The organism is Enterobacter sp. 725m/11, assembly GCF_011683705.1.
GTDB lineage: Bacteria > Pseudomonadota > Gammaproteobacteria > Enterobacterales > Enterobacteriaceae > Enterobacter > Enterobacter bugandensis.
Window position 1 is genome coordinate 1 of sequence record NZ_JAAQOK010000021.1, and the last position, 57,451, is coordinate 57,451.

The 57,451-nt window shown below is 56.4% G+C and carries 53 protein-coding genes and 5 tRNA genes (1 of these 58 cut by a window edge); 43 read left to right on the forward strand and 15 right to left on the reverse strand.

Features of this window, described 5'->3' with window-relative positions; genetic code table 11:
* The first annotated feature begins 129 nt into the window (after window positions 1–129).
* Window positions 130–205, forward strand: a tRNA-Trp gene (locus tag HBA26_RS10930).
* A 99-nt stretch (window positions 206–304) separates the two neighbouring features.
* Here HBA26_RS10930 and hdfR read toward each other — a convergent pair.
* Window positions 305–1,126 carry an HTH-type transcriptional regulator HdfR gene (hdfR, locus tag HBA26_RS10935; RefSeq protein WP_088204694.1) on the reverse strand — a complete coding sequence of 274 codons (822 nt, stop codon included), beginning with the start codon at window positions 1,124–1,126 and terminating at the stop codon, window positions 305–307.
* 118 nt (window positions 1,127–1,244) lie between these two features.
* Between hdfR and HBA26_RS10940 the strand changes: the two genes are divergently transcribed.
* Window positions 1,245–1,583 (forward strand): DUF413 domain-containing protein, encoded by a 339-nt coding sequence (locus HBA26_RS10940; protein ID WP_008501577.1) that lies wholly within the window; start codon window positions 1,245–1,247, stop codon window positions 1,581–1,583.
* 27 nt (window positions 1,584–1,610) lie between these two features.
* Here the strand turns inward: HBA26_RS10940 and HBA26_RS10945 are convergent, their stop codons facing one another.
* Window positions 1,611–3,131, reverse strand: a complete 1,521-nt coding sequence (locus HBA26_RS10945) for a YifB family Mg chelatase-like AAA ATPase (RefSeq protein WP_059357708.1) — start codon at window positions 3,129–3,131, stop codon at window positions 1,611–1,613.
* A 342-nt stretch (window positions 3,132–3,473) separates the two neighbouring features.
* Here HBA26_RS10945 and ilvL point away from each other — a divergent pair, with 342 nt between their 5' ends.
* From ilvL to ilvA, 7 genes are all read left to right on the forward strand, one after another.
* Entirely contained in the window at window positions 3,474–3,572 is a 99-nt protein-coding gene (gene ilvL, locus HBA26_RS10950; RefSeq protein ID WP_001311244.1) for an ilv operon leader peptide, read from the forward strand.
* A gap of 86 nt (window positions 3,573–3,658) precedes the next feature.
* Window positions 3,659–3,709 carry a peptide IlvX gene (gene ilvX / locus HBA26_RS22805; protein ID WP_166792073.1) on the forward strand — a complete coding sequence of 17 codons (51 nt, stop codon included), beginning with the start codon at window positions 3,659–3,661 and terminating at the stop codon, window positions 3,707–3,709.
* A 2-nt stretch (window positions 3,710–3,711) separates the two neighbouring features.
* Window positions 3,712–5,358, forward strand: a complete 1,647-nt coding sequence (gene ilvG, locus HBA26_RS10955; RefSeq protein ID WP_069733812.1) for an acetolactate synthase 2 catalytic subunit — start codon at window positions 3,712–3,714, stop codon at window positions 5,356–5,358.
* Window positions 5,355–5,618: an acetolactate synthase 2 small subunit gene (ilvM, locus tag HBA26_RS10960; protein ID WP_003860184.1), complete on the forward strand. Its 264-nt coding sequence runs from the start codon at window positions 5,355–5,357 to the stop codon at window positions 5,616–5,618. The genes ilvG and ilvM overlap by 4 nt, the downstream gene beginning before the upstream one ends.
* 18 nt (window positions 5,619–5,636) lie before the next feature.
* Window positions 5,637–6,566, forward strand: coding sequence for a branched-chain-amino-acid transaminase (gene ilvE / locus HBA26_RS10965; protein WP_166720904.1), 930 nt, complete (start codon window positions 5,637–5,639; stop codon window positions 6,564–6,566).
* A 60-nt stretch (window positions 6,567–6,626) separates the two neighbouring features.
* Window positions 6,627–8,477: a dihydroxy-acid dehydratase gene (gene ilvD, locus HBA26_RS10970; protein ID WP_047366694.1), complete on the forward strand. Its 1,851-nt coding sequence runs from the start codon at window positions 6,627–6,629 to the stop codon at window positions 8,475–8,477.
* Between the two features lie 2 nt (window positions 8,478–8,479).
* On the forward strand, window positions 8,480–10,024 hold the full coding sequence (gene ilvA / locus HBA26_RS10975; RefSeq protein ID WP_088204713.1) for a threonine ammonia-lyase, biosynthetic: 1,545 nt from the start codon (window positions 8,480–8,482) through the stop codon (window positions 10,022–10,024).
* Here the strand turns inward: ilvA and ilvY are convergent.
* A complete protein-coding gene (ilvY, locus tag HBA26_RS10980) occupies window positions 10,021–10,911 on the reverse strand; it encodes an HTH-type transcriptional activator IlvY (protein WP_088204696.1) in 891 nt (296 codons plus the stop codon). The two genes, ilvA and ilvY, sit on opposite strands and share 4 nt — an antisense overlap.
* 152 nt (window positions 10,912–11,063) lie before the next feature.
* Between ilvY and ilvC the strand changes: the two genes are divergently transcribed.
* Window positions 11,064–12,539 carry a ketol-acid reductoisomerase gene (gene ilvC / locus HBA26_RS10985; protein ID WP_021242831.1) on the forward strand — a complete coding sequence of 492 codons (1,476 nt, stop codon included), beginning with the start codon at window positions 11,064–11,066 and terminating at the stop codon, window positions 12,537–12,539.
* A gap of 85 nt (window positions 12,540–12,624) precedes the next feature.
* Here ilvC and ppiC read toward each other — a convergent pair whose 3' ends face one another.
* Window positions 12,625–12,906, reverse strand: coding sequence for a peptidylprolyl isomerase PpiC (gene ppiC / locus HBA26_RS10990; protein WP_004886861.1), 282 nt, complete (start codon window positions 12,904–12,906; stop codon window positions 12,625–12,627).
* A gap of 85 nt (window positions 12,907–12,991) precedes the next feature.
* On the opposite strand from ppiC, the gene rep reads away from it, so the two are divergent.
* Window positions 12,992–15,016: a DNA helicase Rep gene (gene rep, locus HBA26_RS10995; protein WP_028014817.1), complete on the forward strand. Its 2,025-nt coding sequence runs from the start codon at window positions 12,992–12,994 to the stop codon at window positions 15,014–15,016.
* 51 nt (window positions 15,017–15,067) lie between these two features.
* Here the strand turns inward: rep and gppA are convergent, their stop codons facing one another.
* Both gppA and rhlB read right to left on the reverse strand, forming a co-directional pair.
* The gene (gene gppA / locus HBA26_RS11000) at window positions 15,068–16,552 is read right to left on the reverse strand and encodes a guanosine-5'-triphosphate,3'-diphosphate diphosphatase (protein WP_047366695.1); all 1,485 of its coding nucleotides are present in this window, start codon (window positions 16,550–16,552) and stop codon (window positions 15,068–15,070) included.
* Window positions 16,553–16,558: 6 nt separating this feature from the next.
* Window positions 16,559–17,827, reverse strand: coding sequence for an ATP-dependent RNA helicase RhlB (gene rhlB / locus HBA26_RS11005; protein WP_028014815.1), 1,269 nt, complete (start codon window positions 17,825–17,827; stop codon window positions 16,559–16,561).
* Window positions 17,828–17,971: 144 nt separating this feature from the next.
* On the opposite strand from rhlB, the gene trxA reads away from it, so the two are divergent.
* The 17 genes from trxA to HBA26_RS11090 all read left to right on the forward strand — a co-directional run bounded on the left by trxA (window position 17,972) and on the right by HBA26_RS11090 (window position 33,131).
* Window positions 17,972–18,301: a thioredoxin TrxA gene (gene trxA, locus HBA26_RS11010; RefSeq protein WP_006179218.1), complete on the forward strand. Its 330-nt coding sequence runs from the start codon at window positions 17,972–17,974 to the stop codon at window positions 18,299–18,301.
* Window positions 18,302–18,645: 344 nt separating this feature from the next.
* Window positions 18,646–19,905 (forward strand): transcription termination factor Rho, encoded by a 1,260-nt coding sequence (gene rho, locus HBA26_RS11015; protein WP_008501566.1) that lies wholly within the window; start codon window positions 18,646–18,648, stop codon window positions 19,903–19,905.
* A 241-nt stretch (window positions 19,906–20,146) separates the two neighbouring features.
* A complete protein-coding gene (gene wecA, locus HBA26_RS11020) occupies window positions 20,147–21,250 on the forward strand; it encodes a UDP-N-acetylglucosamine--undecaprenyl-phosphate N-acetylglucosaminephosphotransferase (RefSeq protein WP_028014814.1) in 1,104 nt (367 codons plus the stop codon).
* 13 nt (window positions 21,251–21,263) lie between these two features.
* A complete protein-coding gene (gene wzzE / locus HBA26_RS11025) occupies window positions 21,264–22,310 on the forward strand; it encodes an ECA polysaccharide chain length modulation protein (RefSeq protein WP_028014813.1) in 1,047 nt (348 codons plus the stop codon).
* A 56-nt stretch (window positions 22,311–22,366) separates the two neighbouring features.
* Window positions 22,367–23,497, forward strand: a complete 1,131-nt coding sequence (gene wecB / locus HBA26_RS11030; RefSeq protein ID WP_126346141.1) for a UDP-N-acetylglucosamine 2-epimerase (non-hydrolyzing) — start codon at window positions 22,367–22,369, stop codon at window positions 23,495–23,497.
* Window positions 23,494–24,756 carry a UDP-N-acetyl-D-mannosamine dehydrogenase gene (wecC, locus tag HBA26_RS11035; RefSeq protein WP_047366697.1) on the forward strand — a complete coding sequence of 421 codons (1,263 nt, stop codon included), beginning with the start codon at window positions 23,494–23,496 and terminating at the stop codon, window positions 24,754–24,756. Before wecB ends, wecC begins: the two co-directional genes overlap by 4 nt.
* Window positions 24,753–25,430, forward strand: coding sequence for a dTDP-4-amino-4,6-dideoxy-D-galactose acyltransferase (rffC, locus tag HBA26_RS11040; protein WP_047366698.1), 678 nt, complete (start codon window positions 24,753–24,755; stop codon window positions 25,428–25,430). Before wecC ends, rffC begins: the two co-directional genes overlap by 4 nt.
* A 4-nt stretch (window positions 25,431–25,434) precedes the next feature.
* The gene (gene rffA, locus HBA26_RS11045) at window positions 25,435–26,565 is read left to right on the forward strand and encodes a dTDP-4-amino-4,6-dideoxygalactose transaminase (protein WP_041911819.1); all 1,131 of its coding nucleotides are present in this window, start codon (window positions 25,435–25,437) and stop codon (window positions 26,563–26,565) included.
* Between the two features lies 1 nt (window position 26,566).
* The gene (gene wzxE, locus HBA26_RS11050; RefSeq protein WP_047366699.1) at window positions 26,567–27,817 is read left to right on the forward strand and encodes a lipid III flippase WzxE; all 1,251 of its coding nucleotides are present in this window, start codon (window positions 26,567–26,569) and stop codon (window positions 27,815–27,817) included.
* The gene (locus tag HBA26_RS11055; RefSeq protein ID WP_126346140.1) at window positions 27,814–28,893 is read left to right on the forward strand and encodes a TDP-N-acetylfucosamine:lipid II N-acetylfucosaminyltransferase; all 1,080 of its coding nucleotides are present in this window, start codon (window positions 27,814–27,816) and stop codon (window positions 28,891–28,893) included. Before wzxE ends, HBA26_RS11055 begins: the two co-directional genes overlap by 4 nt.
* Window positions 28,890–30,242: an ECA oligosaccharide polymerase gene (wzyE, locus tag HBA26_RS11060; protein WP_126346139.1), complete on the forward strand. Its 1,353-nt coding sequence runs from the start codon at window positions 28,890–28,892 to the stop codon at window positions 30,240–30,242. Before HBA26_RS11055 ends, wzyE begins: the two co-directional genes overlap by 4 nt.
* A gap of 12 nt (window positions 30,243–30,254) precedes the next feature.
* Window positions 30,255–30,995, forward strand: a complete 741-nt coding sequence (wecG, locus tag HBA26_RS11065; protein ID WP_045631338.1) for a lipopolysaccharide N-acetylmannosaminouronosyltransferase — start codon at window positions 30,255–30,257, stop codon at window positions 30,993–30,995.
* Window positions 30,996–31,192: 197 nt separating this feature from the next.
* Window positions 31,193–32,578 carry an amino acid permease gene (locus tag HBA26_RS11070; RefSeq protein WP_028014804.1) on the forward strand — a complete coding sequence of 462 codons (1,386 nt, stop codon included), beginning with the start codon at window positions 31,193–31,195 and terminating at the stop codon, window positions 32,576–32,578.
* A gap of 102 nt (window positions 32,579–32,680) precedes the next feature.
* Window positions 32,681–32,757: transfer RNA gene (locus tag HBA26_RS11075), tRNA-Arg, on the forward strand.
* Window positions 32,758–32,825: 68 nt separating this feature from the next.
* A tRNA-His gene (locus HBA26_RS11080) sits at window positions 32,826–32,901 on the forward strand.
* A 21-nt stretch (window positions 32,902–32,922) separates the two neighbouring features.
* Window positions 32,923–33,008 (forward strand) — tRNA-Leu (locus HBA26_RS11085).
* A gap of 46 nt (window positions 33,009–33,054) precedes the next feature.
* A tRNA-Pro gene (locus HBA26_RS11090) sits at window positions 33,055–33,131 on the forward strand.
* A gap of 506 nt (window positions 33,132–33,637) precedes the next feature.
* Here the strand turns inward: HBA26_RS11090 and HBA26_RS11095 are convergent.
* From HBA26_RS11095 to hemC, 5 genes are all read right to left on the reverse strand, one after another.
* Window positions 33,638–34,849 (reverse strand): MFS transporter, encoded by a 1,212-nt coding sequence (locus tag HBA26_RS11095; RefSeq protein WP_126346138.1) that lies wholly within the window; start codon window positions 34,847–34,849, stop codon window positions 33,638–33,640.
* Between the two features lie 173 nt (window positions 34,850–35,022).
* Window positions 35,023–36,222 (reverse strand): protoheme IX biogenesis protein HemY, encoded by a 1,200-nt coding sequence (gene hemY, locus HBA26_RS11100; RefSeq protein WP_028014802.1) that lies wholly within the window; start codon window positions 36,220–36,222, stop codon window positions 35,023–35,025.
* Between the two features lie 2 nt (window positions 36,223–36,224).
* Window positions 36,225–37,412, reverse strand: a complete 1,188-nt coding sequence (hemX, locus tag HBA26_RS11105) for a uroporphyrinogen-III C-methyltransferase (RefSeq protein ID WP_041911826.1) — start codon at window positions 37,410–37,412, stop codon at window positions 36,225–36,227.
* 20 nt (window positions 37,413–37,432) lie between these two features.
* Window positions 37,433–38,173, reverse strand: a complete 741-nt coding sequence (gene hemD, locus HBA26_RS11110) for a uroporphyrinogen-III synthase (protein WP_045631336.1) — start codon at window positions 38,171–38,173, stop codon at window positions 37,433–37,435.
* Window positions 38,170–39,111 carry a hydroxymethylbilane synthase gene (hemC, locus tag HBA26_RS11115; protein WP_032644935.1) on the reverse strand — a complete coding sequence of 314 codons (942 nt, stop codon included), beginning with the start codon at window positions 39,109–39,111 and terminating at the stop codon, window positions 38,170–38,172. The genes hemD and hemC overlap by 4 nt, the downstream gene beginning before the upstream one ends.
* A 350-nt stretch (window positions 39,112–39,461) precedes the next feature.
* Between hemC and cyaA the strand changes: the two genes are divergently transcribed.
* Entirely contained in the window at window positions 39,462–42,005 is a 2,544-nt protein-coding gene (gene cyaA / locus HBA26_RS11120) for a class I adenylate cyclase (protein WP_028014798.1), read from the forward strand.
* A gap of 43 nt (window positions 42,006–42,048) precedes the next feature.
* Here cyaA and cyaY read toward each other — a convergent pair whose 3' ends face one another.
* Window positions 42,049–42,369: an iron donor protein CyaY gene (gene cyaY, locus HBA26_RS11125; protein WP_003860816.1), complete on the reverse strand. Its 321-nt coding sequence runs from the start codon at window positions 42,367–42,369 to the stop codon at window positions 42,049–42,051.
* A gap of 135 nt (window positions 42,370–42,504) precedes the next feature.
* Between cyaY and HBA26_RS11130 the strand changes: the two genes are divergently transcribed.
* The 8 genes from HBA26_RS11130 to corA all read left to right on the forward strand — a co-directional run bounded on the left by HBA26_RS11130 (window position 42,505) and on the right by corA (window position 49,437).
* Entirely contained in the window at window positions 42,505–42,708 is a 204-nt protein-coding gene (locus tag HBA26_RS11130; protein ID WP_041911830.1) for a lipoprotein, read from the forward strand.
* 35 nt (window positions 42,709–42,743) lie between these two features.
* A complete protein-coding gene (gene dapF / locus HBA26_RS11135) occupies window positions 42,744–43,568 on the forward strand; it encodes a diaminopimelate epimerase (RefSeq protein ID WP_041911831.1) in 825 nt (274 codons plus the stop codon).
* On the forward strand, window positions 43,565–44,272 hold the full coding sequence (locus HBA26_RS11140; protein ID WP_045260992.1) for a DUF484 domain-containing protein: 708 nt from the start codon (window positions 43,565–43,567) through the stop codon (window positions 44,270–44,272). Before dapF ends, HBA26_RS11140 begins: the two co-directional genes overlap by 4 nt.
* A complete protein-coding gene (gene xerC, locus HBA26_RS11145; RefSeq protein WP_032644794.1) occupies window positions 44,269–45,171 on the forward strand; it encodes a tyrosine recombinase XerC in 903 nt (300 codons plus the stop codon). Before HBA26_RS11140 ends, xerC begins: the two co-directional genes overlap by 4 nt.
* On the forward strand, window positions 45,171–45,887 hold the full coding sequence (gene yigB / locus HBA26_RS11150; protein WP_069733805.1) for a 5-amino-6-(5-phospho-D-ribitylamino)uracil phosphatase YigB: 717 nt from the start codon (window positions 45,171–45,173) through the stop codon (window positions 45,885–45,887). The genes xerC and yigB overlap by 1 nt, the downstream gene beginning before the upstream one ends.
* A gap of 80 nt (window positions 45,888–45,967) precedes the next feature.
* Window positions 45,968–48,130 (forward strand): DNA helicase II, encoded by a 2,163-nt coding sequence (uvrD, locus tag HBA26_RS11155; protein ID WP_041911833.1) that lies wholly within the window; start codon window positions 45,968–45,970, stop codon window positions 48,128–48,130.
* Window positions 48,131–48,279: 149 nt separating this feature from the next.
* Window positions 48,280–48,336, forward strand: coding sequence for a YsgD/CorL family protein (gene ysgD / locus HBA26_RS22910; protein WP_212743980.1), 57 nt, complete (start codon window positions 48,280–48,282; stop codon window positions 48,334–48,336).
* 150 nt (window positions 48,337–48,486) lie between these two features.
* The gene (gene corA / locus HBA26_RS11160; protein ID WP_008501540.1) at window positions 48,487–49,437 is read left to right on the forward strand and encodes a magnesium/cobalt transporter CorA; all 951 of its coding nucleotides are present in this window, start codon (window positions 48,487–48,489) and stop codon (window positions 49,435–49,437) included.
* Window positions 49,438–49,479: 42 nt separating this feature from the next.
* On the opposite strand, the gene rarD is transcribed toward corA, so the two are convergent.
* Both rarD and yigI read right to left on the reverse strand, forming a co-directional pair.
* Window positions 49,480–50,376 carry an EamA family transporter RarD gene (gene rarD / locus HBA26_RS11165; protein ID WP_048959726.1) on the reverse strand — a complete coding sequence of 299 codons (897 nt, stop codon included), beginning with the start codon at window positions 50,374–50,376 and terminating at the stop codon, window positions 49,480–49,482.
* Between the two features lie 51 nt (window positions 50,377–50,427).
* Window positions 50,428–50,895, reverse strand: coding sequence for an acyl-CoA thioesterase YigI (gene yigI / locus HBA26_RS11170; protein WP_028014789.1), 468 nt, complete (start codon window positions 50,893–50,895; stop codon window positions 50,428–50,430).
* Between the two features lie 162 nt (window positions 50,896–51,057).
* Here yigI and pldA point away from each other — a divergent pair, with 162 nt between their 5' ends.
* The 3 genes from pldA to rhtC all read left to right on the forward strand — a co-directional run bounded on the left by pldA (window position 51,058) and on the right by rhtC (window position 54,529).
* On the forward strand, window positions 51,058–51,927 hold the full coding sequence (pldA, locus tag HBA26_RS11175; protein ID WP_028014788.1) for a phospholipase A: 870 nt from the start codon (window positions 51,058–51,060) through the stop codon (window positions 51,925–51,927).
* Between the two features lie 90 nt (window positions 51,928–52,017).
* On the forward strand, window positions 52,018–53,847 hold the full coding sequence (recQ, locus tag HBA26_RS11180) for an ATP-dependent DNA helicase RecQ (RefSeq protein WP_032644788.1): 1,830 nt from the start codon (window positions 52,018–52,020) through the stop codon (window positions 53,845–53,847).
* A gap of 61 nt (window positions 53,848–53,908) precedes the next feature.
* Window positions 53,909–54,529 (forward strand): threonine export protein RhtC, encoded by a 621-nt coding sequence (gene rhtC, locus HBA26_RS11185; protein WP_010426287.1) that lies wholly within the window; start codon window positions 53,909–53,911, stop codon window positions 54,527–54,529.
* On the opposite strand, the gene rhtB is transcribed toward rhtC, so the two are convergent.
* Window positions 54,526–55,146 carry a homoserine/homoserine lactone efflux protein gene (gene rhtB / locus HBA26_RS11190; protein WP_028014786.1) on the reverse strand — a complete coding sequence of 207 codons (621 nt, stop codon included), beginning with the start codon at window positions 55,144–55,146 and terminating at the stop codon, window positions 54,526–54,528. The genes rhtC and rhtB overlap by 4 nt on opposite strands.
* A gap of 111 nt (window positions 55,147–55,257) precedes the next feature.
* Between rhtB and pldB the strand changes: the two genes are divergently transcribed.
* The 3 genes from pldB to HBA26_RS11205 form a co-directional block, all read left to right on the forward strand.
* The gene (gene pldB / locus HBA26_RS11195) at window positions 55,258–56,250 is read left to right on the forward strand and encodes a lysophospholipase L2 (protein ID WP_041911835.1); all 993 of its coding nucleotides are present in this window, start codon (window positions 55,258–55,260) and stop codon (window positions 56,248–56,250) included.
* A gap of 25 nt (window positions 56,251–56,275) precedes the next feature.
* Window positions 56,276–57,076, forward strand: a complete 801-nt coding sequence (gene yigL, locus HBA26_RS11200) for a sugar/pyridoxal phosphate phosphatase YigL (RefSeq protein ID WP_028014784.1) — start codon at window positions 56,276–56,278, stop codon at window positions 57,074–57,076.
* An 82-nt stretch (window positions 57,077–57,158) separates the two neighbouring features.
* Window positions 57,159–57,451 carry the start of a carboxylate/amino acid/amine transporter gene (locus HBA26_RS11205; protein ID WP_126346137.1) on the forward strand. The gene runs 607 nt beyond the window's last position, so the window shows 293 of its 900 coding nt (coding positions 1–293); its start codon is at window positions 57,159–57,161; the stop codon falls past the right edge of the window.

Below are 57,451 nucleotides of genomic sequence, written 5' to 3' on the forward strand. Positions count from 1 at the left end.
AGCGGTAGTTCAGTCGGTTAGAATACCTGCCTGTCACGCAGGGGGTCGCGGGTTCGAGTCCCGTCCGTTCCGCCACTTATTAAGACGTTAAGCCTGCCAGTAATGGCAGGCTTAATGGCAAAAAACTTTAGGGGCGTAGCTCAGTTGGTAGAGCACCGGTCTCCAAAACCGGGTGTCGCGAGTTCGAGTCTCTCCGCCCCTGCCATATAGAATCCTTTGCTTCGGCAAAGGATTTTTTTTTGCCTGAAACCCGGTGAAATTTCACCATTCTTAAATGCAGCCAGCGTCCCTGCTGGCCTCAGCATCAATCCATTACATTGATTTTTAATAGATCTTTTATTTGCGATTGCTTGTCGCTATTTTGCAGCCAAATCGCATACAGCGGCCGCGAAAGGGTAGTGGAATCCACCACGGTATGCAGTCCAGGCTTGGTGTCTGCCCAACGGACTGGTAACCAGGTGCAACCCTTCAGCAAGGGAAGTTGCTGACAGGCAATCTCGGCAGAACTGGTTGTTAACTGTGGAACATCATCAGGTGAGATCAATCCCATCTCATGTTGCTGAAAATCAGGTCCCCACTCCAGCCGCAAATAGGTCAGGTCTGCTTTCATCTTTGAAGGTTCAGAAGCATAAAGAGCCAGACTGAACTGTCCAACAATCTGGCTGCTAAATTCGTCCATCTTGGGGGCTTCTGTAGTGATCAGCAGATCCAACTGACGCTCATGAAGTTGCTTAACCAGCGACTGACGTTGCGCAATTCTGGCTTCAAATTGTAAATGCCCATGGGAGTGATATAGCCGGGTAAGCCACTGACTGAGCATGCATTCCCACAGAGATGCGCTGGCCCCTATCGAGAACTCGTTGTGCCTCGACGTATGCGCAACCTCTTTGCGCGCTGCCTGCCAGGTATTCATCAATGTCTCCGCATACGGAAGCAGTTTTTCACCGGCAGGCGTGAGGCGGATATTGTTGCGATGGCGGGTAAAAAGATTCACACCCAGTTGATTTTCCAGCTGTCGAATACGAAAACTGACTGCTGACTGCGTCAGGTAAAGGGCTTCAGCGGCTCGCCCGAAGTGACGCGTTCTGCTCACTTCAAGGAAAGTTTTTAGCAATTCCGTATCCACATCTTTCTCCGCAAAATAATTTGTCGTTATGATTTAAATGTTTTGTTTTACACTCTGTCAAGCGTAACTAATACTCCGCGCCATAAATAGCTCGGCCAAAGAATTAGGAGCGTGTAGGATGGCGGAAAGCTTTACGACGACTAATCGTTTTTTCGACAATAAACATTATCCGCGCGGGTTCTCTCGTCACGGCGATTTCACCATCAAAGAGGCGCAGCTGCTTGAGCGTCATGGTTATGCCTTTAACGAGCTGGATCTGGGTAAACGTGAGCCTGCAACTGAAGATGAAAAACAGTTTGTCTCAGTGTGCCGTGGTGAGCGTGAGCCGCAGTCTGAAGCAGAACGTGTATGGATCAAGTACATGGCTCGCATTAAGCGTCCAAAACGTTTCCATACGCTGTCTGGCGGTAAACCGCAGATGGAAGGTGCAGAAGACTACACCGAGTCTGACGACTAATAAAAAAAGGGGCTACGGCCCCTTTTTTTATGCCAGTAACTTTTGCAGATGCAAAAGCAAACGATCAATCGCCCGATAGCTCAGCGCTTCCTGCAAGTGTTTCCTCGCAATATCAGTACAGCCCTCCACGTCCGCAATGGTTCTGGCTACTTTTAACAAGCGCTGCCACGCACGTATGGAAAGCCCAAAGCGCGTCAACGTCTCCTCCAGCCAAGCCGCATCTTCAACGTTAAGAGAACAAAACTGTCGGATCCCTGCATTATCCAGTCGTGCATTCAGCCTGTTTTGACGGGCATACTGTCTCGCCTGTGCCGCGATAACCCGTTCGCGAACATGCGCGGAGCTTTCACCCAGTCTATCCGTCTGCCTGAGTAGGCCCGGCGGCGGAAGGGGGATTTCCAGTGATAAATCGAAACGGTCGAGAAACGGGCCAGACAGCTTTCCCAGATAGCGCAGCGTCTGCTCTGGCGTACAGCGGTTATGGTTGCCCTGATAATGCCCCGTCGGACTGGGGTTCATCGCCGCCACGAGCTGAAAACGGGCGGGATAGCTTATTTTGGCTCGCGTGCGTGAAATATGTATCTCACCGGATTCAATGGGCTCCCTCAGCGCATCCAGCACGCGGCGCTCAAACTCAGGCAACTCATCGAGAAACAGAATGCCATTGTGTGCCAGCGAGATCTCACCCGGCCCCGGAATAGACCCACCGCCGACCATTGCCGTCAGTGACGCGCTATGATGCGGGGAACGAAAGGGACGTCGACGCCACTGTTTGTGCAACGACGTCGAACCGATCAGGCTATAGATGGCGGCGCTTTCCAGCGCTTCATGGTTATTAAGCGGCGGGAGCAACCCGCTTAGCCTGCTCGCCAGCATGGTTTTGCCCGTACCCGGCGGGCCAATTAGCAGGAGATTGTGCCCACCCGCTGCCGTAATCTCCAGCGCCCGTTTCCCTTGCTCCTGTCCCATGATCTCGCTGAGGTCTTCTGGCGCATCCGCTATAGCCTCGTCGCACTCTTCCGGCTCGGACAGTTCATGGCGGCCTTCCAGCCAGGCGCACACTTCCTGAAGATGCCCGGCGATGAGACATCCCTTTTCTGCAATAAGACTCACTTCTGATGCGTTTTCATTGGCCACAACGATTTGCCGCCCTGCACGTATGGCTTCCAGCGCTCCCGATATCGCACCGGGAACGCCTCTCAGTGCGCCTGTGAGCGCGAGTTCACCCACGAACTCATACGAGCCTAGCCTGGTCGTATTAAGCTGCTCAGAAGCCGCGAGAAGCGCAATTGCGATAGGTAAATCGTATCGCCCACCCTCTTTGGGCAGGTCAGCGGGAGCAAGGTTGATGGTGATCTTCTTTGCGGGGAAGGTATAACCGCTGTTTATTATTGCGCTACGAACGCGGTCTCTGGCCTCTTTAACCGTGGTTTCAGGTAACCCGACAAGCGTGAGTCCGGGCAGCCCATTACTCAAATGAACCTCTACGGAAATAAGCGGAGCCTTTACCCCGAGAGCTGCTCGCGTATAAACAACTGACAGTGACATTTGTACTACCTCCTGGTCTGACTATGCCAGTGCCTGTTTTCTCTGTTTAGCCTCTTTTTACGTATTTACGCCGCCTGTTCAGAGATTTTCAGGGAGCATTGAAACCATTGCATAACCGTGGAAGCACACTCGCAAAATGTAAAAAGGCGCGCTTTAACGGTTAGCTCTGCAATAAAAAAAATGAAAAATATTCACTTCTAAATTTCCTCATATAAAACAATGCGTTCATAAAATTTGGTTCGCTTGCTAACCAAATCCTTCATAAATAAATCTTGTGTTTGATTTAAAAACTGTGATAACTCTTTAGGTATTCCTTCGAACAAGATGCAAAAAGAACTGAAAATGACAGCCCTTCTACGAGTGATTAGCCTGGTCGTGATTAGCGTGGTGGTGATTATTATCCCACCGTGCGGGGCTGCACTTGGACGAGGAAAGGCTTAGAAATCAAGCCTTAACGAACTAAGACCCCCGCACCGAAAGGTCCGGGGGTTTTTTTATGACTAAAAAACTTAAATGAGGAGCAGAGAATGACGACTAGCACAAAATTCTGTTTCTCCAGATTTATGACGGGGAACTAACTATGAATGGGGCACAATGGGTAGTACATGCGTTGCGCGCGCAGGGAGTCGAAACCGTATTCGGTTATCCGGGTGGCGCAATTATGCCGATTTACGATGCACTGTATGACGGCGGCGTGGAACACCTCTTGTGCCGGCACGAGCAGGGCGCAGCGATGGCAGCCATTGGTTATGCCCGCGCGACAGGTAAAACCGGTGTATGCATGGCGACCTCAGGTCCGGGCGCAACGAACCTGATCACCGGCCTGGCTGACGCGCTGCTCGATTCCGTCCCTGTCGTGGCGATTACCGGTCAGGTGGCCTCTCCGTTCATCGGCACCGATGCCTTCCAGGAAGTAGACGTCCTCGGCTTATCGCTGGCTTGCACCAAGCACAGCTTCCTCGTTCAGTCCCTCGAAGAGCTGCCGCGCGTGATGGCCGAAGCGTTCGAGGTTGCCAGTTCTGGCCGTCCTGGCCCGGTTCTGGTGGATATCCCGAAAGATATCCAGGTTGCACCTGGCGATCTGGAGCCGCATTTCTCCACCGTGAAAAGCGACGATGCGTTTCCGCATGCAGAGGTTGAAGAGGCGCGTCAGATGATGGCGCAGGCGAAGCAGCCGATGCTGTACGTCGGCGGCGGGGTGGGGATGGCGCAGGCTGTTCCGGCGCTTCGCGCGTTCCTTGCAACCACGCAAATGCCCGCCACCTGCACCCTGAAAGGTCTGGGTGCGGTAGACGCGGACTACCCGTACTACCTCGGCATGCTGGGAATGCACGGCACTAAAGCGGCAAACCTGGCGGTGCAGGAGTGCGACTTGCTTATCGTCGCAGGCGCCCGTTTCGATGACCGCGTCACCGGCAAGCTGAATACCTTCGCGCCGAATGCCAAAGTGATCCATATGGATATCGACCCGGCGGAGATGAACAAACTGCGTCAGGCGCACGTGGCGTTGCAGGGCGATCTTAACGCGCTGTTACCGGCGCTGGAGCAGCCGCTGGATATCAACGCATGGCGTCAGCACACCGCAGACATGCGCGCTGAGCATGCCTGGCGTTACGATCACCCAGGCGATGCCATCTATGCGCCGCTGCTGTTGAAGCAGTTGTCCGACCGTAAACCCGCCGACAGCGTGGTGACGACCGATGTGGGCCAGCATCAGATGTGGTCAGCCCAGCACATGACCTACACCCGCCCGGAGAACTTCATCACCTCCAGCGGCTTAGGCACGATGGGCTTTGGCCTGCCGGCAGCCGTTGGCGCACAGGTGGCCCGCCCGAACGATACCGTCATCTGTATCTCCGGTGACGGCTCCTTCATGATGAACGTTCAGGAGCTCGGCACCGTGAAGCGCAAGCAGTTACCGCTGAAGATCGTGTTGCTCGATAACCAGCGTTTAGGGATGGTTCGCCAGTGGCAGCAGCTGTTCTTCCAGGAGCGTTACAGCGAGACAACCCTGACCGATAACCCCGATTTCCTCACCCTGGCCAGCGCCTTCGGCATTCCTGGCCAGCACATCACCCGTAAAGACCAGGTTGAAGCGGCACTCGACACCATGCTGTCAAGCGAAGGGCCATACCTGCTTCATGTCTCAATCGACGAGCTTGAGAACGTCTGGCCGTTGGTACCGCCCGGTGCCAGTAACTCACAAATGCTGGAGAAATTATCATGATGCAACATCAGGTCGCCGTGCAGGCTCGCTTCAACCCGGAAACGTTAGAACGCGTATTGCGCGTGGTTCGCCACCGTGGTTTTCAGATTTGCTCTATGAATATGGAAACGGCCACCGACGCCCAGAACATCAGTATCGAATTAACCGTTGCCAGCCCGCGGCCGGTCGACTTACTGTTTAGTCAGTTATCAAAGCTGGTAGACGTTGCCCATGTTGCCATCTGCCAGAGCACAACCACATCACAACAAATCCGCGCTTGAGCGTGACAGGACGAAAAAATGACGACAAAAAAAGCTGATTACATTTGGTTCAATGGTGAGATGGTTCGCTGGGAAGACGCGAAAGTTCACGTGATGTCCCATGCGCTGCACTACGGTACCTCCGTGTTTGAAGGCATCCGTTGCTACGATTCTCACAAAGGGCCAGTGGTGTTCCGCCATCGCGAACACATGCAGCGTCTGCATGACTCAGCCAAAATTTATCGTTTCCCGGTCTCTCAAAGCGTTGATGAGCTGATGGAAGCCTGCCGCGAAGTGATTCGCCAGAACAAACTGACCAGCGCCTATATTCGTCCGCTGGTCTTCGTGGGTGACGTGGGCATGGGCGTGAACCCGCCGGCCGGTTACAACACCGATGTGATCATTGCTGCGTTCCCGTGGGGCGCCTACCTGGGCGCAGAAGCACTGGATCAGGGGATCGACGCAATGGTTTCTTCCTGGAACCGCGTGGCGCCAAACACCATCCCGACCGCCGCAAAAGCGGGCGGTAACTACCTCTCCTCACTGCTGGTCGGCAGCGAAGCGCGCCGCCACGGCTATCAGGAAGGCATCGCCCTCGACATGAACGGCTACATCTCAGAAGGCGCGGGCGAAAACCTGTTTGAAGTAAAAGACGGCATTCTGTTTACCCCGCCGTTCACCTCTTCCGCGCTGCCGGGCATCACCCGTGATGCGATCATCAAGCTGGCGAAAGACCTCGGTATCGAAGTGCGCGAGCAGGTGCTGTCCCGCGAATCCCTCTACCTGGCAGACGAAGTGTTCATGTCCGGTACCGCGGCTGAAATCACGCCGGTTCGCAGCGTAGATGGTATCCAGGTGGGCGAAGGCCGCTGTGGCCCGGTCACCAAGCGCATTCAGCAAGCGTTCTTCGGCCTCTTCACCGGCGAAACAGAAGATAAATACGGCTGGTTGGATCAGGTTAATCACTAAATATAAATGTGGGACGGCACGCACCGTCCCATTAAATAGTCAGACGGGAGTCAATAAAGCATGCCTAAGTATCGTTCAGCCACCACCACCCACGGCCGTAACATGGCGGGTGCCCGCGCACTGTGGCGCGCCACCGGAATGACCGACGCCGATTTCGGCAAGCCGATTATCGCCGTGGTGAACTCCTTCACCCAGTTTGTACCGGGCCACGTGCATCTGCGCGATCTCGGTAAGCTGGTTGCCGAGCAAATCGAAGCCTCCGGCGGCGTGGCGAAAGAGTTCAACACCATTGCGGTGGATGACGGTATCGCAATGGGCCACGGGGGAATGCTCTATTCACTGCCGTCGCGCGAGCTGATCGCCGACTCGGTGGAGTATATGGTCAACGCCCACTGCGCCGATGCGATGGTCTGTATCTCCAACTGCGACAAAATCACCCCGGGGATGCTTATGGCCTCCCTGCGTCTGAACATTCCGGTGATCTTCGTCTCCGGCGGTCCGATGGAGGCGGGTAAAACCAAGCTCTCCGACAAAATCATCAAGCTCGACCTGGTCGATGCGATGATCCAGGGTGCAGACCCGAAAGTCTCTGACGAACAGAGCGATCAGGTGGAACGCTCCGCGTGCCCGACCTGCGGCTCCTGTTCCGGCATGTTCACGGCCAACTCCATGAACTGCCTGACCGAAGCGCTGGGCCTTTCCCAGCCGGGCAACGGCTCGCTGCTGGCGACCCACGCCGACCGTAAGCAGCTGTTCCTCAACGCCGGTAAACGTATCGTTGAGCTGACCAAACGCTACTACGAGCAGGACGATGCCAGCGCGCTGCCGCGCAATATCGCCAGTAAAGCGGCGTTCGAAAACGCCATGACGCTGGATATCGCCATGGGCGGCTCCACTAACACCGTTCTGCACCTGCTGGCCGCCGCGCAGGAAGCCGAAATCGACTTCACCATGAGCGACATCGACAAGCTCTCCCGCAAAGTGCCGCAGCTGTGTAAAGTCGCGCCGAGTACTCAGAAGTACCACATGGAAGACGTGCACCGCGCGGGTGGCGTCATCGGTATCCTGGGCGAGCTGGATCGCGCCGGGCTGCTGAACCGCGACGTGAAAAACGTCCTCGGCCTGACGCTGCCGGAATCGCTGGATCAATACGACGTGATGCTGACCAAAGACGACGCGGTGAAAAAGATGTTCCGCGCCGGCCCTGCAGGTATTCGCACCACCCAGGCGTTCTCGCAGGATTGCCGCTGGGACACGCTGGATGACGACCGTGCTGAAGGCTGCATCCGCTCGCTGGAGCACGCCTACAGCAAAGACGGCGGTCTGGCGGTGCTGTACGGTAACTTTGCGGAAAACGGCTGCATCGTGAAAACCGCAGGCGTGGACGACAGTATCCTGAAATTCACCGGTCCGGCGAAAGTGTACGAAAGCCAGGATGAAGCGGTAGACGCGATTCTCGGCGGCAAAGTGGTGGAAGGCGACGTGGTTGTCATTCGCTACGAAGGGCCGAAAGGCGGCCCGGGCATGCAGGAGATGCTCTACCCAACCACCTTCCTGAAATCGATGGGCCTCGGTAAAGCCTGCGCGCTGATCACCGACGGGCGTTTCTCCGGCGGCACGTCTGGTCTCTCCATCGGCCACGTCTCCCCGGAAGCGGCAAGCGGCGGCAACATCGCGATCATCGAAGATGGCGACCTGATCGAAATCGACATTCCGAATCGCGGCATTCAGCTGAAGCTGAGCGACCAGGAGATTGCGGCCCGTCGTGAAGCGCAGGAAGCCCGCGGCGACAAAGCCTGGACGCCGAAAGATCGCCAGCGCGAAGTCTCCTTCGCCCTGCGCGCCTATGCGAGCCTTGCAACCAGTGCAGATAAAGGCGCGGTGCGCGATAAATCTAAACTTGGGGGCTAATGATGGCCGAGTCACAACCCTTATCCGCCGCCCCTGAGGGGGCGGAATACCTGAGAGCGGTGCTACGCGCGCCGGTCTATGAAGCCGTGCAGGTCACGCCCCTGCAAAAAATGGAAAAACTCTCCTCGCGCCTCGACAACGTCATTCTGGTGAAGCGTGAAGACCGCCAGCCGGTGCACAGCTTTAAGCTGCGCGGTGCCTACGCGATGATGGCCGGGCTGACGGATGAGCAGAAAGCGCGCGGCGTCATTACCGCGTCGGCGGGCAACCACGCCCAGGGCGTTGCCTTCTCCTCGGCCCGTCTGGGTCTGAAAGCGCTGATCGTGATGCCGGTTGCTACCGCGGACATCAAAGTCGACGCGGTGCGCGGTTTTGGCGGGGAAGTGCTGCTCCACGGCGCGAATTTTGACGAAGCCAAAGCCAAAGCGATTGAGCTGGCGCAGCAGCAGGGCTTTACCTGGGTGCCGCCGTTCGATCACCCGATGGTGATTGCCGGGCAGGGCACGCTGGCGCTTGAGCTGTTGCAGCAGGATGCCCATCTCGACCGCGTCTTCGTCCCGGTGGGCGGCGGCGGGCTGGCCGCAGGCGTGGCGGTGCTGATTAAACAGCTGATGCCGCAGATCAAAGTCATCGCCGTTGAGGCGGAAGACTCTGCCTGCCTGAAGGCGGCGCTGGACGCCGGTCATCCGGTAGACCTGCCGCGCGTTGGGCTGTTTGCCGAGGGCGTGGCGGTGAAGCGCATTGGCGATGAAACGTTCCGTCTGTGCCAGGAGTATCTGGACGATATCGTCACCGTCGACAGCGACGCCATTTGCGCGGCAATGAAAGATCTGTTCGAAGATGTACGTGCGGTGGCGGAGCCGTCCGGCGCGCTGGCGCTGGCGGGGATGAAAAAATACATCGCCCAGCACAACATTCGCGGCGAACGTCTGGCGCACGTGCTCTCTGGTGCGAACGTGAACTTCCACGGCCTGCGCTACGTTTCCGAGCGCTGCGAGCTGGGCGAACAGCGTGAAGCGCTGCTGGCGGTGACGATTCCGGAAGAAAAGGGCAGCTTCCTCAAGTTCTGCCAGCTTCTGGGGGGACGTTCGGTAACGGAGTTCAACTACCGCTTTGCCGATGCGAAAGATGCCTGCATTTTTGTCGGCGTGCGTCTGAGCCGTGGCGTGGAGGAACGTAAAGAGATCCTCAGCCTGCTGCATGAAGGCGGCTACAGCGTGGTCGATCTGTCCGACGATGAAATGGCGAAGCTGCACGTGCGTTATATGGTTGGCGGGCGTCCCTCAAAGCCGCTCCAGGAACGCCTGTTCAGCTTCGAGTTCCCGGAATCGCCGGGCGCGCTGCTCAAGTTCCTGCACACGCTCGGCACGCACTGGAACATCTCCCTGTTCCACTACCGCAGCCACGGCACCGACTACGGGCGCGTGCTGGCGGCGTTCGAGCTGGGCGAGCACGAGCCGGATTTCGAAACGCGGCTGAACGAGCTGGGCTATGAGTGCCACGACGAAACCCACAACCCGGCGTTCAGGTTCTTTCTGGCTGGCTAGTGGTTCGGCAATATCGTCCAGAACGCATCAATAAGCGGCTCATGCAGCCGCTTTTTTTGTGCGCACACGCCTAGCTCAAACGGCGTCTTCTCGTCGCTGCGCTCCAGAATCATCACGCGATTACGCACCGGTTCCGGGCTGTTTTCCAGCACTACTTCCGGCAGCAGCGCCACGCCGCAGCCAAGCGCCACCATCGACACCATCGCCTCATGACCGCTAACGGTGGCGTAAATCGACGGATTGCTGATTTTCTGACGGCGGAACCACAGCTCGATGCGGCGGCGCACCGGCCCCTGATCGGCCATGATAAACGGCACCGTCGACCAGTCCGGTTTTTCTACCGATACCTGATTACGCACCGGGCAGGGCAGCGCCGGGGCAATCAGCACCACCGCCAGATTCTCCAGCATCGAGAACGCCACCGCGCCCGGCAGGGTTTCGGGTTTTCCGGCGATGGCGAGATCCGCTTCGCCGGTCACCACTTTTTCCATTGCGTCGGCGGCGTCGCCGGTGGTGAGCTTAATTTCAACCGACGGATGCGCTGCGCGGAAGCGGTCGAGAATGGGGGGCAGATGGCTGTAGGCGGCGGTCACGGAGCAAAAAATATGCAGCTCACCGGAGAGTGATGGCCCCTGCTGATCAATAGAGTGCCGCAGCTGCTGGTACTGTAACAGCGTCTGCTGGGCAAAGATGCGCAGCTCGTCGCCTGCTTCCGTAAGGGTAACGGTACGGTTATCGCGCACGAAAAGCGGCTGGCCGAGGTCTTCCTCAAGGCGCTGGATCTGGCGCGAAAGCGTGGACGGGCTGACGTGCATCGCCCGGGCGCTGCGGCCAAAGTGACGGCTTTCCGCCAGGTGCAGGAACATTTTTAGATCGCGTAAATCCACCGATTCCACTCCCTCTTTTTACATTGCAAAAATTGCAATGTGATGTTGTGAATATATCAATTTCCGCAATAAATTTCCTGTTGTAATGTGGGTACATTCTCGCTGAAACGCGAACCGAACAATAAGACACACAACATCACGAGGTATCACCCATGGCTAACTACTTTAATACACTGAACTTGCGCCAGCAGCTGGCGCAGCTGGGCAAATGCCGCTTCATGGCGCGCGATGAATTTGCCGATGGCGCGAGCTACCTTCAGGGTAAAAAAGTGGTCATCGTCGGCTGTGGCGCCCAGGGCCTGAACCAGGGCCTGAACATGCGTGACTCCGGTCTGGATATCTCTTACGCCCTGCGTAAAGAAGCGATTGCCGAGAAGCGCGCTTCATGGCGTAAAGCGACTGAAAACGGCTTCAAAGTGGGTACCTATGAAGAGCTGATCCCGCAGGCGGACCTGGTCGTTAACCTGACGCCGGACAAGCAGCACTCTGACGTGGTGCGTTCCGTACAGCCGCTGATGAAAGACGGCGCCGCGCTGGGTTACTCCCACGGCTTCAACATCGTTGAAGTGGGCGAGCAGATCCGTAAAGACATCACCGTAGTGATGGTGGCGCCGAAGTGCCCGGGTACCGAAGTGCGTGAAGAGTACAAGCGTGGCTTCGGCGTGCCGACGCTTATCGCAGTTCACCCGGAAAACGATCCGAAAGGCGAAGGCATGGCGATTGCCAAAGCCTGGGCTGCGGCGACCGGCGGTCACCGCGCTGGCGTGCTGGAATCTTCCTTCGTTGCGGAAGTGAAATCTGACCTGATGGGCGAGCAGACCATTCTGTGTGGCATGCTGCAGGCGGGTTCTCTGCTTTGCTTCGACAAGCTGGTGGAAGAAGGTACCGACCCGGCATACGCAGAAAAACTGATTCAGTTCGGCTGGGAAACCATCACCGAAGCGCTGAAGCAGGGCGGTATTACGCTGATGATGGACCGTCTGTCCAACCCGGCAAAACTGCGTGCTTACGCGTTGTCTGAACAGCTGAAAACCATTATGGCGCCGCTTTTCCAGAAACATATGGACGACATCATCTCCGGCGAATTCTCTTCCGGCATGATGGCGGACTGGGCCAACGACGACAAGAAACTGCTGACCTGGCGTGAAGAGACCGGTAAAACCGCGTTCGAAACCGCGCCGCAATATGAAGGTAAAATCGGCGAGCAGGAGTACTTCGATAAAGGCGTACTGATGATTGCGATGGTGAAAGCAGGCGTTGAGCTGGCGTTCGAAACCATGGTGGATTCCGGCATCATCGAAGAGTCTGCGTACTACGAATCTCTGCACGAGCTGCCGCTGATCGCGAACACCATCGCCCGTAAGCGTCTGTACGAAATGAACGTGGTTATCTCTGATACCGCAGAATACGGTAACTATCTGTTCTCTTACGCCTGCGTACCGCTGCTGAAAGAGTTCATGACCACACTGCAGACGGGCGATCTGGGTAAAGCGATTGCGGAAGGTGCGGTAGACAACGCGCAGCTGCGCGACGTAAACGAAGCGATTCGCAGCCACCAGATCGAGAAAGTGGGCCACAAACTGCGCGGCTACATGACTGATATGAAACGTATTGCTGTAGCAGGTTAACAACCTTGTCGGGTGGCGCTTCGCTTACCCGACCTACAAAACGTAAGATGTAGGCCGGGTAAGGCGCAGCCGCCACCCGGCTTTTTTATTTGCGATACAGCACTTTAATAATGTGATAACCGAACTGAGTATGCAGCGGACCGGTTGGCTCCAGCACCGGGCAGGAGAAGACCACTTTATCGAACGCCGGAACCATTTGACCCTGACGGAATTCGCCTAAATCGCCGCCACGCTTGCCTGACGGGCAAATAGAGTGCTTCTTCGCCAGCTTGCCGAAGTCGGCGCCGTTTTTGATCTGCTCCAGAAGATCCAGAGCCAGTTTCTCTTCTTTAACAAGAATATGCAGTGCTGCTGCTGTTTTTGCCATGATCGTGCCTTGAGTGGTATGGATTAGGCTCGCTATACTACCACGCTGTTATTCTCCCCTCCTGACTTTCATTGAGCGATCATTTATGCGTTTAAATCCCGGACAACAACAAGCCGTCGAATTTGTAACCGGACCGTGTCTGGTACTGGCGGGCGCAGGATCCGGTAAAACGCGCGTCATCACCAATAAGATTGCGCACCTGATCCGCGGCTGCGGCTATCAGGCCCGCCACATTGCGGCGGTTACCTTTACCAACAAAGCGGCGCGCGAGATGAAAGAGCGTGTCGGCCAGACGCTGGGGCGCAAAGAGGCGCGCGGGCTGATGATCTCTACCTTCCACACGCTGGGGCTGGATATCATTAAACGTGAATACGCCGCGTTGGGGATGAAATCCAACTTTTCGCTGTTCGATGACACCGACCAGGTGGCGTTACTCAAAGAGCTCACCGAGGGGCTGATCGAGGATGATAAGGTGCTGTTGCAGCAGCTGATCTCAACGATCTCGAACTGGAAAAACGATCTGATGACCCCGGCCCAGGCTGCGGCGATCGCCAAAGGCGAACGGGATCGGATCTTTGCCCACTGCTATGGTCTGTACGACGCGCACATGAAAGCGTGCAACGTGCTGGACTTCGACGATCTGATCCTCTTGCCGACGCTGCTTTTACAGCGAAATGAAGAGGTGCGCGAGCGCTGGCAGAATAAAATCCGCTACCTGCTGGTGGATGAATATCAGGACACCAACACCAGCCAGTACGAGCTGGTGAAGCTGCTGGTGGGGCAGCGCGCGCGCTTCACCGTGGTTGGCGATGATGACCAGTCAATTTACTCCTGGCGCGGCGCACGCCCGCAAAACCTGGTGCTTCTGAGCAAAGATTTCCCCGCGCTGCAGGTGATTAAGCTGGAGCAGAACTACCGTTCCTCCGGGCGCATCCTGAAGGCGGCAAACATCCTGATTGCCAATAACCCGCACGTTTTTGAAAAGCGTCTCTTCTCCGAACTTGGCTACGGTACGGAGCTGAAGGTGCTCAGCGCCAATAATGAAGAGCATGAGGCGGAGCGCGTGACGGGCGAACTGATCGCCCACCACTTCGTCAATAAAACCGAATACAAGGATTACGCGATCCTCTATCGCGGCAATCACCAGTCGCGCGTCTTTGAAAAGATGCTGATGCAGAACCGCATTCCGTACAAAATTTCCGGCGGCACTTCGTTCTTCTCGCGGCCAGAAATTAAAGATCTGCTGGCCTATCTGCGCGTGCTCACGAACCCGGATGACGACAGCGCGTTTCTGCGCATCGTGAATACACCAAAGCGCGAGATTGGTCCGGCGACGCTGCAAAAGCTGGGCGAATGGGCGATGACCCGCAATAAGAGCCTGTTTACCGCCAGCTTTGATATGGGGCTGAGCCAGACGCTGACGGGGCGCGGGTATGATAATTTAACCCGCTTCACCCACTGGCTGGGTGAAGTGCAGCGCCTGGCTGAGCGCGAGCCCGTGGCGGCGGTACGCGATCTGATCCACGGCATTGACTACGAATCCTGGCTGTACGAAACCTCTGCCAGCCCGAAAGCGGCAGAAATGCGTATGAAAAACGTTAACCAGCTTTTTAGCTGGATGACCGAAATGCTGGAAGGCTCTGAGATAGATGAGCCGATGACGTTAACGCAGGTGGTCACCCGCTTTACCCTGCGCGACATGATGGAGCGCGGCGAGAGCGAAGAAGAGGCCGACCAGGTTCAGCTGATGACGCTGCATGCGTCAAAAGGGCTGGAGTTCCCGTATGTGTATCTGGTCGGTATGGAAGAAGGTTTATTGCCGCACCAGAGCAGCATTGATGAAGATAATGTCGACGAGGAGCGCCGTCTGGCCTACGTGGGGATCACCCGCGCGCAAAAGGAGCTGACGTTTACGCTCTGTAAAGAGCGCCGTCAGTACGGTGAACTCGTGCGTCCGGAACCCAGCCGTTTCCTGCTGGAACTGCCGCAGGACGATCTGATCTGGGAACAGGAGCGCAAAGTGATTACCGCGGAAGAGCGGATGCACAAAGGACAGGCTAACGTGGCGAACATTCGCGCCATGCTGGCAAAAGCCAAAGAGAAGGGATAATGATGAGTAGGCCGGGTAAGGCTAAGCCGCCACCCGGCAGTGTTCAGCGTATTACTTCACCTCAAGCACCCAGTGCACATAGCTCTGCCACTGGCACTCCTGCTCGATCATCTCTGCCCCAAGCGGGTGATTCTCAATCCAGTTTTCCGGCAGCGTCAGCGTCAGCTTCTCATCATCGGCTAGCAGATTAATGGCGGGTAACAAATCATCGCGGCGGCGGCTGGCAAACAGAATTGCCAGACGCAGCAGGCGACACAGATGCTCGGCCACGCGCGGCGGTACGGCATTTTGCTGATGCAAAGAGGAGAGATCGACGGCGTTGGTCTGGTTCAGCAGTAGCGTTGCCAGCAGCTTTTTCTGTGCGGGCGTGTAGCCCGGCAAATCCAGGTTGCGCACCAGATACGCTGCGTGAGCAGGTGCCTGCTTAAAATCTATGCTGAGCCCCACCTCGTGCAGCGCACAGGCGCTCAGCAATAAATCGCGGCTCAGATGATCAAGATCCCAGGCGTTAGCGACCTGGTCGGCAAAGCGTGATGCCAGCTGTGATACGCGGCCAGCCTGATCGATATCAACCAGAAATCGACGCTGGACGTTGCGCAGCGTACGGTTGCGGATGTCCTGATCCACCGACAGATGCAGCATCCCGTAGACCAGACCTTCGCGCAGCGCGCCGCCGGCCAGGGTCATACACTGGATATTTAATTCGGTGAATATGGCGATCAGAATGGCCAGCCCGCTTGGGAAAACCAGGGCACGTTCCAGCGTCAGGCCTTCAATTTCCAGCTCTTCCAGACGTCCGCATTGAATGGCACGCTGTTTAAGCTGCTGAAGTTTGGCAAGCGTGATCCGCTCGTCCATGCCCTGCGCCATCATGATTTCCTGCAGGGCCTGCACGGTACCCGAAGCCCCGACGCAGACTTTCCAGCCGTGATAGCGCAGTTCGTCCATTACCGGGCGTAGCACTGCGCGCGCGGCGTTTTCCGCCTCGTCGAAGTTCTCTTTACCCAGATTCCGGTCAGTAAAGTAACGTTCAAGCCAGGTTACGCAGCCCATCGACAGGCTGAACAGCGACGTCGCCTGCGCGCCGGTGCCGGTTACCAGTTCGGTACTGGCACCGCCGATATCCACCACCAGACGGCGATCGTCACCCCCGGTGGTGTGGGCAACGCCCTGGTAGATCAGGCGTGCTTCTTCTTCACCGCTGATAACCTGAACCGGACATCCCAGAATTTCCTGCGCTTTGGCAATAAAATCTACGGCGTTAACCGCCAGTCTGAGCGTCGCTGTGGCGACGACGGTGATTTGAGCATGCGGGATATCCTGCAGACGCTCAGCAAAGAGCCGCAGGCACTGCCAGCCACGTTCCATGGCTTCAGGCGAGAGGTAATTATCACTGCTCAGGCCCGCCGCGAGGCGGACCTTGCGCTTAATGCGCGTCAGCGTTTGTATGCTTCCCGCCACCTCACGCACAACCAGCATATGAAAACTATTCGAACCGAGATCAATTGCCGCATAGAGCGAGGTGGAGCTGAGCATAATGTATTAACCTGAACGACGACGATTACGCGGTGCGCCGCCTGAACGACGCGGACCATTGCCGGAGCGCGGGCGGGATAGACGCTTAGGCGGCGGCAGTTCGCTTAACAGCGCTTCCGGATTGTATTTACTCTGCGGAATAGAGTGACCGATGTAGGTCTCAATGGCTGGAAGATTCAGCGCATACTCTTCACACGCAAGGCTAATCGAGTGACCGCTTGCGCCCGCACGACCGGTACGACCGATACGGTGTACGTAGTCTTCGCAGTCGTCTGGCAGATCGTAGTTAAAGACGTGCGTCACGGCCGGAATGTGTAAACCACGTGCCGCCACATCGGTTGCGACCAGAATATCAAGATCGCCACGGGTGAACTCGTCGAGGATACGAAGGCGTTTTTTCTGCGCCACGTCGCCGGTCAACAGGCCAACACGGTGACCGTCGGCAGCCAGATGGCCCCAGATGTCTTCACAGCGGTGTTTAGTGTTCGCGAAGATAATGGCGCGATCGGGCCACTCTTCTTCGATCAACGTTTGCAGCAGACGCATTTTCTCTTCATTGGAAGGATAGAAGAGCTCTTCTTTAATCCGGTGGCCCGTTTTCTGCTCCGGCTCCACTTCCACATACTCGGCGTTGTTCATCTGCTCGAACGCCAGCTCGCGTACGCGATAAGAAAGGGTGGCAGAGAACAGCATGTTCAGGCGCTGATTTGCCGGCGGCATGCGGCGGAAAAGCCAGCGGATATCTTTAATGAAGCCCAGATCGTACATGCGGTCAGCTTCATCAAGCACCACAACCTGGATGGCGCCGAGGTTGATATGGTTCTGTTTGGCGTAGTCGATAAGACGGCCGGTGGTCCCAATCAGGATATCCACGCCGCTTTCCAGCACTTTCAGCTGCTTATCGTAGCCGTCGCCGCCATAGGCCAGGCCAAGCTTCAGACCAGTAGCCTGTGCCAGGGGTTCAGCGTCTGCATGGATCTGTACCGCCAGTTCTCGCGTCGGGGCCATAATTAGCGCGCGCGGCTGGTTAACTTTGCGGTCTGCAATCGCTGGGTGAGAAAGTAAATAATGGAACGTTGACGTTAAAAACGCCATCGTTTTGCCGGTACCGGTTTGCGCCTGCCCTGCAACATCGCGACCGGCCAGCGTCAGCGGCAGGGCGAGAGCCTGAATGGGCGTGCAGTTATGAAACCCTTTTGTTTCAAGGGCTTCGATCACTTTTGGGTGCAGGGCGAAGTCGGAAAACTTCTGTTCTGTTAAATGTGTTTTGCTCATAGTGTGGTAGAATATCAGCTTACTATTGCTTTACGAAAGCGTATCCGGTGAAATAAAGTCAACCTTTAGTTGGTTAATGCGACATCAACACGTCGTTGGTGGAGACAAAACCAACGTACCAGGCTTATTCCTGTGGAGTTATATATGAGCGATAAAATTATTCACCTGACTGACGACAGTTTTGACACGGACGTACTTAAGGCTGACGGGCTGATCCTCGTCGATTTCTGGGCTGAATGGTGTGGTCCTTGCAAAATGATCGCCCCGATTCTGGATGAGATCGCTGACGAATATCAGGGCAAACTGACGGTTGCCAAGCTGAACATCGACCAGAACCCGGGCACCGCACCGAAATACGGTATCCGTGGCATCCCGACCCTTCTGCTGTTCAAAAACGGCGAAGTGGCGGCGACCAAAGTGGGCGCGCTGTCCAAAGGTCAGCTGAAAGAGTTCCTGGACGCTAACCTGGCGTAAGGTTTCTCCGCTGTGCGTCCAGAGCCCCCGGCTAAATGATGTGGAACTCTGGACGCCCGGCTGAAGTCGTGCTAAGTTAGCTATGACTTCGTTTTAAACATATCTATTGTTTGAATCTTGTTTTACCCGATACTTCCCTTTGTTGACATGAACAATGCGTGAAGTGGCTAAATTCCGGGCTTGTCACTCAATCCGTCTTGTCGTTTCAGTTCTGCGTTCTTTCCCTGTGACCAGACAGCGAACAGACATGAGGTGATGGCCGCTAAACAGGCATGGATGACCCTGCCATACCATTCACAACATTAAGTTCGAGAATCACTCCGAGTTTAAGAACCCACACCATTATGAATCTTACCGAATTAAAGAATACGCCGGTTTCTGAGCTGATCACTCTCGGCGAAAATATGGGACTGGAAAACCAGGCTCGTATGCGCAAGCAGGACATCATTTTCGCCATCCTGAAGCAGCACGCTAAGAGTGGCGAAGATATCTTTGGCGACGGTGTGCTGGAGATATTGCAAGACGGATTTGGTTTCCTCCGCTCTGCAGACAGCTCCTACCTCGCCGGCCCTGACGACATCTACGTATCCCCCAGCCAAATCCGCCGTTTCAACCTCCGCACTGGTGACACCATTTCAGGTAAGATTCGTCCTCCTAAAGAGGGTGAACGCTACTTTGCGCTGTTGAAAGTCAATGAAGTTAACTTCGATAAACCAGAAAACTCGCGTAACAAGATCCTCTTTGAGAACTTAACGCCTCTGCACGCGAACTCTCGCCTGCGCATGGAGCGTGGTAACGGTTCTACCGAAGACTTAACCGCGCGCGTCCTGGATCTGGCATCGCCAATCGGTCGCGGCCAGCGTGGTCTGATTGTGGCCCCGCCAAAAGCGGGTAAAACCATGCTGCTGCAGAACATCGCGCAGAGCATTGCCTACAACCACCCAGACTGCGTGCTGATGGTGCTGCTGATTGACGAACGTCCGGAAGAAGTGACCGAGATGCAGCGTCTGGTTAAAGGTGAAGTGGTTGCTTCTACCTTCGACGAGCCAGCATCTCGCCACGTTCAGGTTGCGGAAATGGTTATCGAGAAGGCGAAACGCCTGGTTGAGCACAAGAAAGACGTGATCATCCTGCTGGACTCCATCACCCGTCTGGCACGTGCCTACAACACCGTGGTGCCAGCTTCCGGTAAAGTGTTGACCGGTGGTGTGGACGCTAACGCCCTGCACCGTCCAAAACGCTTCTTCGGTGCGGCACGTAACGTGGAAGAGGGCGGCAGCCTGACCATCATCGCAACGGCGCTGATCGATACCGGCTCCAAAATGGACGAGGTTATCTACGAAGAGTTTAAAGGTACAGGTAACATGGAACTGCACCTCTCTCGTAAAATCGCAGAAAAACGCGTCTTCCCGGCTATCGATTACAACCGTTCCGGTACCCGTAAGGAAGAACTGCTCACCACCCAGGAAGAGCTGCAGAAAATGTGGATCCTGCGCAAAATCATCCATCCAATGGGTGAAATTGACGCGATGGAATTCCTCATTAACAAACTGGCGATGACCAAAACCAACGACGATTTCTTCGACATGATGAAGCGCTCGTAACGCAAATAAAGCCAGCGAACGCCACGTTATTACGTGGCGTTTTTCTTTTATGGACTATACGCTAGTATCGCCTACTCCCAATTTTGACCGGTCAGTGCGACAATAAGATAATTCGCACAGTAAAAACATTAATAGCTTGAATAATAAACAAATGGAATTGTAAGAGGTTTGCTTTATAACTTCAGGCGCGGCCCCTTGATGGTTATACTTCCTTGACTAACATTTGTTGAGAACATCCATTGTGAACCTACTTGATACGTTTACTGAACTAACCAGTATTTTCTTGTTTACCACCTGCTTTTTGTTTCTGGCACGTAAGGTTGCAAAATATCTGGGCTTAGTGGATAAACCCAACTTCCGTAAACGTCATCAAGGCATGATCCCTCTGGTCGGTGGCATCTCTGTTTTTGCGGGGATCTGCTTCACTTTTGCTATTGCAGATTACTATATTCCGCATGCCAGGCTTTATCTCATATGCTCAACAGTTCTTGTTGTGATTGGTGCGCTGGACGATAGATACGACATCAGCGTCAAAATCCGCGCTTTCGTTCAGGCAGCTGTCGCTATTGCAATGATGGTGTTTGCTAAGTTGCACCTGAGTAGCCTGGGCTATATTTTCGGGGCCTGGGAGATGGAACTCGGCCCATTCGGCTATTTCCTGACACTTTTTGCCGTGTGGGTGGCGATTAACGCGTTCAACATGGTTGACGGTATTGATGGTTTGCTTGGTGGCCTGTCCTGCGTCTCATTTGCCGCCATTGGTTTCATTTTATGGTTCGATGGGCAATACAGCCTTGCTATGTGGTGTTTCGCCATGATTGCTGCCATCCTGCCTTATATCCTGTTAAATCTCGGCGCATTGGGCCGACGCTATAAAGTCTTCATGGGCGATGCGGGTAGCACGCTTATCGGCTTTACTGTCATTTGGATCTTGCTGGAAACCACTCAGGGCGATGTGCATCCCATCAGCCCGGTAACGGCGCTATGGATTATTGCCATCCCCTTAATGGATATGGTTGCGATTATGTATCGCCGCCTGCGTAAAGGAATGAGTCCATTCTCTGCTGACCGTCAGCACATTCATCATTTGATCATGCGAGCCGGATTCACTTCCCGGCAGGCATTTGTGCTTATTACGCTGGCGGCTGCTATTCTAGCGGGGATTGGCGTGACGGCGGAATATACGCACTTTGTGCCTGAGTGGGCCATGTTGGTATTGTTCTTGCTAGCATTTTCTCTCTACGGCTACTGCATTAAGCGCGCATGGAAGGTGGCGCGATTCATTAAACGTATTAAGCGCAGGATGCGACGTAACAGTAGCAAAAACACAACATTAACTAAGTAAAACCGGGACTATGATGACTCAACCGTTGGCGGGAGCGAAATCAGTGGTAACAGAGAATGAACTGGACATTCGGGGTTTGTTTCGCGTGTTATGGGCAGGCAAACTTTGGATTGTGGGGATCGCGCTGGGGTTTGCACTGTTAGCGCTAGCCTACACGTTCTTTGCAAAACAGGAGTGGAGCGCCACGGCAATCACGGACAGACCCACGGTTAACATGCTCGGAGGATACTACTCCCAGCAGCAGTTCCTGCGAAACCTGGATATTAAAGCCAGCCTTGCCACCCCGGACCAGGCTTCCGTTATGGATGAGGCCTACAAAGAGTTTGTGATGCAGCTGGCCTCGTGGGATACGCGCCGCGATTTCTGGTCCCAGACAGATTACTTTAAGCAGCGTCGGGTTGATAACACCAAAGCCGATGCCGCGCTGCTGGACGATCTGATTAACAATATTCAGTTCATGCCAGGCGACGTGCTGCGTAACGTCAACGACAGCGTCAAGCTGATTGCCGAAACCGCCCCGGATGCAAACAACCTGTTGCGCCAGTACGTCGCGTTTGCCAGCCAGCGTGCCGCCAGCCATCTGAATGAAGAGCTTAAAGGCGCCTGGGCAGCGCGCACTATCCAGATGAAGGCGCAGGTCAAACGTCAGGAAGAGGTGGCAAACGCCATTTTTGCGCGCCGCGTGCATAACATTCAGCAGGCGCTGAAAATTGCGGAGCAGCACAACATTTCCCGCACTGAGACGGATGTTCCGGCTGATGAATTGCCTGATTCTGAAATGTTCCTTCTTGGTCGCCCAATGCTGCAGGCGCGTCTGGAAAACCTGCAGGCCGTTGGGCCTGATTTTGATCTCGACTACGATCAAAACCGCGCGATGCTTAACACGCTTAATGTCGGTCCCTCCCTGGACCCGCGTTTTCAGACCTATCGTTATTTGAGAACGCCTGAAGAACCTGTAAAACGCGACAGTCCGCGCCGCGCATTCCTAATGATCATGTGGGGTATTGTGGGTGCACTCGTTGGTGCTGGCGTGGCGTTAACGCGTCGTCGTACAAACTAAGAACGCCGTTTACGATGAAGGCTGCGGCCTTCATCGCCTAATCGAAGAGAATCGATGTGAAAGTACTTACCGTATTTGGCACCAGGCCGGAGGCCATTAAGATGGCGCCTCTGGTTCATGCGCTGGCCAGCGATCCTGATATTGAAGCGAAGGTCTGCGTCACGGCCCAGCACCGTGAGATGCTCGATCAGGTCCTAACCCTCTTTTCCATCGTCCCGGATTACGACCTTAATATTATGAAGCCGGGACAGGGATTGACGGAAATAACCTGCCGCATTCTGCAGGATCTCAAGCCGATCCTGGAGTCATTCAAGCCCGACGTCGTGCTGGTGCACGGGGATACCACGACGACGATGGCAACAAGCCTGGCCGCGTTTTACCAGCGTATTCCCGTCGGCCATGTTGAAGCGGGTCTGCGCACCGGCAATCTTTATTCTCCGTGGCCGGAAGAGGCCAACCGTACGCTTACCGGGCATCTGGCGATGTACCATTTTGCGCCAACCGAGAACTCTCGCCAGAACCTGCTGCGTGAAAATGTCGCCGATAACAACATCTTTGTTACCGGCAATACGGTCATTGACGCGTTGATTTGGGTACGCGATCGCGTGCTGGCAAACAGCGATCTGCAGAAAGAACTCGCTGCCCGCTATCCTTTCCTGAATAACGGCAAAAAAACCATTCTGGTCACTGGCCACCGTCGCGAAAGCTTTGGTCGGGGCTTTGAGCAAATCTGTCACGCGCTGGCTGAAATCGCCGCGCAGAACGACGATGTGCAAATTGTCTATCCGGTACACCTTAACCCTAACGTCAGCGAGCCGGTCAACCGCATCCTGGGCCACGTCGAAAACGTCCTGCTGATTGAACCGCAGGACTACATGCCGTTTGTCTGGCTGATGAACCACGCCTGGCTGATCCTCACCGATTCCGGTGGGATTCAGGAAGAAGCACCCTCTCTTGGCAAGCCGGTGCTGGTGATGCGTGAAACCACTGAACGTCCGGAAGCGGTTAAAGCCGGGACAGTGCGTCTTGTCGGCACCAACGCACAGTTCATCGTCGAAGAGGTCACGCGGCTGCTACACGACGATGAAGCGTATCAGGCGATGAGCCGGGCCCACAATCCCTACGGAGATGGGCAGGCTTGTGGCCGTATTTTGCAAGCACTTAAACACAATCGGGTATCGCTATGAGTTTTACTACCATCTCTGTTATTGGTCTTGGCTACATTGGCCTGCCTACTGCGGCGGCATTCGCCTCCCGTCAAAAGCAGGTTGTTGGTGTGGATATCAACGCACGTGCGGTAGAAACCATTAATCGTGGCGAAATTCATATTGTGGAGCCCGATCTTGACCGCGTGGTGAAAGAGGCGGTTGATGGCGGCTTCCTGCGCGCCAGCACGACGCCAGTGGAAGCGGATGCCTACCTGATTGCCGTTCCAACGCCCTTTAAAGGCGACCACGAGCCCGATATGGTCTACGTCGAGGCGGCGGCAAAATCTATTGCCCCCGTGCTGAAGAAAGGGGCGCTGGTAATTCTGGAGTCGACTTCTCCCGTCGGCGCTACCGAGCAGATGGCGCAGTGGCTGGCCGATGCGCGTCCTGATTTACGCTTCCCGCAGCAGGCCGGTGAGCAGGCGGATATCAACATCGCCTACTGCCCGGAGCGCGTGCTGCCGGGGCAGGTGATGGTCGAACTGATTAAAAACGACCGGGTGATAGGCGGCATGACGCCGGTCTGTTCTGAACGCGCCAGCGCGCTGTACAAGATTTTCCTGGAAGGCGAATGCGTGGTAACCAACTCCCGCACCGCCGAGATGTGCAAGCTGACGGAAAACAGCTTCCGTGACGTTAACATCGCCTTCGCAAACGAACTGTCGCTGATCTGTGCCGATCAGGGGATTAACGTCTGGGAGTTAATCCGCCTGGCGAATCGCCATCCGCGCGTCAACATTCTCCAGCCTGGCCCAGGGGTGGGCGGTCACTGTATCGCCGTCGATCCGTGGTTTATCGTGGCGCAGAACCCGGCGCAGGCGCGCCTGATTCGCACCGCGCGTGAAGTGAACGATAGCAAACCTCACTGGGTGCTCAACCAGGTTAAAGCGACGGTAGCGGATTGTCTGGCAGAGAGCGGCAAGCGCGCCAGCGAGCTGAAAATTGCCTGCTTTGGTCTGGCATTTAAACCCAATATTGACGATCTGCGCGAAAGCCCGGCGATGGAAATTGCTGAGATGATTGCCGAATGGCATAAGGGCGAAACGCTGGTGGTCGAGCCAAATATTCATGAACTGCCGGCAAAACTGGCGGGGCACTGCACGCTGACGGCGCTGGATGACGCGCTGGCGACAGCGGATGTGCTGGTGCTGCTGGTGGACCATAAAGAATTTAAAGCGACGTCCGGTGACGCGGTGCGTCAGCAGTATGTGGTTGATACCAAAGGCGTCTGGCGTTGAGTAAACTTCACGGCGTGCTGGAATCCCTTGAGTGGGAAAGCGCTTTTTTTGCTCGCCCCTCGGCGATCGTCCGCTGGCGCGAGAATGCGCCAGCTTTGCAGGACGCTGACTTCAGCGCCTGGCAGCGCGTACAGGCTAAGATCCCGGCGGACCGTGCCGACCTGCTTGACGCGCTCCAGCAACATGGTTTTCAACTGGTTGAAGGCGAGGTAGACCTTTCCATCACCCTTACCCGGCACGATGCGTCCGGCGCGGAAATTGCAACGGAACAGGACATTCCTGTGCTGCGCCAGATGGCGGCCCGAGCGTTTGCGCAGAGCCGCTTTCGCACGCCCTGGTATGCGCCTGACGATAGCGGACGTTTCTATGCCCAGTGGGTAGAGAATGCGGTCAAAGGTACCTTTGACCACGTCTGCCTGATTTTCCGTGCAGCGAACGGCCAGATCCAAGGATTTGTCTCGCTGCGCAAGCTTAACGAGCGCGAGGCGCGTATTGGCTTATTAGCCGGGCGCGGCATGGGGGAGAAACTCATGCAGGCGGCGCTGCACTGGGCGCAGCTGCAGCAGGTTGAGACGCTGCGGGTGGCGACCCAGGTGGGCAACACCGCCGCGCTTAAACGTTATATTGCGAGTGGTGCCAACATCGACGCCACCGCCTACTGGTTATACAGGTGACAAGATGATTCCATTTAACGCACCACCCGTCGTGGGAACCGAGCTCGACTATATGCAGTCTGCCATGGGCAGCGGCAAACTCTGCGGTGACGGCGGTTTTACCCGTCGCTGTCAGCAGTGGATGGAGCAGCGTTTTCGCAGTGCTAAAGTGCTGCTGACCCCGTCCTGCACGGCATCGCTGGAAATGGCGGCCCTGCTGCTGGATATCCAGCCCGGTGATGAAGTGATCATGCCGAGCTATACCTTCGTCTCTACCGCGAATGCATTTGTCCTGCGCGGAGCGAAAATCGTCTTTGTGGATATCCGCCCGGACACCATGAACATTGATGAGACGCTGATTGAAGCGGCGATCACCGACAAAACGCGTGCGATTGTGCCGGTTCACTACGCGGGCGTGGCCTGTGAAATGGACACCATCATGGCAATCGCCAAAAAGCACAACCTGTTTGTGGTAGAAGATGCCGCGCAGGGCGTGATGTCCACCTACAAGGGGCGCGCGCTGGGCACTATCGGCCACATCGGCTGCTTCAGCTTCCACGAAACGAAAAACTATACGGCGGGTGGCGAAGGCGGTGCGACGTTGATTAACGATCGTGCCCTGGTTGAGCGTGCGGAAGTGATCCGTGAAAAAGGCACCAACCGCAGCCAATTCTTCCGCGGTCAGGTTGATAAGTACACCTGGCGCGATATCGGCTCAAGCTATCTGATGGCCGACCTGCAGGCAGCGTACCTGTGGGCACAGCTGGAAGCGGCAGAGCGAATTAATCTCCAGCGCCTGTCCCTGTGGCAAACCTATTACGATGCGCTTGAGCCGCTGGCAAAAGCCGGACGTATTGAGCTGCCAACCATTCCGGCCGATTGCGTTCACAACGCCCACATGTTTTACATCAAGCTGCGCGATAACGACGATCGCAGCCAGCTCATCGCCTGGCTTAAAGAAGCCGAAATTATGGCGGTCTTTCACTATATTCCGCTGCACTCCAGCCCGGCGGGCGAAGCGTTTGGGATGTTCGCAGGTGAAGACCGTTACACCACGAAAGAAAGTGAGCGTTTGCTTCGCCTGCCACTGTTCTTCAACCTCGCGCCAGTTAACCAGCGTACGGTGATCAATACCCTTCTGAGCTATTTCGGCTGATATGTCTCTGGCAAAAGCATCGGTGTGGACCGCCGCGTCCACGCTTGTAAAAATTGGTGCCGGACTGCTGGTCGTCAAGCTGCTGGCCGTCTCATTCGGCCCCTCAGGCGTCGGGCTGGCGGGCAACTTCCGCCAGCTTGTTACCGTCCTTGGGGTGCTGGCCGGTGCCGGAATCTTCAACGGCGTGACCAAATACGTTGCCCAGTATCATGATGATGCGGCTCAGCTTCGCAGGGTAGTGGGCACCGCGTCGGCAATGGTCACGGGCTTTTCGACCCTGCTGGCGATTGTGTTTCTGCTGGCCGCGGCGTCCATTAGCCAGGGATTGTTCGGGCACACCCATTATCAGGGGCTCGTGCGTCTGGTCGCGCTGGTCCAGATGGGCATTGCCTGGGCCAACCTGCTGCTGGCGCTGATGAAAGGTTTTCGCGATGCTGCCGGAAACGCGCTTGCGCTCATCCTGGGTAGCGTCATCGGCGTGATTGCCTATTATTTCTGCTACCGCCTGGGTGGCTATGAAGGCGCACTGCTTGGGCTGGCGCTGGTTCCCGCACTGGTTGTTGTGCCTGCGGCGTTCATGCTGATGCGCCAGGGCGTTATCCCTCTGAGCTACCTGAAACCGCAATGGGATAAGGTGCTTGCCAGCCAGCTGGGTAAGTTTACCCTGATGGCGCTCATTACTTCCGTCACGCTGCCGGTGGCCTACGTGATGATGCGAAACCTGCTGGCGGCGCATTACAGCTGGGATGAGGTAGGGATCTGGCAGGGCGTAAGCAGTATTTCCGATGCTTACCTCCAGTTTATAACGGCTTCCTTTAGCGTTTATTTGCTGCCAACCTTATCGCGTCTGACGTCCAGGCAGGATATTACCCGCGAAATTTTCCGCTCCCTGCGTTTTGTATTACCCGCAGTGGCGGCGGCCAGTTTGACCGTCTGGTTATTGCGTGATGTCGCCATCTGGCTGCTGTTCTCGGCGAAGTTTACCGCCATGCGCGATCTTTTTGCCTGGCAACTGGTGGGTGATGTGCTGAAAGTGGGTGCTTACGTTTTCGGCTATCTGGTGATTGCGAAAGCCTCGCTGCGGCTGTATATCCTCGCGGAGGTTAGCCAGTTTGCATTGCTGACAGCATTTTCGCACTGGCTGATACCCGCGCACGGTGCGCTGGGGGCGGCTCAGGCCTACATGGCAACCTATATCGTTTATTTCGCTGCCTGCTGCGGCGTATTTTTATTGTGGCGTAAACGCGCATGACTGCACTGATTCACATCCTGGGATCGGATATCCCACACCATAACCAGACCGTTTTGCGGTTCTTCAACGACGAGCTGGCATCGGGCAATCCTGATGCGCGCGAGTTTATGGTTGCAGGTCAGGATAATGGCCTGAGCGCGGCGTTTCCGGCGCTGACAATCACCTTCTGGCCGGATAAAGCTACCCTGGCGAAGGCGGTTATTGCCAAAGCCAAAGCGGATCGTGAGCAACGTTTCTTTTTCCACGGGCAGTTCAATACCGGCCTGTGGCTGGCTCTGCTCAGCGGGGGAATTAAACCCTCCCAGTGCAACTGGCATATCTGGGGAGCCGATCTCTACGAAGTCTCGCGCGGCTGGAAATTCCGTCTTTTCTATCCGCTGCGTCGCATGGCGCAGGGAAGGGTGGGCCGCGTTTTTGCCACCCGTGGCGATCTGAATTATTTTGCGAAGCAGCACCCTAACGTGCGCGGTGAGCTACTCTATTTCCCAACCCGTATGGATCCGGCGCTGAACACCATGGCGAATGACGCGGTTCGCGAAGGCAAGCTGACGGTGCTGGTGGGGAATTCCGGCGACCGCAGTAACGAACATGTCGCCGCGCTCCGGGCGGTACACCAGCAGTTTGGCGACACGGTGAACGTGGTGGTGCCGATGGGTTATCCGGCCAATAACGACGCCTACATTGATGAGGTTCGCCAGCAGGGGCTTGCGTTATTCAGCGAAGAAAATCTGCACATTCTCAGCGAAAAGCTGGAGTTTGATGACTATCTTGCGCTGCTGCGAAAATGCGATCTGGGCTATTTCATCTTTGCTCGCCAGCAGGGGATTGGTACGCTGTGCCTGCTGATTCAGGCGGGTGTACCGTGCGTGCTTAATCGTGAAAACCCGTTCTGGCAGGACATGGCCGAGCAGCATATTCCGGTGTTGTTCACCTCAGACGCGCTGAATGTCGAAGTGGTACGTGAAGCACAACGCCAGCTCACGCTGGTGGATAAAAATAGCATCGACTTTTTCAGCCCGAATTACCTCACGCCGTGGCACCGCGCGCTGCGTATCGCTTCAGGAGACAACGCATGAGTCAGTTGCAGTTTAGCGGCTTACTGGTTGTCTGGCTTCTGAGCACGCTATTTATCGCCACGCTCACCTGGTTTGAGTTCCGCCGGGTGCGCTTCAACTTTAACGTGTTCTTCTCGTTGCTGTTTCTGCTGACCTTCTTTTTCGGCTTCCCGCTGACCAGCGTTCTGGTCTTCCGTTTTGACGTGAGCGTCGCGCCGCCGGAAATTCTTCTCCAGGCCCTGCTGGCGGCGACCTGCTTCTATGGTGTTTACTACGTCACCTATAAAACGCGTCTGCGACCAGCGCAGGCCGCTGCCCCGCGTCGGGCGCTCTTTACCATGAACCGGGTGGAGACCCATCTGACGTGGGTGATGCTCATGACCATCGCCCTGGTCAGCGTCGGCATCTTCTTCATGCATAACGGCTTCCTGCTGTTTAAGCTTCACTCCTACAGCCAGATTTTTTCGGCTGAAGTCTCAGGCGTGGCGCTTAAGCGATTCTTCTATTTCTTCATCCCGGCGATGCTGGTGATCTTCTTCCTTCGCCAGGACAGCAAGGCATGGCTGTTCTTCCTGGTCAGTACGGTTGCGTTCGGTATCCTGACCTACATGATCGTGGGCGGTACGCGTGCCAACATTATCATCGCTTTCGCTATCTTCCTGTTCATCGGCATCATCCGCGGCTGGATCTCGCTGTGGATGCTGGTTGCGGCAGGGGTATTTGGCATTGTGGGGATGTTCTGGCTGGCGCTGAAGCGCTACGGGATGAACGTGGCGGGCGACGAGGCGTTTTACACATTCCTCTACCTGACGCGCGACACCTTCTCGCCGTGGGAAAACCTGGCATTGTTGCTGCAAAACTACGACAAGATTGATTTCCAGGGGCTGGCGCCGATTGTGCGCGATTTCTACGTCTTTATCCCGAGCTGGCTCTGGCCGGACCGCCCTGGCGTAGTACTCAATACCGCGAACTATTTTACCTGGGAAGTGCTGAACAACCATTCGGGCCTGGCGATCTCGCCAACCTTGATTGGTTCCCTGGTGGTGATGGGGGGAGGCTGGTTTATCCTGCCGGGCGCGTTTGTCGTAGGGTTGATTATTAAGTGGTTTGACTGGCTTTACGTGCGCGGTAACGAAGAGACCAACCGCTATAAAGCGGCCATTTTGCACAGTTTCTGCTTTGGTGCCATTTTCAATATGATCGTTCTGGCGCGCGAGGGGCTGGACTCGTTCGTTTCGCGCGTGGTGTTCTTCATGGTCGTTTTTGGCATCTGCCTGTTACTGGCCAAACTGTTGTACTGGCTGTTCGACAGCGCTGGGCTTGTGCACAAGCGCGAGCCACAGGGCAGCACAACGCTGTCGCAAGTCTGAGTAGGGAAAGTAATGACTGATAAAACTTCTGCACCGCGCTATGCGCTTCGTGGTTTGCAGCTGATTGGCTGGCGCGACATGCAGCACGCGCTGGATTTTCTGTTCGCCGACGGGCAGATGAAATCCGGTACGCTGGTCGCTATCAATGCGGAAAAGATGCTGGCGGTGGAAGATAACGCCGAAGTCAAAAGCCTGATAGAAGCGGCTGAATTTAAATACGCGGACGGTATCAGCGTGGTCCGCTCTATCCGTAAAAAGTATCCTGACGCTAATGTATCTCGCGTGGCGGGTGCCGATCTCTGGGAGCAGCTTATGGCCCGCGCTGGTGCGGAGGGCACGCCGGTGTTCCTGATAGGCGGTAAGCCTGAGGTGCTGGCCGAGACCGAAGAGAAACTGCGTCGTCAATGGAATGTTAATATCGTTGGCAGCCAGAATGGTTACTTCAAGCCTGAAGACCAGCAGGCTTTGTTTGCCCGCGTGCGCGACAGCGGGGCAAAAATCGTCACCGTGGCGATGGGGTCCCCGCGCCAGGAGATCCTGATGCGCGACTGCCGTCTGGTCTGCCCGGATGCGCTTTATATGGGCGTCGGCGGCACCTACGATGTCTTTACCGGCCACGTGAAGCGCGCGCCGAAGATTTGGCAAAATATGGGGCTGGAGTGGCTCTACCGCCTGCTCTCCCAACCCACCCGCATTAAACGACAGATTCGACTGCTTCGCTACCTCACCTGGCACTATACCGGTAAAATGTAATCAAAATGTAGCGCGATATGCTGTTCGCGCTGCAACTCACCTGCAAAACTGCTGATAATTTGTGCAATGCATTCATTTTTTTAATGCATCGTTTGCCATTTGGCCTATTTTAAGAAACCATTCGCACCGTATTTAAGTACCCCTAAAAAACAATAACCGGTGTTAAGCCGGGAAACAGCAAACACAATCGAGGATCTATGGCAGAGAAACAACCGGAGCTACAGCGTGGGCTGGAAGCTCGTCATATCGAACTGATAGCGCTGGGCGGCACTATCGGCGTTGGCCTGTTTATGGGCTCCGCAAGCACCCTCAAATGGGCAGGCCCTTCCGTATTACTGGCGTATATTATCGCCGGGCTGTTTGTTTTCTTCATCATGCGCTCAATGGGCGAAATGCTCTTTCTGGAGCCGGTGACCGGTTCCTTCGCCGTTTACGCACACCGCTATATGAGCCCGTTCTTCGGCTACCTGACGGCCTGGTCATACTGGTTTATGTGGATGGCGGTGGGCATCTCTGAAATCACCGCCATAGGGGTTTATGTCCAGTTCTGGTTCCCGGACATGGTCCAGTGGATACCGGCACTCATTGCCGTGGGGCTGGTGGCGCTGGCAAACCTGGCCGCCGTGCGCCTTTACGGTGAAATCGAGTTCTGGTTTGCGATGATCAAGGTGACCACTATCATCGTGATGATTGTTATTGGCCTGGGCGTGATTTTCTATGGCTTTGGCAACGGCGGACACGCCATCGGCTTTGGCAACCTGACTGAACACGGCGGCTTCTTCGCCGGCGGCTGGAAGGGCTTCCTGACGGCGCTGTGTATTGTTGTGGCCTCGTATCAGGGCGTGGAGCTGATCGGGATTACCGCCGGGGAAGCGAAAAACCCGCAGGTTACGCTGCGTAGCGCGGTGGGCAAAGTGCTGTGGCGCATCCTGATTTTCTACGTGGGCGCAATCTTCGTTATTGTGACCATCTTCCCGTGGAACGAAATCGGCACGACGGGGAGTCCGTTCGTATTAACCTTTGCGAAGATTGGGATTACAGCAGCAGCGGGTATCATCAACTTTGTGGTCCTGACGGCAGCGCTTTCAGGCTGTAACAGCGGGATGTACAGCTGTGGCCGTATGCTCTACGCGCTCTCGAAAAACAACCAGCTGCCTGCGGCAATGAGTAAAGTATCACGTGCTGGCGTGCCGGTAGCGGGCGTCGCGGTCTCCATTGTCATCCTGCTGATTGGCTCCTGCCTGAATTACATCATCCCTAATCCGCAGCGCGTGTTTGTTTACGTCTACAGCGCCAGCGTGCTGCCGGGCATGGTGCCGTGGTTTGTTATCCTCATCAGCCAGCTGCGTTTTCGCCATGCGCATAAAAAAGCGATCGCCAGCCATCCGTTCCGCTCGATCCTTTTCCCGTATGCGAACTATTTGACGATGGCATTCCTGATTTGCGTATTAATTGGAATGTACTTTAATGAAGATACCCGCATGTCGCTGTTTGTCGGACTGATCTTCCTGGCGGCAGTGACGGTCGCGTATAAGCTTTTTGGCCTGGGTCGCCGTGCCACCACGCAGAAAGTGGAGGAATAAGCGGCAAAATGTGCAAACCATAACCAAACGCGCATTTTTTTCAAAAAAGCACTAGACAGCGGGGACGGAGGTACGTAATATCCAGCCCCGCAACGGCGCTAAGCGCCCGTAGCTCAGCTGGATAGAGCGCTGCCCTCCGGAGGCAGAGGTCTCAGGTTCGAATCCTGTCGGGCGCGCCATTTTAGTTCCCGGCGCTAGAGCTGCGGTGGTCTGAGAAGTAGTCAGTACCGCGTGAAAGAATACAGTGGTGGCTATAGCTCAGTTGGTAGAGCCCTGGATTGTGATTCCAGTTGTCGTGGGTTCGAATCCCATTAGCCACCCCATTATTGAAAGAGTTGTGAATTGCGAAGGTGGCGGAATTGGTAGACGCGCTAGCTTCAGGTGTTAGTGTCCTTAGGATGTGGGGGTTCGAGTCCCCCCCCTCGCACCACGACTTTTTAAATGAATTGAACTAAAAATTCAAAAAAGCAGTACATCGGCGAGTAGCGCAGCTTGGTAGCGCAACTGGTTTGGGACCAGTGGGTCGGAGGTTCGAATCCTCTCTCGCCGACCAATTTTGAACCCCGCTTCGGCGGGGTTTTTTGTTTTCTGTAAGTTTTCTCCCCTGTCGTTATCTCCAGAAAGTACCCTTTATCATTGTCGCGATTCAGTGACATGCAAATCATTGAAAATAAGATAAATAATTATTTATGGGATTTACTGTCTCTTCCTGGCGACATATTTCTGCTTTTGCCGATACGCTATGAAGCTTCAGAGGCTACTTAACAGCATAATTTCCTTTTATCTTAAAATGTTGCGCCATGTAAAAGTTCTGCGTGTAAATCTGGCACGTTACGTGCAATAATATACGCGTAGATGCTCATTCCATCTCTTATGTTCGCCTTAGTGCCTCATAAACTCAGGAATGACGCAGAGCCATTTACGGTGCTTATCGTCCACTGACAGATGTCGCTTCGGCCTCATCAGACACCATGGACATAACGTTGAGTGAAGCACCAAATATGTTGTCTTACAGACCTGTTTTAACGCCTGCTTTTATAGCAGGCGTTTTTTTATGTCTTATTCCCGATACCCACGCATGATCAGGGCGACCAACAGCAGGGCGGCTGACGAGACCGTATAGAGCGCCAGCACTGAGCCAAGACCAACAGCCACTATCGCTGTAATGCCGGTGAAAAGCGAGGCGCTGAGCGTTTGCCAGCGCCAGGCTTTACCGCTGGCTGACGCGGTTTGCGTGATATGAAAACTGCTGAGTACGCCAAACGTGCCGGCTGCGAAGAGAACGTTTGAGGCCAGATGCGCGATAAAGATCATCCCCAGCGCACATGCCATCCACCCGGAAAACAACGGCAGCATTCCATAAGCGGCAAGAAAAATACCGAGACAAACGATGATTCGCGGCGTGTGGACGGCAAAGCGCGTCAGGCTCTCTTTTTTTAGCAGCATGGGGCCGCAAAGTTGCCCCATGCTCCTTGCGAAAAGCAGAGGCAGAGCAAGGCCCGCCGCATCCTGAGGATGGAGCTGCTGCGCCAGGGCCGGAAGTAGCGCCATAGCCGGTGAGCCGACGGCCGCCAGCGCCGGCAAAATGAGCAGGCTGCGCTTTTGCCGAACGGTCAACGTCCGCCAGCGCAGTGGCGCGTGGGCTGCCTCTTCACCGGGGAGAGGTAGCAATGGCGCAGAAAACCGCCGCCCAGCCAGCCACAGCAGCAGCAGCGACCCGAGAAAACTGGCGGCATCAATAGCCAGCAAGGTAAACACGGAGGTCTGCTTGAATAGCACCACGCCGAGTCCAGTACCTAATAACACCTGAGAAGCAAAAATCACATTTTCCAGACAGGTCGCAGCAGGCAGCTCTGTTTCGCTAAGTCCGCGTTTAAAGAGCAATGTCAGCGCGGGCCAGCTCATCCCGCTGAGCAGCGCTTCGGTGGATTGCACGGCGAGTAGCGAGGCAATGCTGTGATAACCCGCACCGAGCAGGGGGAAGAGCAGGGCGAGCAATCCCAGCCCCTCGGTCACTATCAGCAGGAATACTGGAGAATAGCGCGAGCACAGCTTTTCGCCGATCGCGCTGCCGATGAATCCCGGAACCGTTGCGAAAAGAAAAGCGAGGGTGAGCAGGGCGGGCGGGGCCGACCACGCTAACAGTAAACCAAAGACCACGACCTGGGTTAAACCATTTCCCAGCGAAGAAAAGATAAAAGCACAGGCAAGCAGGCGCAGCCAGCGGTGGCAGCGCAGCGCTTCAATAAGCGCATACAAAAGCGAGTTCATGAAGATTTCCTTTCAAAAACGATTTAATCCACGCTGCAGAAAGTGCGCGTGTGTGAAAAAAGGTTAATGAAAAGACATCGTTACATTGGCGGGTTCGTTTGCAGATGTGGGTGTAAAGAATGTAGCAGGAGAAAGGCGATAAAAAAAGGAGGCCGTCTGGCCTCCTTTTTTATTTATTGCGGGTTACCGTTATTTTGCAGCGTCAGCAACAGCCCATCGCGCCGCATGGCGGCCGCCTCTTCTGGCTTATGCTGTTTGTCCAGCGTATCGGCAAGCCACGCGTAGTCAAACGCGTCCGGACGCTGTTTCAGTGCCGCACGGAAGGCCAGGCTCGCCTCTTGCCATTCGCCGTGCTTCATCAGCGACTGGCCCAGGGTACTCCACAGTAGCGGACGGTCACCGACGGTTTTGATCTGCTGGCGCAGCACTTTTTCGACCTGCTCAGGGTTATTGGTTTTCAGGCGCGGGATCACCATGACCAGGCGATCGTCGTACTGGCGCTTCAGGCCGTCGAGAAGGATCTCCTGGGCAGTGTCATGATCGTCACATTCAATAAGATGTTCCGCCATGGCCACCTGCAGGGGGACCTGCTGGCGCGTTTTCCGGCTCTGATTCTTCCACCAGGTTTTCAGGCCTTCGCTGCCCAGGTCGGCGCGCGCCTGATCCATCAGGCCAATCCATGCCAGACGCTGAAGTTCATCACGATGTTCATCATCACCCACCTCGGCCTTCGCCATCGACGGAATGATGTCCAGCAACGAGCCCCACGCTCCGGTACGAATATAGGCCTGCTCCGCAAGGCGCAGGACTTCCGGATGACGCGGTGCGATTTCCAGCAGACGGTCAATGCCGTGGCGCGCCGCGTGGTTCTCATTGCGCGCGAGCTGCAGGCGGACGCGGGTAATTTCCACTGGGATCGGGTCGCCAGACGCCAGTTCTGACGCGCGTTCCAGATGCTGGTTAGCGCGGGCTTCATCACCGCGCTGCTGCGCCGCTTCGGCGGCCAGAAGATAGTTCACCACCGGCTGTTCCGCGTGATCGGCGTTTTTCGACATCAGCTTTTCAACCTGCTGGTAATCGCCTTCGGCCAGCTTTAGCAGTGCCTGTTCCGTTTGCTTACGGGCGCGGCGGCGCTTACGGCCAACGAACCAGCCGCGGGTATGGGCACCGGTGCGGAAAATACGGCGCAGGATCCATTCAACGGCAAGCAGGACTACGACGCCGAGGATCAGAACGATCGCCAGACCCGTTACGCTGGTTTCAATGTTGTAGTTATCGGTCTGGATCAGGACGTATCCCTGATGACCCGCAAGCATCGGGCCCAGGACGATCCCGGCGATCAGTAGGATGAAGAGTAAAAGGACTTTTAGCATCATTACTCTCCCTGTGGCGCGCTTTCAGGCGCTGGTGCCGCCGCTGTGCCGGTCTGCCCGGCCGGAACGCCCGGCTGCGCCAGCAGGTTACGCACGCGCGTCTGCATCAGCTTCTCCAGAATCGGCTGGCTGGCCAGTTTATCCGGCACGTTCATGGTGATGTTCTGCTGGCTCAGCTTGTCGATATCTTCGAGGAAGGCGGTGGTCGTTGCATCATCGGTGTTGTAGTAGGCGCGTACCCACGTCGAGACGTTATCCAGCGCCTGTTTGTACGTTTCTTCCTGATGGCGCGGCACGGCCTGCGCCGCGACCAGCAGGCGGGAACGGATGTTTTCGCGCAGATAGATATCCTGATTCGGCGCTAACAGCGGTACGGCGGTTTCATCGCGACGGCGGATGGTGATGAAGCTGTCCATAAAGTTCTGCCAGCTTTTCTGCAGGTTTATGCGCCATTCGCTCAGGGAGCTGGACAGCTCGGTACCGTCAGAGTCCATCGGGGAGTCGTCGTCATTGTTATCCGCCAGCTGCAGGTTATCTATTTGATTCGAAAGCTGGTTCACCTTGAGGATAATGCCGTCGTAATCCACCTGTGAAACGGCGGAGAGGCTGGCGATATCTTCGGTAATCGCACGGCGCGCAGTAATGAGGCTCGGGTCGTTCATGTCGGCCAGGCTCGCATCGGCGCTTTTCAGCAGCGCGGCGGCGGTGGTCACGTCCTGATCGCTCCACAGCTTACGCCCGGCGAGTTTGACGAGGAAATCGGCCTGCGAGAGCAGCCAGGTTTTGGCATCGGTGCCGGAAATCGTGGCGACTTTCTGCTGTACTTCGCCCAGCTGTTTGGTCAGCTCTTCCTGTTTGCTGTTCGCCTCGGCAAGCGCGGCGGCCTGCTGCTTAATCACCGCTTCCAGCTCGGTTTTCTGCGTTTCCTGCGCTTTTTGCAGGGAGGTAAGCTGATTGACCAGCGTATCGCTGGTGGCCGTCTGGTTAGCACTCTGTTGCTTTACCAGACCATACAGGCCGACGCCTGCTGCCAGCGCAATGGCGATGGCAATCGCGCTCAGCGCGAGGCTGGTTTTATTGCTGCCGTTTTTCTTCTCAGCGGTTTTCTCAGTCGTCTCTGGCTGTGGCGTTGTCTCCACAGTCTCCCTGGTCTCTTCAACCACGGCGGAGGATTTTTCGTGTTCCGTCATTATGGCTTCCCATTTGAGAGTTATTGTAATGCGCGCAGCAGCGCATCGTTGTCGGCGTTATCAGCGATCCGAATATCCTGCCAGCCCAGTTCCCGGGCGAGGTTCGCCAGACGCTCACTGACGACCAGAAGCCGACAGCGGAGTAACCAGTTTTCGCGATACCAACGCGGTATCAGCGACCAAAGCTGTTGTAACATTTCACCGCTGGTGACCACCAGCGTATTAATACCGCGCGCGTGCCAGCGCATCGCCTCTTCTGCACCGTCGTAGTGTTTCGCACAGCGCTGGTAGCACTCAACAAACGTGACGTCAGCCCCGCGTTCCCGCAGCGTTTCACCCAGCAGTTCGCGGCCACCGTTGCCGCGCAAAATGAGCGCGCGCTTTCCGGCAATAGTTTGTAATTCAGGTAATTGTAGCAAGACTTCGCTGATTTCCCGATCCAACGGGTAGCGAACGTCTGTTCCACTCACGGTATGTAAGGCCAGCGCGGTGGTTCTGCCGATAGCGAAATAGCGCGGAGCGGTCGGCCAGCGTGTCCCCGCCTGTTGCAGCTGCGCATGGGCAAATTCCACGGCATGCTGCGATAGCGCAAACAGCAGGTCGCCTTCCTGCAGGGTATTCATCTGGTCGGCGAGCGCAGAGAGCTCCCGACCGGGGGAGAATTCAATTAGCGGAAAACTCCAGGCCACCTGCCCCAGTGCGCGCAGACGGCTCACTAACTGCTCTCCTGCGGGAGAAGGGCGGGTGACAAGAATACTCATGCAGGGGGTTCTCCGTTATAGACCTCGGCCAGAATTTCACGCGCGCCGTTATTCAGCAGCTCTTCCGCCAGTGACACGCCAAGCGCTTCGGCATCCTGCGGCTTGCCGCGACGTTCGCCGCGCACCATCTGTGAACCGTCCGGCGCGCCCACCAGCGCACGCAGCCACAGTTCACCGTCTGTTAATTCAGCATAGCTGCCAATCGGCACCTGACACCCACCTTCGAGGCGAGTATTCATCGCCCGCTCGGCTTTTACGCGGGTTGCGGTCTCGTCATGGTTCAGCGGAGCGAGCAGCTCGCGGGTACGCGCATCGTCCAGACGGCACTCAATACCGACGGCGCCCTGTCCGACGGCCGGCAGCGACAGCTCTGGCGGCAACGCCACGCGAATACGTTCCTCCAGCCCCAGGCGCTTCAGGCCTGCAACCGCAAGAATAATGGCATCGTAATCGCCGTTATCCAGCTTGCCCAGACGCGTGCCAACGTTACCGCGCAGCGAGCGGATGATAAGGTCAGGACGACGCTCCGCCAGCTGACACTGACGGCGTAAACTGGACGTGCCAACCACGCTACCCGCCGGCAGCGCGTCGAGCGAGTCATAGTGGTTCGAGACAAACGCGTCACGCGGATCTTCGCGCTCGCAGATGGTCACCAGCCCCAGCCCTTCCGGGAACTCGACGGGCACGTCTTTCATCGAATGTACGGCGATATCGGCGCGGTTCTCAAGCAATGCCAGTTCCAGCTCTTTGACAAACAGGCCCTTGCCGCCCACTTTCGCCAGCGGCGTATCCAGAATCACGTCACCGCGCGTGACCATCGGCACCAGCTCGACGCGCAATCCACTGTGGCAGGCTTCAAGGCGCTGCTTAACATAATGTGCCTGCCAGAGCGCGAGAGGGCTTTGGCGTGTGGCAATTCTCAAAACATTGTCTAACATGCTTGTTACCGTCATTATCAATCGCTAACCATCCTAACATTGTTGACTCTGGGATGGCAGTTTTACGGTTGATGAAGCGTGAGAGGGACAAGGCGGCGTATTCGTCAGCCATAGCCGTATTCAGGAATTTACACGTACAGAACGGTGCTACACTTGTATGTAGCGCATCTTTCTTTACGGTCAACCGGCAAGGTGTTAAATTGATCACGTTTTAGACCATTTTTTCGTCGGTACCACCATAATGACAAGGGCGAAAAAAGGGTAACGGTTATCTTTTTGAAATACTGCGGGCTCGCTGTTATTCGTGTTTTGAATAGCTTACGACACCCGGAAACATCAGGCGATACGTCTTGTACCTCTATATTGAGACTCTGAAACAGAGACTGGATGCCATAAATCAACTGCGTGTGGATCGCGCGCTTGCTGCCATGGGCCCTGCTTTCCAGCAGGTATACAGTCTGCTGCCGACATTATTGCACTATCACCACCCGCTAATGCCTGGCTACCTTGATGGTAACGTTCCCCAGGGCATTTGCCTCTTCACGCCTGATGAAACCCAACAGCATTATTTGAACGAGCTGGAACTCTACCGCGGCATGCCGCCTCAGGTTTCTCCGAAAGGTGAACTGCCGATTACCGGCGTTTACTCGATGGGGAGCACCTCATCGGTAGGGCAGAGCTGTTCTTCGGATCTGGATATCTGGGTCTGCCATCAATCCTGGCTCGATAACGAAGAGCGCCAGCTGCTGCAGCGTAAATGCAGCCTGCTGGAAAGCTGGGCGGCCTCGCTTGGCGTGGAAGTGAGCTTCTTCCTGATTGATGAAAACCGTTTCCGCCATAATGAAAGCGGCAGTCTGGGTGGTGAGGACTGCGGCTCGACTCAGCACATCCTGTTGCTGGATGAATTTTACCGTACTGCCGTTCGTCTGGCCGGGAAGCGTATTCTGTGGAATATGGTCCCGTGCGAAGAAGAAGAGCATTACGACGACTACGTTATGTCGCTTTACGCGCAGGGCGTACTGACGCCAAACGAATGGCTGGACCTGGGCGGCCTCAGCTCCCTGTCCGCCGAAGAGTACTTTGGTGCAAGCCTCTGGCAGCTCTACAAGAGCATTGATTCACCGTACAAAGCGGTGCTGAAAACCCTGCTGCTTGAAGCCTACTCGTGGGAATACCCTACGCCGCGCCTGCTGGCGAAAGATATCAAGCAGCGCCTGCACGATGGCGAAATTGTCTCCTACGGGCTCGACGCCTACTGCATGATGCTGGAGCGCGTTACCGAATACCTGAAAGCCATTGATGACACCACGCGTCTTGACCTGGTGCGTCGATGTTTCTATCTCAAGGTCTGTGAAAAGCTGAGCCGTGAGCGCGCCTGCGTGGGCTGGCGTCGTGAAGTGGTCAGTCAGCTAGTGAAAGAGTGGGGATGGGACGAAGCGCGTCTGTCCATGCTCGACAACCGCGCCAACTGGAAGATCGATCAGGTGCGTGAAGCGCACAACGAACTGCTCGACGCGATGATGCAAAGCTACCGTAACCTGATCCGCTTTGCGCGCCGCAATAACCTTAGCGTCTCCGCCAGCCCGCAGGATATCGGGGTGTTGACCCGCAAGCTGTACGCCGCGTTTGAAGCGCTGCCGGGTAAAGTGACGCTGGTTAACCCGCAGATTTCGCCTGACCTGTCAGAACCGAACCTGACCTTTATCTATGTGCCGCCGGGCCGCGCGAACCGCACCGGGTGGTATCTGTACAACCGTGCGCCAAGCATGGATTCCATCATCAGCCATCAGCCGCTGGAATATAACCGCTATCTGAACAAGCTGGTGGCGTGGGCCTGGTTTAACGGCCTGCTGACCTCGCGCACGCGCCTGTTTATCAAAGGCAACGAGGTGGTCGATCTCGCCAAGCTGCAGGAGATGGTGGCGGATGTCTCGCACCACTTCCCGCTGCGTCTGCCTGCCCCAACACCAAAAGCGCTCTACAGCCCGTGCGAGATCCGTCACCTGGCGATCATCGTCAACCTGGAGTACGACCCGACGGCGGCCTTCCGCAATCAGGTGGTCCATTTTGACTTCCGCAAGCTGGACGTCTTCAGCTTTGGCGAGCAGCAAAACTGCCTGGTGGGCAGCGTAGACCTGCTGTACCGCAACTCGTGGAACGAAGTGCGTACCCTGCACTTCAACGGCGAGCAGGCGATGATTGAAGCGCTGAAAACCATTCTCGGCAAGATGCACCAGGACGCCGCGCCGCCGGACAGCGTCGAAGTGTTCTGCTACAGCCAGCATCTGCGTGGGTTGATTCGTACCCGCGTGCAGCAGCTGGTCTCTGAATGCATCGAACTGCGCCTCTCCAGCACCCGTCAGGAAACCGGGCGCTTTAAAGCGCTGCGCGTTTCAGGGCAGACGTGGGGCCTGTTCTTCGAGCGTCTGAACGTGTCGGTGCAGAAGCTGGAAAACGCTATCGAGTTCTACGGCGCGATTTCACACAACAAGCTGCACGGCCTGTCGGTTCAGGTGGAAACCAACCACGTCAAGCTGCCGCAGGTGGTGGATGGCTTTGCCAGTGAAGGGATTATTCAGTTCTTCTTTGAAGAGTCGGGCGACGATGCCGGGTTCAACATCTACATTCTGGATGAGACCAACCGCGCCGAGGTGTATCACCACTGTGAAGGCAGCAAAGAGGAGCTGGTGCGCGACGTCAGCCGCTTCTACTCTTCCTCGCATGACCGTTTCACCTACGGTTCCAGCTTTATCAACTTCAACCTGCCGCAGTTCTACCAGATTGTGAACGTGGATGGGCGAGCGCAGGTGATCCCGTTCCGTACGCAGGCGATTACCCCTGCGGCGCCTGCGAATCAGGATACCGCACCGCTGTTGCAGCAGTATTTCTCCTGAGGCTTTTCGCCCGGTAAGGCGCAGCCGCCACCGGGCAACAAAACTACCTGAAACTCACGTCCTCGCCCGCCTGCGCGGTCGCCGCCTGTTCCAGCAGATCCCAGAACGTTTCGCCGCTGCGATCGCAAACCCACTCGTCACCCTTCAAATCAAAGTGATAGCCGCCCTGTTTGGCCGCCAGCCACACCTGGTGAAGCGGCTCCTGACGGTTAATAATAATTTTGCTGCCGTTTTCGAAGCTCAGGGTCAGAATGCCGCCGTTGATTTCACAATCGATATCGCTGTCGCCGTCCCAGTCGTCGATACGTTCTTCGATGGTCATCCACAGGGTGTCGGCAAGGCGATGGAATTCACTGTCGTTCATGGTTTTGTTCCTGTTTTTCGTGATGGCGGCAGTATAACGCTAAATAATTCCCGTTGCAGGAAAGCGGCAAACTCTTGCTTTTGTGTCTTCTCCTGCGATGATAGAAACAGATTTGAACTTACGGGCAACTTTATAATGAAAAACGCTTTCCGAACGCTTGCCGTTCTCATCACGCTGTTTAGCCTGACCGGCTGCGGACTGAAGGGACCACTCTACTTCCCGCCTGCGGATAAAACCGCGCCGCCGCCGACAAAACCGGTTAACAGCGGCATCGAGTCTTCCACGCCAAAGACTAACGATCGTGGCGATAACGGCGGTCCGACTCAGGTTAACCTCTGACGACAACGTTCTGTACCCGCGCAATGGAGCAAATGATGCAGTTCTCTAAAATGCATGGCCTTGGCAACGATTTTATGGTCGTCGACGCGGTAACGCAGAATGTGTTTTTCTCCCCGGAACTGATCCGCCGCCTGGCGGATCGGCACGTGGGCGTGGGGTTCGATCAGCTGCTGGTGGTTGAGCCGCCCTACGATCCTGACCTCGATTTCCACTACCGTATTTTCAACGCTGACGGCAGTGAGGTTAACCAGTGCGGCAATGGCGCGCGCTGTTTCGCCCGCTTTGTCCGCCTGAAAGGGCTCACCAATAAGCGCGATATCCGCGTCAGTACCGCCAACGGTCGTATGGTGCTCAGCGTTACCGACGATGAGCTGGTGCGCGTCAATATGGGTGAGCCTAACTTCGAGCCTTCCGCCGTGCCGTTTCGCGCAAACAAAGCGGAAAAGACCTATATTATGCGGGCGGCCGAGCAGACAGTATTGTGCGGCGTTGTCTCGATGGGTAACCCGCACTGCGTGATTCAGGTGGATGACGTGGAAACCGCGGCGGTCGAAACGCTCGGTCCGGTGCTGGAGAGCCACGAGCGGTTCCCGGAGCGGGCGAACATCGGCTTTATGCAGGTGGTGAAGCGTGAACACATCCGTCTGCGGGTTTACGAGCGCGGCGCGGGCGAAACCCAGGCCTGCGGAAGCGGCGCCTGTGCGGCGGTGGCCGTCGGTATCTCCCAGGGGTTACTGGCAGAAGAGGTTCGCGTGGAATTACCGGGCGGGCGTCTTGATATCGCCTGGAAAGGAGCGGGTCATCCACTGTACATGACTGGCCCGGCGACACATGTTTATGACGGGTTTATCCATCTATGAAACAACCAGGGGAAGAACTGCAGGAAACAGTGACGGAACTGGACGATAGCGCTGTTGTTGATTATCTGCTGAACAATCCTGAGTTTTTTATTCGCAATGCACGCGTCGTCGAACGAATGCGCGTGCCGCATCCGGTTCGCGGGACCGTGTCGCTGGTCGAATGGCACATGGCGCGCGCGCGTAACCACATCAACCAGCTTGAAGAGAACATGACGCTGCTGATGGAGCAGGCCAGCACCAACGAAAGCCTGTTCTATCGCCTTCTGCACCTGCAGGCGCGTCTGGCCTCGGCGCACAGCCTTGAAGAGTTTCTCAGCCGCTTCCACCGCTGGGCGCGCGAACTGGGGCTGGCGGGCGCAACGATTCGTCTGTTCCCTGATCGCTGGCGCATTGGCGCACCGTCGGGGTTCACCCATCTGGCGCTCAGCCGTCAGGCGTTTGAGCCGCTGCGCATTCAGCGCCTGGGCCATGAGCATCACTATCTGGGGCCGCTGAACGGACCTGAGCTGCTGGTAGTGCTGCCGGAAGCCAAAGCGATTGGCTCGGTAGCGATGTCGCTGATGGGGCGCGATGGCGACCTGGGGGTAATATTATTTACCAGCCGCGACGCGCACCACTATGAGCAGGGGCAAGCCACGCACCTGCTGCAGGAGATCGCCCTGATGCTGCCCGAGCTGCTGGAGCGCTGGATTGAACGCGTATGACGGACGGACTGCTCGCCACTGACGTCTCGCGGTTTCTGCGCTATCTGGGCGTTGAGCGTCAGCTCAGCCCCATTACGCTGCTTAACTATCAGCGTCAGCTTGATGCCATCATGCAGATTGCCGAAGAAATCGGCCTGAAAAGCTGGCAACAATGTGACGCCGCCACGGTACGCGGGTTCGTCGTGCGTAGCCGTAAAAAAAATCTTAGCCCGGCGAGCCTTGCGCTCCGGCTCTCTGCCCTGCGCAGCTTTTTCGACTGGCTGGTCAGCCAGGGCGGCCTGAAAGCCAACCCGGCAAAAGGGATCGCCACGCCGAAAGCCCCGCGCCATCTGCCGAAAAATATTGACGTCGACGACGTAAACCGCCTGCTGGATATCGATCTGAACGATCCGCTGGCCGTGCGCGACCGCGCGATGCTGGAGGTGATGTACGGCGCGGGCCTGCGTCTCTCCGAACTGGTGAACCTCGACTTAAAGCATCTCGATCTGGAATCCGGCGAAGTGTGGGTGATGGGCAAGGGCAGCAAAGAGCGCCGCCTGCCGATTGGCCGCAACGCCGTCTCCTGGATTGAGCACTGGCTGGATCTGCGCGGCCTGTTTGGCGCGGAAGAGGATGCGCTGTTTTTATCAAAGCTCGGCAAGCGGATCTCCGCGCGTAACGTGCAGAAGCGCTTTGCGGAGTGGGGCATCAAGCAGGGGCTGAACAGCCACGTGCATCCCCACAAGCTGCGCCACTCCTTTGCGACACACATGCTGGAATCGAGCGGCGATCTGCGCGGCGTACAGGAACTGCTTGGCCACGCGAATCTGTCGACCACTCAAATCTATACCCACTTAGACTTCCAACACCTTGCCTCGGTGTATGACGCGGCGCATCCACGCGCCAAACGGGGGAAATAATGCGTTTTTACCGCCCACTCGGTCAGATCTCAGCCCTGACGTTCGACCTTGATGACACCCTTTATGACAACCGCGAGGTGATCCTGCGTACCGAGCAGGAGTCGCTGGCGTTTGTGCAGAACTACCATCCCGCGCTGAAGGCGATGCAGAACAAGGACTTCCAGAAGCTGCGTCAGTCCCTGCGGGAGACCGAGCCGGACATTTACCACGACGTGACCGAATGGCGTCGTCGCGCGGTTGAGCAGGCGATGCTGAACGCGGGTCTGAGCGCACAGGATGCCGCCGTCGGTGCCGAAGCGGCAATGGAAAACTTCGCCAAATGGCGCAGCCGTATCGACGTGCCGCAGGAAACCCACGACACGCTGGCGAAGCTTGCCGAAAAGTGGCCGCTGGTGGCCATCACCAACGGCAATGCCCAGCCGGAGCTGTTTGGCCTCAGCGGTTATTTTGAATTCGTGCTGCGCGCGGGTCCGCACGGGCGCGCGAAGCCGTTCAGCGACATGTATCACCTGGCAGCGGAAAAACTGAATTTGCCGCTCGGTAACATTCTTCACGTGGGCGACGATCTGACCACCGACGTGGCGGGTGCCATCCGCTGCGGCATGCAGGCCTGCTGGATCAAGCCAGAAAATGCGGAGCTGATGACCGCAACAGACAGCCGTCTTCTGCCGCACGTGGAAATTTCGCGGTTGGCATCCCTCACGACGCTGATATAATCATCAATTGTTCTGTATAAATTAACAGGGTTTTGGCGAGTGGAAACATTTGCCTGCCCCGACATGACGTGACGGTGCCAATGGACGTTTCTTACCTGCTCGACAGCCTTAATGACAAACAGCGTGACGCGGTTGCCGCCTCGCGCACCAACCTGCTGGTTCTGGCTGGGGCGGGGAGTGGTAAGACACGCGTGCTGGTTCACCGTATCGCCTGGCTGCAGAGCGTGGAAAACTGCTCACCGTACTCGATTATGGCCGTGACGTTTACCAACAAGGCGGCGGCGGAGATGCGTCACCGTATCGCCCAGCTGATGGGCACCAGCCAGGGCGGCATGTGGGTTGGCACCTTCCACGGCCTGGCGCACCGTCTGCTGCGCGCGCACCATATGGACGCTAACCTGCCGCAGGATTTCCAGATCCTCGACAGCGAAGATCAGCTCCGTCTGCTGAAGCGCCTGATCAAGGCGATGAACCTCGACGAGAAGCAGTGGCCGCCGCGTCAGGCGATGTGGTACATCAACGGACAGAAAGACGAAGGTCTGCGCCCGCACCACATTCAGAGCTTCGGTAACCCGGTCGAGCAGACCTGGCAGAACGTCTATAAGGCCTATCAGGAAGCGTGCGACCGCGCCGGCCTGGTGGATTTCGCCGAGCTGCTGCTGCGCGCCCACGAGTTGTGGCTGAACAAACCGCATATCCTGCAACACTACCGCGAACGCTTTACCAACATCCTGGTGGACGAATTCCAGGATACCAACAACATCCAGTACGCGTGGATCCGCCTGCTGGCCGGAGATACCGGCAAGGTGATGATCGTGGGCGATGACGACCAGTCGATCTACGGCTGGCGCGGCGCGCAGGTGGAGAACATCCAGCGCTTCCTCAACGATTTTCCCGGCGCGCAAACCATCCGTCTGGAGCAGAACTATCGCTCAACCAGCAACATCCTGAGCGCGGCCAACGCCCTGATTGAGAACAACAACGGGCGTCTGGGCAAAAAGCTGTGGACCGACGGCGTCGACGGCGAACCGATCTCGATTTACTGCGCCTTCAACGAGCTCGACGAAGCGCGCTTCGTGGTGAACCGCATCAAAACCTGGCAGGACAACGGCGGCGCGCTGGAGCAGTGCGCCATTCTCTACCGCAGCAACGCCCAGTCGCGCGTGCTGGAAGAGGCGCTGCTGCAGGTGAGCATGCCGTACCGCATTTACGGCGGCATGCGATTCTTCGAACGTCAGGAGATCAAAGATGCGCTTTCGTATCTGCGCCTGATCGCCAACCGCAACGACGACGCGGCGTTTGAGCGCGTGGTGAACACGCCGACCCGCGGGATTGGCGACCGTACGCTGGACGTGGTGCGCCAGGCCTCGCGCGATCGCCAGCTGACGCTGTGGCAGGCGTGCCGCGAGCTGCTGCAGGAAAAAGCCCTCGCCGGACGTGCGGCCAGCGCGCTCCAGCGCTTCCTGGAATTAATTGATGCCCTGGCGCAGGAAACCGCCGACATGCCGCTGCACGTGCAGACCGACCGGGTGATTAAAGACTCCGGGCTGCGTACCATGTACGAGCAGGAAAAAGGCGAAAAGGGGCAGACCCGTATAGAGAACTTAGAGGAACTGGTCACGGCAACGCGCCAGTTCAGCTACAACGAAGAAGACGAAGACCTGATGCCGCTGCAGGCGTTCCTCTCTCACGCCGCGCTGGAAGCGGGTGAAGGGCAGGCGGACACCTGGCAGGACGCGGTTCAACTGATGACCCTGCACTCCGCCAAAGGTCTGGAGTTCCCGCAGGTGTTTATCGTCGGCATGGAAGAGGGCATGTTCCCAAGCCAGATGTCGCTCGATGAAGGCGGGCGTCTGGAAGAAGAACGTCGTCTGGCTTACGTGGGCGTGACGCGAGCGATGCAGAAGCTGACGCTAACCTACGCTGAAACCCGCCGCCTGTACGGTAAAGAGGTCTATCACCGTCCGTCGCGCTTCATCGGCGAACTGCCGGAAGAGTGCGTGGAAGAGGTGCGTCTGCGGGCGAGCATCAGCCGTCCGGTTAGCCATCCGCGCATGGGCTCGCCGATCTCTGAAACCGACACCGGCTACAAGCTGGGCCAGCGCGTGCGCCATTCGAAGTTTGGCGAAGGTACCATTGTGAATCTGGAAGGCAGCGGCGAGCACAGCCGCCTGCAGGTGGCGTTCCAGGGGCAGGGGATCAAATGGCTGGTGGCGGCCTACGCGAAGCTGGAAACAGTCTAACATTCAGAAAAATATCATTATTTTGCAATAATCTGCTAGCCTTATACAGTGAAGGTCAATTAATGCCCTTCAGCGTTCCGTTGCGTGTTGACGCCACAGTTACTGCTGGCGTAACATGCGCGCACGATTACGCTAAGAGGACATTCGCCTTGGACACACCCAGTAGATACTGGCTCAATTCCCTGTCATCCAGGAACAACTCCTAAGGCTATCTCCTCATGCTGATGGCCTTAGTGGTTGTCAGCGACTGCATTATTCCCGTCGCGCTGAGTCAGGCTGTTTAATGGTCTGAAACCCAATTTGTTTCTGTGTGCCCACCGAACTGTCCGATATTTTTTGCATTGGGAGTCCCGGTCATGTTGAGTGCATTTCAACTCGAAAATAACCGACTGACTCGGCTTGAAGCCGAAGAGTCACAGCCCCTCATTGATGCCGTATGGGTGGATCTGGTCGAGCCGGACGACGATGAACGCCTTCGCGTACAATCTGAGCTGGGGCAAAGCCTGGCAACCCGCCCGGAACTGGAAGACATCGAAGCCTCCGCGCGTTTCTTTGAAGATGAAGACGGCCTGCACATTCACTCCTTCTTCTTCTTTGAAGATGCGGAAGATCACGCGGGCAACTCCACCGTGGCGTTTACCATTCGCGACGGTCGTCTGTTTACTCTGCGTGAACGCGAACTGCCGGCATTCCGTCTCTACCGCATGCGCGCCCGCAGCCAGGCGATGGTGGACGGCAACGCTTACGAGCTGCTGCTCGATCTGTTCGAAACTAAAATTGAACAGCTGGCGGACGAAATTGAAAACATCTACAGCGATCTGGAAAAGCTGAGCCGCGTGATCATGGAAGGCCATCAGGGGGATGAGTACGACGAAGCGCTTTCGACGCTGGCAGAGCTGGAAGATATCGGCTGGAAGGTGCGTTTGTGTCTGATGGATACCCAGCGCGCGCTGAACTTCCTGGTGCGCAAGGCGCGTCTGCCGGGCGGTCAGCTGGAGCAGGCGCGTGAGATCTTACGCGATATCGAATCCCTGCTGCCGCACAACGAATCTCTGTTCCAGAAGGTGAACTTCCTGATGCAGGCGGCGATGGGCTTTATCAACATCGAGCAGAACCGCATCATCAAGATCTTCTCGGTAGTGTCCGTGGTGTTCCTGCCGCCGACGCTGGTGGCGTCCAGCTACGGGATGAACTTCGAGTTTATGCCGGAGCTGAAGTGGAGCTTTGGCTACCCGGGGGCGATTATCTTTATGATCCTCGCTGGGCTGGCACCGTATCTGTACTTTAAGCGTCGGAACTGGCTGTAAAATCTGGCGGGTGGCGCTGCGCTTACCCGCCCTACAAAACACCTACATTCCTCTGCGGGTTCTGCGCTGGGTATAAATCGCATCGGCGACGAAAATCGCCAGCGCCACCCAGATAAAGGCAAAGGTCACCATCTTATCCGCACCCGGCACTTCGCCGTAAAACACCACCGCCAGCAGGAACATCAGCGTCGGGCCAATGTACTGGAAGAAGCCCAGCGTGGAGAGGCGCAGGCGCGTTGCCGCACCGGTGAAGCACAGCAGCGGAATGGTGGTCACTACGCCCGCCGCCATCAGCATCAGGTTCAGCGACCACGGGTTGCTGCCCATATGGCTGGTGGCGCTGTCGGCGATACCGAACAGATAGATCGCCGCCACCGGCAGCAGCCACAGGGTTTCAAACAGCATCCCGGTTTGCGCTTCCACCGCGATTTTCTTACGTACCAGGCCGTAAAAAGCAAAGCTGAACGCCAGACCGAGGGCGATAACCGGCAGCGAGCCAAACGTCCACAGCTGCACCAGCACGCCGCAGAAGGCGAGAATCACCGCCACCCACTGCATCCGGCGGAAGCGTTCGCCGAGGAAAATCATCCCCAGCACGATATTCACCAGCGGGTTAATGAAGTACCCCAGGCTCGCTTCGAGCATGTGGTGGTTATTCACCGCCCAGATAAACAGCAGCCAGTTGCCGCCAATCAGCACCGCAGAAAGCGCCAGCAGGAAGACCTTTTTAGGGGTTTGTAGCAGCGTTTTAACGCCGGACCACTGACGGCTGATGCTCATCAGCGCGATCATGAAGAAGAACGACCAGATGACGCGGTGAGTGAGGATCTCGTCGGCCGGAACATAAGCGATAAATTTGAAATACGCCGGGGCGATACCCCAAATAAAATAAGCGGCAAGGGCGAGTAAAACGCCCTGCCGCGTCTGTTTAGCATCCATCGGGAAAATCCGTTACAAAAAAGTGAATCAATTTTACCCGAATTTGCCGCCTCAACCCACCATATAAGTGGCGGTTGCGCTGGCGATATAAACCTGCTCCTCGTTATGCAGCTCAACGCGGGCAACGGCAACTTTGTTCCCGGCACGCAGCAGGCTGCTGGTGCAGGTAAAGCGGTTTCCGCGCCCCGGGCGAAGATAGTCGACGCGTAAATCAATGGTGCCCATGCGCGCCAGACGCTGGCGGAGTTCATCTTCGTTGATGGTGTCATGGCGCGTCAGCGTACTGCCCACGCAGACCAGGCCTGCCGCCACGTCCAGCGCGGAGGCAATCACCCCGCCGTGCAGAATACTTTGCGCCCAGTTACCCACCATCATCGGCTGGTTGTTGAAACTCAGCTGGGCAAACTCTTTCTCATAACGCTCCAGCTCAAGACCCAGCGCACGGTTAAACGGCATATGGTAAACAAAAATCTCGCCCACGAGTTTTAACACTTCTTCGGCGGTAAGCATGGCTGACATGAGGCATTACATCCTTATTGTTAATGAAATGTTGATTTTATGCTTCAGCAATAAGGAATTCCACTTTCAGAAACGAGGATGCAGCAGTTATCGCAGAAGTCTGTAGAATGTTCGCCTCATAACTATTCAGGTAATTTTACTCTTTGCAGGAGAACACCACCGATGCGGACGTATCTGGCCTGGTTACTGGCGGCGGTTGCGCTGCCCCTCACAGCATATGCGCAGGAAGCGACGATTAAAGAAGTCCATGATAAACCTGCCGTTAAGGGCAGCATTATCGCCAATATGCTGCAGGAGCATGACAATCCGTTCACGCTCTACCCGTATGACACGAACTACGTGATTTATACCCAAACCAGCGATCTCAACAAAGAAGCGATAAGCTCCTATAACTGGTCTGATAATGCGCGTAAGGATGAGGTGAAGTTCCAGCTTAGCCTCGCGTTCCCGTTCTGGCGCGGTATTCTGGGGCCAAACTCGGTGCTCGGCGCGTCTTATACGCAGAAATCCTGGTGGCAGCTCTCCAACAGCGGCGAATCTTCACCGTTCCGTGAAACCAACTATGAGCCGCAGCTTTTCCTCGGCTTCGCAACGGACTATGAATTTGCTGGCTGGACGCTGCGCGACGTCGAAGTGGGCTTTAACCATGATTCTAACGGACGTTCCGATCCAACCTCCCGTAGCTGGAACCGCGCCTATACGCGCCTGATGGCGCAAAACGGTAACTGGATGGTGGAAGTGAAGCCGTGGTATGTGCTCGGCAGCACCGATGACAACCCGGATATCACCAAATATATGGGCTACTACCAGCTCAAGGTCGGCTACCAGCTTGGTGATGCCGTGCTGAGCGCGAAAGGCCAGTACAACTGGAACACCGGCTACGGCGGTGCGGAGCTCGGTCTGAGCTACCCGGTGACGAAGCACGTGCGTCTCTATACCCAGGTGTATAGCGGCTACGGCGAGTCGCTGATCGATTACAACTTCAATCAGACTCGCGTTGGCGTGGGCGTAATGCTGAACGATATTCTCTAAGCTGCTCGAATGTTTTTGCGTTAAACGTTGAAGTTTCTCTCTCAGGCGCTGAAAATAGCGCCTGTTTTATTTTTCGCAAATGGGGTTAACGTGGCGCAGGCGGAAGTATTGAATCAGGAGTCGCTGGCTAAACAGGTTTTGCATGAAACCTTTGGCTACCAGCAGTTCCGCCCGGGCCAGGAAACCATCATTGAAACGGTGCTGGAAGGCCGAGACTGCCTGGTGGTGATGCCGACCGGCGGCGGTAAATCCCTCTGTTATCAGGTGCCCGCGCTGGTGCTTAACGGCCTGACGGTCGTGGTATCGCCTCTCATTTCCCTGATGAAAGACCAGGTTGACCAGCTGCTCGCCAACGGCGTGGCGGCGGCCTGTCTTAACTCGACCCAAACCCGGGAGCAGCAGCAAGAGGTGATGGCCGGGTGCCGCACCGGGCAGATCCGCCTGCTGTATATCGCGCCGGAACGCCTGATGCTGGATAACTTCCTCGACCATCTCGCGCACTGGAACCCGGTCCTGCTGGCGGTGGATGAAGCGCACTGTATCTCCCAGTGGGGACACGATTTCCGCCCGGAATATGCCGCCCTCGGCCAGCTGCGTCAGCGCTTCCCTGAACTGCCGTTTATGGCGCTTACCGCCACGGCGGACGACACCACGCGTCTGGATATCGTTCGCCTGCTGGGGCTGAACGACCCGTATATTCAGGTCAGCAGCTTCGACCGCCCGAACATCCGCTACATGCTGATGGAAAAATTCAAGCCGCTGGACCAGCTCCTGCGCTACGTTCAGGAGCAGCGCGGCAAGTCCGGTATCATCTACTGCAACAGCCGTGCGAAGGTGGAAGACACCGCCGCGCGTCTGCAAAATCGCGGCTTTAGCGCCGCCGCCTATCACGCCGGGCTGGAGAACCACATCCGCGCCGACGTGCAGGAGAAATTCCAGCGCGACGACCTGCAAATCGTCGTCGCAACGGTGGCGTTCGGGATGGGCATCAACAAGCCGAACGTGCGCTTTGTAGTGCACTTCGACATTCCACGCAATATCGAATCCTACTATCAGGAGACCGGCCGCGCCGGCCGTGACGGCCTGCCTGCGGAAGCGATGCTGTTTTACGATCCGGCCGATATGGCGTGGCTGCGCCGCTGTCTGGAAGAGAAGCCGCAGGGACAACTCCAGGACATTGAGCGCCACAAGCTCAACGCGATGGGTGCCTTCGCTGAAGCGCAAACCTGCCGCCGTCTGGTGCTGCTCAACTACTTTGGTGAAGGGCGACAGGAGCCGTGCGGCAACTGCGATATCTGCCTCGATCCGCCAAAGCAGTACGATGGCCTGATGGACGCGCGCAAAGCGCTCTCGACCATTTACCGCGTGAATCAACGCTTCGGGATGGGCTACGTGGTGGAAGTACTGCGCGGTGCCAATAACCAGCGTATCCGCGACATGGGCCACGACAAGCTGCCGGTTTACGGCATCGGTAAAGACCAGAGCCACGAGCACTGGGTCAGCATTATTCGTCAGCTGATCCACCTCGGCTTTGCCACTCAGAACATTGCTCAGCACTCCGCGCTACAGCTGACCGAAGCGGCGCGTCCGGTCCTGCGCGGTGACGTTGAGCTCAAGCTCGCCGTGCCGCGCGTGGTCGCCCTCAAGCCGCGCGTGATGCAGAAATCCTACGGCGGTAACTATGACCGCAAGCTGTTTGCCAAGCTTCGCAAGCTGCGTAAAGCTATCGCTGACGAAGAGAACATCCCGCCATACGTGGTGTTCAACGACGCGACCCTGATTGAGATGGCCGAGCAGATGCCGCTCAGCGCCAGCGAAATGCTCAGCGTTAACGGCGTGGGGACGCGCAAGCTGGAGCGCTTCGGTAAAGAGTTTATGGCGCTTATCCGCTCTCACGCCGATGGTGATGATGAGGAGTAGTCAGACGGGCGAAAAAGTGCCAGGATGATGACTCACTGAATTATTTCCCCGCGAGCTAATTATGTTAATGCTATTTCTCACCGTGGCGTTAGTGCACATCGTTGCGCTGATGAGCCCTGGCCCAGACTTTTTCTTCGTGTCGCAAACTGCCGTCAGCCGCTCCCGCAAAGAGGCGATGATGGGCGTGCTCGGTATTACCATGGGCGTTATGGTCTGGGCGGCGGTCGCGCTGCTCGGTCTGAACCTGATCCTGGCGAAGATGGCGTGGCTGCATAACATCATTATGGTTGGCGGCGGGCTGTACCTGTGCTGGATGGGCTACCAGATGCTGCGCGGGGCGCTGAAGAAAGAAGAGAAAAAACCGGAAGAGCCAAAGGTAGAGCTGGCAACGGGCGGCCGCAGCTTTGTAAAAGGGCTCCTGACTAACCTGGCAAACCCGAAAGCGATTATCTATTTCGGCTCCGTGTTCTCGCTGTTTGTGGGTGACAGCGTCGGCGCAGGCGCGCGCTGGGGGATCTTCCTGCTGATCGTTGTTGAGACGTTCGCCTGGTTTACCATCGTGGCCAGCCTGTTCGCCTTACCGGCGATGCGCCGCGGCTATCAGCGCATCGCGAAGTGGATCGACGGCTTCGCCGGCGCGCTGTTCGCCGGCTTCGGCATTCATCTCATCATTTCTCGCTAAGCGTGACGCGCTGACGCAAGCAGCGCGCCAACCAGCATAAACAGCGAACCAAAGACTTTGTTCAGGGCCTTCATCTGCTTAGGCCCTTTAATCCACGCCGCTATCCGTTGCGCCAGCGTCGCGTAACCAATCATGACGATGATATCGACGATGATGGTGGTCGCGCCCAGCACCACGTACTGCATCACTTGGGGCTGATGTGGCACGATAAACTGTGGGAACAGGGCGGCGAGGAACACAATGCTTTTCGGGTTCGTCAGGTTCACGAACACCGCGCGCTTAAACAGGTGGCCGCGCGTTTGCGTCCTGGAGAGCGTATTCAGGTCAATCGAGCCTGCCGCGCGCCACTGCTGGATACCGAGCCAAATCAGATATGCCGCACCGGCCCACTTCAGCACTTCAAACGCCAGCACCGAACGAGAGAACAGCGTCCCCAGACCAATCCCCACCAGCACAATATGAATGCCGAGCCCGGTCTGTAAACCGGCAATGGACGCCGCCGCACCGCGATAGCCGTGGTTGATGGAGGTGGTCATAGTGTTAATGGCGCCAGAGCCGGGTGAAAGGCTAAGGATGATTGATGTCAGCAGGTAGGCGAACCACCACTCGAAGGTCATTTGAAGCTCCCGAACCGTCTATTTTTATGCCACAATACGCTATTGTTGAGTCATTTTGTGACCAGTGACGAAAAAAAACGATATTCCCTGGATTACGTGAGTGGAAACCCAATGTTTCAGCAGAAAAAGGACTGGGAAACACGAGAAAACGCGTTTGCTGCTTTCTCAATGGGGCCGCTGACCGATTTCTGGCGGCAGCGTGAGGAAGACGAGTTTACGGGCGTCGGTGGCATCCCGGTGCGCTTCGTTCGCTTCCGCAATGAAAAAAATGACCGGGTGATCGTGGTCTGCCCCGGGCGTATCGAAAGCTACGTTAAATATGCCGAACTGGCCTACGACCTGGTCAACATGGGGTTTGACGTGCTGATCATCGACCACCGTGGACAGGGGCTGTCCGGGCGCATGCTGCCGGATACGCACCGCGGGCATGTGGATCACTTCAGCGATTATGTCGACGATTTTGCCGCGTTCTGGCAGCAGGAAGTTCAGCCCGGCCCCTGGCGCAAGCGGTACATCCTTGCGCACTCCATGGGCGGCGCCATTTCGACGCTGTTTTTGCAGCGGTATGAGCACCAGTGCGACGCCATTGCGCTCACCGCGCCGATGTACGGTATTGTCATTCGTTTTCCCGACTGGATGGTGCGCCATCTTCTCGACTGGGCTGAGGGCCATCAGCGCATTCGTGAAGGCTATGCCATCGGAACCGGACGCTGGCGCGCATTGCCGTTCGCCATCAACGTCTTAACCCACAGTCGGCAGCGCTATCGCCGCAACCTGCGCTTTTATGCCGATGAACCGCGCTTGCGCGTCGGCGGCCCGACCTGGCACTGGGTGCGTGAGGGTATTCTGGCCGGTGAGCAGGTGCTGGCAGGCGTAGGCGATGATGACACGCCGACGCTTCTGATTCAGGCGGAAGAAGAGCGTGTGGTGGATAACCGCATGCATGACCGCTATTGTGAACTGCGCGCTGCCGCCGGTCACCCTTGTGAAGGGGGTAAACCGCTGGTCATCAACGGCGCGTACCATGAGATCCTTTTTGAAAAGGACGCTATGCGCTCAGTCGCGCTTAACGCCATCGTCGAGTTTTTCGACCGGCATAACTGATTTTCTATTGAGGTTAAATTTTCCTATGTACCAGGTTGTTGCATCTGATTTAGATGGCACGCTGCTTTCCCCCGACCACACCCTGTCGCCTTATGCGAAAGAGACCTTAAAGCTTCTGACCGCCCGTGGCGTGAACTTTGTGTTCGCTACCGGCCGCCACCACGTGGACGTGGGGCAGATCCGCGATAATCTGGAGATCAAGTCGTACATGATCACCTCCAACGGTGCGCGCGTGCATGATACCGACGGCAACCTGATCTTCACCCATAACCTGGATCGCGATATTGCTGCCGATCTCTTCGGCGTGGTGCATAACAATCCGGCTATCGTCACCAACGTATACCGTGACGACGAATGGTTCATGAACCGCCACCGCCCGGATGAAATGCGTTTCTTCAAGGAAGCGGTATTCAACTACTCCCTGTATGAGCCGGGCCTGCTGGATCCAGAGGGGATCAGCAAGGTGTTCTTCACCTGCGACAGCCACGAAGAGCTGCTGCCGCTTGAGCAGGCGATCAACGCCCGCTGGGGCGATCGCGTCAACGTGAGCTTCTCCACCCTGACCTGTCTGGAAGTGATGGCGGGCGGCGTTTCTAAAGGTCACGCGCTCGAAGCGGTTGCGAAACGTCTGGGCTTCGCGCTTAAAGACTGTATCGCCTTTGGCGACGGCATGAACGATGCCGAGATGCTCTCTATGGCGGGCAAAGGCTGCATCATGGAAAACGCGCACCAGCGCCTGAAGGATCTGCATCCGGAACTGGAAGTCATCGGCACCAACGCAGACAACGCGGTACCGAAATACCTGCGCAAACTGTTCCTTGAATAATCTTCATTTGGTTGTTTATTGTTCAGTTGTCAACTAAAGAGTTCGCTACAATGCCTGTCCTTCTTTCTGAGAGACAAGCATTGTGGCGCTACTCATTATCACCACTATCCTGTGGGCCTTCTCCTTTAGCCTGATTGGCGAATACCTTGCCGGTTCGGTCGACAGTTACTTCTCGGTGCTGATGCGCGTCGGGCTGGCGGCGCTGGTGTTCCTGCCGTTCCTGCGCACGCGCGGGCAATCGCTGAAAACCATTCTGCTGTACATGCTGGTGGGGGCGATGCAGCTTGGCATCATGTATCTGTTCAGCTTCCGGGCTTACGTCTACCTGTCCGTCTCCGAATTCCTGCTTTTTACCGTGCTGACGCCGCTCTATAT

Bases quoted from the DNA above. Each gene is read 5' to 3' on its own strand.
- HBA26_RS10940 (WP_008501577.1), top strand. From the start codon at position 1,245: ATGGCGGAAAGCTTTACGACGACTAATCGTTTTTTCGACAATAAACAT.
- HBA26_RS10945 (WP_059357708.1), bottom strand. From the start codon at position 3,131: ATGTCACTGTCAGTTGTTTATACGCGAGCAGCTCTCGGGGTAAAGGCT.
- ilvL (WP_001311244.1), top strand. From the start codon at position 3,474: ATGACAGCCCTTCTACGAGTGATTAGCCTGGTCGTGATTAGCGTGGTG.
- ilvG (WP_069733812.1), top strand. From the start codon at position 3,712: ATGAATGGGGCACAATGGGTAGTACATGCGTTGCGCGCGCAGGGAGTC.
- ilvM (WP_003860184.1), top strand. From the start codon at position 5,355: ATGATGCAACATCAGGTCGCCGTGCAGGCTCGCTTCAACCCGGAAACG.
- ilvE (WP_166720904.1), top strand. From the start codon at position 5,637: ATGACGACAAAAAAAGCTGATTACATTTGGTTCAATGGTGAGATGGTT.
- ilvD (WP_047366694.1), top strand. From the start codon at position 6,627: ATGCCTAAGTATCGTTCAGCCACCACCACCCACGGCCGTAACATGGCG.
- ilvA (WP_088204713.1), top strand. From the start codon at position 8,480: ATGGCCGAGTCACAACCCTTATCCGCCGCCCCTGAGGGGGCGGAATAC.
- ilvC (WP_021242831.1), top strand. From the start codon at position 11,064: ATGGCTAACTACTTTAATACACTGAACTTGCGCCAGCAGCTGGCGCAG.
- ppiC (WP_004886861.1), bottom strand. From the start codon at position 12,906: ATGGCAAAAACAGCAGCAGCACTGCATATTCTTGTTAAAGAAGAGAAA.
- rep (WP_028014817.1), top strand. From the start codon at position 12,992: ATGCGTTTAAATCCCGGACAACAACAAGCCGTCGAATTTGTAACCGGA.
- gppA (WP_047366695.1), bottom strand. From the start codon at position 16,552: ATGCTCAGCTCCACCTCGCTCTATGCGGCAATTGATCTCGGTTCGAAT.
- rhlB (WP_028014815.1), bottom strand. From the start codon at position 17,827: ATGAGCAAAACACATTTAACAGAACAGAAGTTTTCCGACTTCGCCCTG.
- trxA (WP_006179218.1), top strand. From the start codon at position 17,972: ATGAGCGATAAAATTATTCACCTGACTGACGACAGTTTTGACACGGAC.
- rho (WP_008501566.1), top strand. From the start codon at position 18,646: ATGAATCTTACCGAATTAAAGAATACGCCGGTTTCTGAGCTGATCACT.
- wzzE (WP_028014813.1), top strand. From the start codon at position 21,264: ATGACTCAACCGTTGGCGGGAGCGAAATCAGTGGTAACAGAGAATGAA.
- wecC (WP_047366697.1), top strand. From the start codon at position 23,494: ATGAGTTTTACTACCATCTCTGTTATTGGTCTTGGCTACATTGGCCTG.
- rffA (WP_041911819.1), top strand. From the start codon at position 25,435: ATGATTCCATTTAACGCACCACCCGTCGTGGGAACCGAGCTCGACTAT.
- wzxE (WP_047366699.1), top strand. From the start codon at position 26,567: ATGTCTCTGGCAAAAGCATCGGTGTGGACCGCCGCGTCCACGCTTGTA.
- HBA26_RS11055 (WP_126346140.1), top strand. From the start codon at position 27,814: ATGACTGCACTGATTCACATCCTGGGATCGGATATCCCACACCATAAC.
- wzyE (WP_126346139.1), top strand. From the start codon at position 28,890: ATGAGTCAGTTGCAGTTTAGCGGCTTACTGGTTGTCTGGCTTCTGAGC.
- wecG (WP_045631338.1), top strand. From the start codon at position 30,255: ATGACTGATAAAACTTCTGCACCGCGCTATGCGCTTCGTGGTTTGCAG.
- HBA26_RS11070 (WP_028014804.1), top strand. From the start codon at position 31,193: ATGGCAGAGAAACAACCGGAGCTACAGCGTGGGCTGGAAGCTCGTCAT.
- HBA26_RS11095 (WP_126346138.1), bottom strand. From the start codon at position 34,849: ATGAACTCGCTTTTGTATGCGCTTATTGAAGCGCTGCGCTGCCACCGC.
- hemY (WP_028014802.1), bottom strand. From the start codon at position 36,222: ATGCTAAAAGTCCTTTTACTCTTCATCCTACTGATCGCCGGGATCGTC.
- hemX (WP_041911826.1), bottom strand. From the start codon at position 37,412: ATGACGGAACACGAAAAATCCTCCGCCGTGGTTGAAGAGACCAGGGAG.
- hemD (WP_045631336.1), bottom strand. From the start codon at position 38,173: ATGAGTATTCTTGTCACCCGCCCTTCTCCCGCAGGAGAGCAGTTAGTG.
- hemC (WP_032644935.1), bottom strand. From the start codon at position 39,111: ATGTTAGACAATGTTTTGAGAATTGCCACACGCCAAAGCCCTCTCGCG.
- cyaY (WP_003860816.1), bottom strand. From the start codon at position 42,369: ATGAACGACAGTGAATTCCATCGCCTTGCCGACACCCTGTGGATGACC.
- HBA26_RS11130 (WP_041911830.1), top strand. From the start codon at position 42,505: ATGAAAAACGCTTTCCGAACGCTTGCCGTTCTCATCACGCTGTTTAGC.
- dapF (WP_041911831.1), top strand. From the start codon at position 42,744: ATGCAGTTCTCTAAAATGCATGGCCTTGGCAACGATTTTATGGTCGTC.
- HBA26_RS11140 (WP_045260992.1), top strand. From the start codon at position 43,565: ATGAAACAACCAGGGGAAGAACTGCAGGAAACAGTGACGGAACTGGAC.
- xerC (WP_032644794.1), top strand. From the start codon at position 44,269: ATGACGGACGGACTGCTCGCCACTGACGTCTCGCGGTTTCTGCGCTAT.
- yigB (WP_069733805.1), top strand. From the start codon at position 45,171: ATGCGTTTTTACCGCCCACTCGGTCAGATCTCAGCCCTGACGTTCGAC.
- uvrD (WP_041911833.1), top strand. From the start codon at position 45,968: ATGGACGTTTCTTACCTGCTCGACAGCCTTAATGACAAACAGCGTGAC.
- corA (WP_008501540.1), top strand. From the start codon at position 48,487: ATGTTGAGTGCATTTCAACTCGAAAATAACCGACTGACTCGGCTTGAA.
- rarD (WP_048959726.1), bottom strand. From the start codon at position 50,376: ATGGATGCTAAACAGACGCGGCAGGGCGTTTTACTCGCCCTTGCCGCT.
- yigI (WP_028014789.1), bottom strand. From the start codon at position 50,895: ATGTCAGCCATGCTTACCGCCGAAGAAGTGTTAAAACTCGTGGGCGAG.
- pldA (WP_028014788.1), top strand. From the start codon at position 51,058: ATGCGGACGTATCTGGCCTGGTTACTGGCGGCGGTTGCGCTGCCCCTC.
- rhtC (WP_010426287.1), top strand. From the start codon at position 53,909: ATGTTAATGCTATTTCTCACCGTGGCGTTAGTGCACATCGTTGCGCTG.
- rhtB (WP_028014786.1), bottom strand. From the start codon at position 55,146: ATGACCTTCGAGTGGTGGTTCGCCTACCTGCTGACATCAATCATCCTT.
- pldB (WP_041911835.1), top strand. From the start codon at position 55,258: ATGTTTCAGCAGAAAAAGGACTGGGAAACACGAGAAAACGCGTTTGCT.
- yigL (WP_028014784.1), top strand. From the start codon at position 56,276: ATGTACCAGGTTGTTGCATCTGATTTAGATGGCACGCTGCTTTCCCCC.